General features: G+C 38.5%; 56 protein-coding genes (2 of these 56 only partly in view). 55 read left to right on the top strand and 1 reads right to left on the bottom strand.

Annotation, left to right across the window (positions count from 1 at the left end):
- The 9 genes from fmt to spoVM form a co-directional block, all read left to right on the top strand.
- Positions 1-607: the 3' portion of a methionyl-tRNA formyltransferase gene (gene fmt / locus M3189_RS01275; protein ID WP_251631062.1), read on the top strand. 350 nt of this gene lie to the left of the window's left edge; 607 of the gene's 957 nt are visible here — the last part of the coding sequence; its start codon lies off the left edge, out of view; it ends in the stop codon at positions 605-607.
- Complete coding sequence (gene rsmB, locus M3189_RS01270; RefSeq protein ID WP_251631060.1) at positions 597-1,946, top strand: 16S rRNA (cytosine(967)-C(5))-methyltransferase RsmB; 1,350 nt, start codon at positions 597-599, stop codon at positions 1,944-1,946. Before fmt ends, rsmB begins: the two co-directional genes overlap by 11 nt.
- 3 nt (positions 1,947-1,949) lie before the next feature.
- Entirely contained in the window at positions 1,950-3,041 is a 1,092-nt protein-coding gene (rlmN, locus tag M3189_RS01265) for a 23S rRNA (adenine(2503)-C(2))-methyltransferase RlmN (RefSeq protein WP_435368046.1), read from the top strand.
- Positions 3,042-3,046: 5 nt separating this feature from the next.
- The gene (locus M3189_RS01260) at positions 3,047-3,799 is read left to right on the top strand and encodes a Stp1/IreP family PP2C-type Ser/Thr phosphatase (RefSeq protein ID WP_285889335.1); all 753 of its coding nucleotides are present in this window, start codon (positions 3,047-3,049) and stop codon (positions 3,797-3,799) included.
- A complete protein-coding gene (pknB, locus tag M3189_RS01255) occupies positions 3,799-5,757 on the top strand; it encodes a Stk1 family PASTA domain-containing Ser/Thr kinase (RefSeq protein ID WP_251631058.1) in 1,959 nt (652 codons plus the stop codon). Before M3189_RS01260 ends, pknB begins: the two co-directional genes overlap by 1 nt.
- Positions 5,758-5,799: 42 nt before the next feature.
- Positions 5,800-6,681 carry a ribosome small subunit-dependent GTPase A gene (gene rsgA, locus M3189_RS01250; protein WP_251631055.1) on the top strand — a complete coding sequence of 294 codons (882 nt, stop codon included), beginning with the start codon at positions 5,800-5,802 and terminating at the stop codon, positions 6,679-6,681.
- Positions 6,682-6,683: 2 nt separating this feature from the next.
- A complete protein-coding gene (gene rpe, locus M3189_RS01245) occupies positions 6,684-7,328 on the top strand; it encodes a ribulose-phosphate 3-epimerase (RefSeq protein ID WP_251632046.1) in 645 nt (214 codons plus the stop codon).
- A 58-nt stretch (positions 7,329-7,386) separates the two neighbouring features.
- Positions 7,387-8,034: a thiamine diphosphokinase gene (locus M3189_RS01240; protein ID WP_251631053.1), complete on the top strand. Its 648-nt coding sequence runs from the start codon at positions 7,387-7,389 to the stop codon at positions 8,032-8,034.
- Between the two features lie 95 nt (positions 8,035-8,129).
- Positions 8,130-8,213, top strand: a complete 84-nt coding sequence (spoVM, locus tag M3189_RS01235) for a stage V sporulation protein SpoVM (protein WP_035445740.1) — start codon at positions 8,130-8,132, stop codon at positions 8,211-8,213.
- Between the two features lie 99 nt (positions 8,214-8,312).
- On the opposite strand, the gene rpmB is transcribed toward spoVM, so the two are convergent.
- Positions 8,313-8,501: a 50S ribosomal protein L28 gene (gene rpmB, locus M3189_RS01230; RefSeq protein WP_251631051.1), complete on the bottom strand. Its 189-nt coding sequence runs from the start codon at positions 8,499-8,501 to the stop codon at positions 8,313-8,315.
- A gap of 247 nt (positions 8,502-8,748) precedes the next feature.
- Here rpmB and M3189_RS01225 point away from each other — a divergent pair, with 247 nt between their 5' ends.
- From M3189_RS01225 to infB, 46 genes are all read left to right on the top strand, one after another.
- A complete protein-coding gene (locus M3189_RS01225; protein ID WP_063251637.1) occupies positions 8,749-9,111 on the top strand; it encodes an Asp23/Gls24 family envelope stress response protein in 363 nt (120 codons plus the stop codon).
- A gap of 36 nt (positions 9,112-9,147) precedes the next feature.
- On the top strand, positions 9,148-10,830 hold the full coding sequence (locus tag M3189_RS01220; RefSeq protein WP_251631049.1) for a DAK2 domain-containing protein: 1,683 nt from the start codon (positions 9,148-9,150) through the stop codon (positions 10,828-10,830).
- A 251-nt stretch (positions 10,831-11,081) separates the two neighbouring features.
- Positions 11,082-11,744 carry an L-serine ammonia-lyase, iron-sulfur-dependent subunit beta gene (sdaAB, locus tag M3189_RS01215; RefSeq protein WP_251631047.1) on the top strand — a complete coding sequence of 221 codons (663 nt, stop codon included), beginning with the start codon at positions 11,082-11,084 and terminating at the stop codon, positions 11,742-11,744.
- Positions 11,745-11,905: 161 nt separating this feature from the next.
- A complete protein-coding gene (sdaAA, locus tag M3189_RS01210; protein WP_251631045.1) occupies positions 11,906-12,784 on the top strand; it encodes an L-serine ammonia-lyase, iron-sulfur-dependent, subunit alpha in 879 nt (292 codons plus the stop codon).
- Position 12,785: 1 nt separating this feature from the next.
- Complete coding sequence (gene recG, locus M3189_RS01205; RefSeq protein ID WP_251632044.1) at positions 12,786-14,834, top strand: ATP-dependent DNA helicase RecG; 2,049 nt, start codon at positions 12,786-12,788, stop codon at positions 14,832-14,834.
- Between the two features lie 115 nt (positions 14,835-14,949).
- Positions 14,950-15,534: a transcription factor FapR gene (gene fapR / locus M3189_RS01200; RefSeq protein ID WP_251631043.1), complete on the top strand. Its 585-nt coding sequence runs from the start codon at positions 14,950-14,952 to the stop codon at positions 15,532-15,534.
- On the top strand, positions 15,531-16,535 hold the full coding sequence (gene plsX / locus M3189_RS01195) for a phosphate acyltransferase PlsX (protein WP_251631041.1): 1,005 nt from the start codon (positions 15,531-15,533) through the stop codon (positions 16,533-16,535). The genes fapR and plsX overlap by 4 nt, the downstream gene beginning before the upstream one ends.
- A gap of 14 nt (positions 16,536-16,549) precedes the next feature.
- A complete protein-coding gene (gene fabD, locus M3189_RS01190; protein ID WP_251631039.1) occupies positions 16,550-17,497 on the top strand; it encodes an ACP S-malonyltransferase in 948 nt (315 codons plus the stop codon).
- Positions 17,494-18,237, top strand: coding sequence for a 3-oxoacyl-[acyl-carrier-protein] reductase (fabG, locus tag M3189_RS01185; protein ID WP_251631037.1), 744 nt, complete (start codon positions 17,494-17,496; stop codon positions 18,235-18,237). The genes fabD and fabG overlap by 4 nt, the downstream gene beginning before the upstream one ends.
- A gap of 69 nt (positions 18,238-18,306) precedes the next feature.
- Positions 18,307-18,540 (top strand): acyl carrier protein, encoded by a 234-nt coding sequence (locus M3189_RS01180; protein WP_095247684.1) that lies wholly within the window; start codon positions 18,307-18,309, stop codon positions 18,538-18,540.
- A gap of 165 nt (positions 18,541-18,705) precedes the next feature.
- Positions 18,706-19,449 (top strand): ribonuclease III, encoded by a 744-nt coding sequence (gene rnc / locus M3189_RS01175; protein WP_251631035.1) that lies wholly within the window; start codon positions 18,706-18,708, stop codon positions 19,447-19,449.
- A gap of 55 nt (positions 19,450-19,504) precedes the next feature.
- Positions 19,505-23,071 carry a chromosome segregation protein SMC gene (smc, locus tag M3189_RS01170; RefSeq protein ID WP_251631033.1) on the top strand — a complete coding sequence of 1,189 codons (3,567 nt, stop codon included), beginning with the start codon at positions 19,505-19,507 and terminating at the stop codon, positions 23,069-23,071.
- 20 nt (positions 23,072-23,091) lie between these two features.
- A complete protein-coding gene (gene ftsY / locus M3189_RS01165) occupies positions 23,092-24,081 on the top strand; it encodes a signal recognition particle-docking protein FtsY (protein WP_251631031.1) in 990 nt (329 codons plus the stop codon).
- 85 nt (positions 24,082-24,166) lie between these two features.
- A complete protein-coding gene (locus M3189_RS01160) occupies positions 24,167-24,499 on the top strand; it encodes a putative DNA-binding protein (RefSeq protein ID WP_251631029.1) in 333 nt (110 codons plus the stop codon).
- Between the two features lie 12 nt (positions 24,500-24,511).
- Positions 24,512-25,864, top strand: coding sequence for a signal recognition particle protein (ffh, locus tag M3189_RS01155; RefSeq protein ID WP_251631027.1), 1,353 nt, complete (start codon positions 24,512-24,514; stop codon positions 25,862-25,864).
- 108 nt (positions 25,865-25,972) lie between these two features.
- On the top strand, positions 25,973-26,245 hold the full coding sequence (gene rpsP / locus M3189_RS01150; protein ID WP_251631025.1) for a 30S ribosomal protein S16: 273 nt from the start codon (positions 25,973-25,975) through the stop codon (positions 26,243-26,245).
- Positions 26,246-26,250: 5 nt separating this feature from the next.
- The gene (locus M3189_RS01145) at positions 26,251-26,481 is read left to right on the top strand and encodes a KH domain-containing protein (protein ID WP_133369424.1); all 231 of its coding nucleotides are present in this window, start codon (positions 26,251-26,253) and stop codon (positions 26,479-26,481) included.
- A 212-nt stretch (positions 26,482-26,693) separates the two neighbouring features.
- Positions 26,694-27,080 (top strand): YlqD family protein, encoded by a 387-nt coding sequence (locus M3189_RS01140; RefSeq protein WP_251631023.1) that lies wholly within the window; start codon positions 26,694-26,696, stop codon positions 27,078-27,080.
- 14 nt (positions 27,081-27,094) lie between these two features.
- Positions 27,095-27,613, top strand: coding sequence for a ribosome maturation factor RimM (gene rimM, locus M3189_RS01135; protein ID WP_251631021.1), 519 nt, complete (start codon positions 27,095-27,097; stop codon positions 27,611-27,613).
- Entirely contained in the window at positions 27,613-28,353 is a 741-nt protein-coding gene (gene trmD / locus M3189_RS01130) for a tRNA (guanosine(37)-N1)-methyltransferase TrmD (RefSeq protein WP_251632031.1), read from the top strand. The genes rimM and trmD overlap by 1 nt, the downstream gene beginning before the upstream one ends.
- Before the next feature lie 147 nt (positions 28,354-28,500).
- Positions 28,501-28,845, top strand: a complete 345-nt coding sequence (gene rplS / locus M3189_RS01125; RefSeq protein WP_034675704.1) for a 50S ribosomal protein L19 — start codon at positions 28,501-28,503, stop codon at positions 28,843-28,845.
- A gap of 82 nt (positions 28,846-28,927) precedes the next feature.
- Positions 28,928-29,479 (top strand): signal peptidase I, encoded by a 552-nt coding sequence (lepB, locus tag M3189_RS01120; RefSeq protein ID WP_251631019.1) that lies wholly within the window; start codon positions 28,928-28,930, stop codon positions 29,477-29,479.
- Positions 29,480-29,499: 20 nt separating this feature from the next.
- Positions 29,500-30,375, top strand: a complete 876-nt coding sequence (gene ylqF / locus M3189_RS01115; RefSeq protein ID WP_251631016.1) for a ribosome biogenesis GTPase YlqF — start codon at positions 29,500-29,502, stop codon at positions 30,373-30,375.
- A 91-nt stretch (positions 30,376-30,466) separates the two neighbouring features.
- Positions 30,467-31,243 (top strand): ribonuclease HII, encoded by a 777-nt coding sequence (locus M3189_RS01110; RefSeq protein WP_251631014.1) that lies wholly within the window; start codon positions 30,467-30,469, stop codon positions 31,241-31,243.
- Between the two features lie 223 nt (positions 31,244-31,466).
- Complete coding sequence (gene sucC / locus M3189_RS01105) at positions 31,467-32,627, top strand: ADP-forming succinate--CoA ligase subunit beta (protein ID WP_251631012.1); 1,161 nt, start codon at positions 31,467-31,469, stop codon at positions 32,625-32,627.
- 23 nt (positions 32,628-32,650) lie between these two features.
- Positions 32,651-33,553: a succinate--CoA ligase subunit alpha gene (gene sucD / locus M3189_RS01100; RefSeq protein ID WP_251631010.1), complete on the top strand. Its 903-nt coding sequence runs from the start codon at positions 32,651-32,653 to the stop codon at positions 33,551-33,553.
- A 71-nt stretch (positions 33,554-33,624) separates the two neighbouring features.
- Positions 33,625-34,491: a DNA-processing protein DprA gene (dprA, locus tag M3189_RS01095; protein WP_251631008.1), complete on the top strand. Its 867-nt coding sequence runs from the start codon at positions 33,625-33,627 to the stop codon at positions 34,489-34,491.
- Positions 34,492-34,928: 437 nt separating this feature from the next.
- Positions 34,929-37,007, top strand: a complete 2,079-nt coding sequence (gene topA, locus M3189_RS01090) for a type I DNA topoisomerase (RefSeq protein ID WP_251631006.1) — start codon at positions 34,929-34,931, stop codon at positions 37,005-37,007.
- A 198-nt stretch (positions 37,008-37,205) separates the two neighbouring features.
- Positions 37,206-38,513: an FADH(2)-oxidizing methylenetetrahydrofolate--tRNA-(uracil(54)-C(5))-methyltransferase TrmFO gene (gene trmFO / locus M3189_RS01085; RefSeq protein WP_251631004.1), complete on the top strand. Its 1,308-nt coding sequence runs from the start codon at positions 37,206-37,208 to the stop codon at positions 38,511-38,513.
- Positions 38,514-38,978: 465 nt separating this feature from the next.
- Entirely contained in the window at positions 38,979-39,521 is a 543-nt protein-coding gene (gene hslV / locus M3189_RS01080) for an ATP-dependent protease subunit HslV (protein ID WP_251631002.1), read from the top strand.
- A 16-nt stretch (positions 39,522-39,537) separates the two neighbouring features.
- A complete protein-coding gene (hslU, locus tag M3189_RS01075) occupies positions 39,538-40,941 on the top strand; it encodes an HslU--HslV peptidase ATPase subunit (protein WP_251631000.1) in 1,404 nt (467 codons plus the stop codon).
- 55 nt (positions 40,942-40,996) lie between these two features.
- Positions 40,997-41,776, top strand: a complete 780-nt coding sequence (gene codY, locus M3189_RS01070; RefSeq protein ID WP_095247662.1) for a GTP-sensing pleiotropic transcriptional regulator CodY — start codon at positions 40,997-40,999, stop codon at positions 41,774-41,776.
- A gap of 193 nt (positions 41,777-41,969) precedes the next feature.
- Positions 41,970-42,674: a 30S ribosomal protein S2 gene (gene rpsB, locus M3189_RS01065; protein ID WP_251630999.1), complete on the top strand. Its 705-nt coding sequence runs from the start codon at positions 41,970-41,972 to the stop codon at positions 42,672-42,674.
- Positions 42,675-42,802: 128 nt separating this feature from the next.
- Positions 42,803-43,684, top strand: coding sequence for a translation elongation factor Ts (gene tsf / locus M3189_RS01060; protein ID WP_251630997.1), 882 nt, complete (start codon positions 42,803-42,805; stop codon positions 43,682-43,684).
- A gap of 105 nt (positions 43,685-43,789) precedes the next feature.
- Entirely contained in the window at positions 43,790-44,515 is a 726-nt protein-coding gene (gene pyrH, locus M3189_RS01055) for a UMP kinase (RefSeq protein ID WP_251630995.1), read from the top strand.
- The gene (gene frr, locus M3189_RS01050; RefSeq protein ID WP_251630992.1) at positions 44,515-45,072 is read left to right on the top strand and encodes a ribosome recycling factor; all 558 of its coding nucleotides are present in this window, start codon (positions 44,515-44,517) and stop codon (positions 45,070-45,072) included. The genes pyrH and frr overlap by 1 nt, the downstream gene beginning before the upstream one ends.
- Positions 45,073-45,291: 219 nt before the next feature.
- Positions 45,292-46,071, top strand: a complete 780-nt coding sequence (locus tag M3189_RS01045) for an isoprenyl transferase (protein WP_251630990.1) — start codon at positions 45,292-45,294, stop codon at positions 46,069-46,071.
- A 42-nt stretch (positions 46,072-46,113) separates the two neighbouring features.
- The gene (locus tag M3189_RS01040; RefSeq protein ID WP_251630988.1) at positions 46,114-46,902 is read left to right on the top strand and encodes a phosphatidate cytidylyltransferase; all 789 of its coding nucleotides are present in this window, start codon (positions 46,114-46,116) and stop codon (positions 46,900-46,902) included.
- Positions 46,903-46,923: 21 nt separating this feature from the next.
- Positions 46,924-48,066: a 1-deoxy-D-xylulose-5-phosphate reductoisomerase gene (gene dxr, locus M3189_RS01035; RefSeq protein WP_251630987.1), complete on the top strand. Its 1,143-nt coding sequence runs from the start codon at positions 46,924-46,926 to the stop codon at positions 48,064-48,066.
- Positions 48,067-48,083: 17 nt separating this feature from the next.
- On the top strand, positions 48,084-49,343 hold the full coding sequence (gene rseP / locus M3189_RS01030) for an RIP metalloprotease RseP (RefSeq protein WP_251630985.1): 1,260 nt from the start codon (positions 48,084-48,086) through the stop codon (positions 49,341-49,343).
- Positions 49,344-49,511: 168 nt separating this feature from the next.
- The gene (locus M3189_RS01025) at positions 49,512-53,834 is read left to right on the top strand and encodes a PolC-type DNA polymerase III (protein ID WP_251630983.1); all 4,323 of its coding nucleotides are present in this window, start codon (positions 49,512-49,514) and stop codon (positions 53,832-53,834) included.
- Positions 53,835-54,038: 204 nt separating this feature from the next.
- Positions 54,039-54,509: a ribosome maturation factor RimP gene (gene rimP, locus M3189_RS01020; RefSeq protein ID WP_251630980.1), complete on the top strand. Its 471-nt coding sequence runs from the start codon at positions 54,039-54,041 to the stop codon at positions 54,507-54,509.
- A gap of 39 nt (positions 54,510-54,548) precedes the next feature.
- Positions 54,549-55,673: a transcription termination factor NusA gene (gene nusA / locus M3189_RS01015; RefSeq protein ID WP_251630978.1), complete on the top strand. Its 1,125-nt coding sequence runs from the start codon at positions 54,549-54,551 to the stop codon at positions 55,671-55,673.
- Positions 55,674-55,692: 19 nt separating this feature from the next.
- The gene (gene rnpM / locus M3189_RS01010) at positions 55,693-55,977 is read left to right on the top strand and encodes an RNase P modulator RnpM (protein WP_251630976.1); all 285 of its coding nucleotides are present in this window, start codon (positions 55,693-55,695) and stop codon (positions 55,975-55,977) included.
- A complete protein-coding gene (locus M3189_RS01005; RefSeq protein ID WP_095247649.1) occupies positions 55,974-56,276 on the top strand; it encodes a YlxQ family RNA-binding protein in 303 nt (100 codons plus the stop codon). The genes rnpM and M3189_RS01005 overlap by 4 nt, the downstream gene beginning before the upstream one ends.
- A gap of 19 nt (positions 56,277-56,295) precedes the next feature.
- Positions 56,296-57,671 carry the 5' portion of a translation initiation factor IF-2 gene (gene infB, locus M3189_RS01000; protein ID WP_251630974.1) on the top strand. It continues 898 nt past the right edge of the window, so 1,376 of the gene's 2,274 nt are visible here — the first part of the coding sequence; the start codon lies at positions 56,296-56,298; the stop codon falls past the right edge of the window.

Below are 57,671 nucleotides of genomic sequence, written 5' to 3'. Positions count from 1 at the left end.
CGGGGCGCCTATCCATTATGCCCTCATCCAAGGCAAGAAGAAAACGGGGATAACCATTATGTATATGGTAGAAAAACTGGATGCAGGTGATATATTAACGCAAGTTGAGGTGGAAATTACTGAGGAAGATAATGTTGGTTCACTTCATACAAAGCTTAGTGCTGCAGGGGCTGAATTACTGTCAGATACGCTTCCTAAGCTATTAGAAGGAAAATTAACACCTGTCCCTCAAAATAATGAAAAAGCCACATTCGCTTATAACATAAAAAGGGATCAAGAAAGAATCAATTGGTCCAAAACAGGTGAGGAAATCTATAATCATATTCGCGGATTAAATCCATGGCCGGTTGCTTTTACAACTCTAGATGGTCAAACATTGAAACTATGGCGCTCTGAAAAGGTTACAGGAGTGAAGAGTGAGGTGCCTGGGACTATCATTCAGAATAATCCTGAGGGTATGATTGTAGCAACCGGTAATGAAACAGCTATTAAGATTAAAGAGCTGCAGCCCGCTGGTAAAACAAAAATGACGAGTGAAGAATTTTACAGAGGTGCAGGATCGAAAATCATAGTTGGCAAGAGACTAGGAGAATCAAATGACGAATAAAAAGAAAAATGTGCGTGAAGCCGCAATGGATTTACTGGATACGATAGAAAAGAACCAATCATATAGTAACCTGCTGCTTAATACAACGATTGAGAAAAATAAAATTTCTTCTCTTGATATAGGGCTTCTGACTGAGTTAACATATGGAACCTTACAAAGAAGGATGGCACTAGACTTCTTTTTAAAGCCCTTTATTAAAAACAGCAAAAAGTTGGAAAAATGGGTCCTTCAGCTGTTAAGGATTACCCTTTATCAAATGGTATACCTTGATAAAATCCCAGATAGAGCAGCAATATTCGAAGCAGTGGAAATTGCCAAAAAGCGGGGCCACAAGGGTATTTCTGGTATGGTAAATGGTGTCCTACGCAGTATTCAGCGTGAAGGCATTCCATCTTTGGATGTGATTAGTGATCCCATTGAAAGATTATCAATCGAAACAAGCCACCCAGAATGGCTCGTTAAGAGATGGGTAAGTCAGTTTGGTATGGAAAGAACAAAAGAAATGTGTGAGGTCAACTTAACTGCACCGCTGCAAACAGCAAGAGTGAATCTAACGAAAACTACCATACGTGAATGTATTGAGGATCTTGATGAAGAAGGCTTTCAAATCGAAAAAAGCCCAATTATTCCTGAAGCAATTCGCTCGCTAAAAGGAAATTTAGCCTTTTCAAGGGCATTTAAAAAAGGCATGATTACCATTCAAGACGAAAGCTCAATGCTCGCAGCCTATGCACTAGCTCCCAATGAAAACGAACTAATCTTGGATGCTTGCGCAGCTCCTGGCGGAAAAAGTACTCATATTGCAGAAACCATGAAACTAACCGGGGGAGTAATCTCGCTCGATTTACATGAGCACAAAGTAAAATTAATTAATGAAAATGCTAAACGTTTAGGTTTGGGCAATATAAGGACAATCGCAATGGATTCACGAAATGCGGGAGAACATTTTGAAAAGGAATACTTTGACCGAATACTTCTCGATGCCCCATGTTCTGGATTAGGGGTTATGAGAAGGAAACCGGACATGAAATATACTAAAAAAGAACAAGATCTTAATCAATTAAGTATAATTCAACAAAATTTATTAAAATCTGTGTCGCCTTTAGTCAAAAAAGGTGGAATTCTTGTCTATAGTACGTGTACAGTAGATAAGGAAGAAAATGAAAATACTGTCTTTACATTTTTACAGGAGCATCCTGAATTTGAAATGGATGTTACCTTAAGAGATAGAATGCCGGAGGCCATCCAACCATTGGTAACAGAAGGTTTTTTACAAATTCTTCCTCAGGATTTTGGCTCTGATGGGTTCTTTATCGCAAGCTTAAGAAAGAAGGTGTAACAGTTGGAACAATTAAATACAACTGAGAACAATACAACATTGGAAATGAAAAAAACGTCGATTTATTCCCTGCAGCTTCATGAACTCAAGGAATGGCTGACAAATAATGGTGAAAAGCCTTTCCGGGCCGAACAAATCTATGACTGGCTGTACAAGAAAAGAATTTCTTCTTTTGAAGATATGAATAATTTATCGAAAAGTTTACGAGATAAGCTTTCGGATAATTTTCAAATCACAACTTTAAAAACAGTTATTAAGCAATCTTCTTCTGATGGGACCATTAAATTTCTATTTGAACTTCACGATGGATATTCAATTGAGACTGTTTTAATGCGCCATGATTATGGGAATTCAGTTTGTGTTACAACCCAGGTCGGCTGCAGAATTGGCTGTACCTTCTGTGCTTCAACACTTGGCGGGCTTAAGCGTCATTTAGAAGCAGGAGAAATTGTTGCTCAGGTTGTTACTGTTCAGCAAGCTCTAGACGAAACAGATGAGCGTGTCAGCTCGGTCGTGATTATGGGAATTGGAGAACCTTTTGACAATTACGATAATATGATGGCATTTCTAAAAATCATCAATCATGATAAAGCATTAATGATTGGTGCACGTCATATAACCGTATCAACTAGCGGTATTGTTCCGAAGATTTATCAATTTGCTGATGAAAATATGCAGATTAATTTTGCGATTTCTTTGCATGCGCCTAACACTGAATTAAGATCCCGATTAATGCCTATTAACAGGGCATATAAACTTGATGACTTAATGAAATCTGTAAGGTATTATATCGATAAGACAGGGCGGAGAATTAGCTTTGAGTATGGTCTTTTTGGCGGTGTAAATGATTCTGTGGAACATGCAGAAGAATTAGCTGACCTCCTGAAGGGGTTAAAATGCCATGTTAATTTAATTCCTGTTAATTATGTTCCCGAGCGGGACTATGTACGTACTCCAAAGGATAAAATTTTTGCATTTGAAAAAACACTCAAAAATCGTGGCATAAATGTAACGATTCGCAGGGAGCAAGGACACGACATTGACGCAGCATGTGGACAACTTCGTGCAAAGGAGCGAAAAGAGGAGACGAGGTGAACGGTTTGAAAGCAGTATTTATGACTGACCAAGGCAAGGTCAGGCAACATAATGAAGATGCTGGTGGAATATTTGTAAACAAGGACGGTAACCGCCTAGCCATTGTCGCAGATGGTATGGGGGGTCACCGTGCTGGTGACGTTGCCAGCCAGATGACGATTTCTCAGTTGAAGAACGAATGGGAAGATTCATCGGGTATAGCAACTGCGGGTGATGCAGAAAGTTGGTTAAATGACCAAATTACAAATGTAAATAGCTTGCTTTTTAATCATGCAATGACCAACTTAGAATGTGATGGTATGGGTACTACGGTTGTTGCTGCAATTAGTACCAACCGATTTGTGACCATTGCAAACATAGGTGACAGCAGATGTTATTTACTAAATGAAAGTGGTTTTAAACAGGTTACCGAAGATCATTCTTTAGTTAATGAGCTTGTTCGAACAGGGCAAATCTCGCGGGAAGACGCAGAGCATCATCCACGGAAAAATGTACTATTACGTGCTCTTGGTACTGAAAAGGCAGTAGAAATGGATATTAAAACGATCATTTTTGAAGAAGGGGATACCCTCTTATTATGTTCTGACGGGCTTTCCAATAAGGTTAATGAAAAAGAAATGAGTGTAATTCTGACGAATGAAGAAACATTGGAGCAGAAAGCTAGTACCCTTATTTCGATTGCAAATGAAAATGGCGGAGAGGATAACATTACACTTGCAATTGTTGAGTTTGCTGATTTCAGCGAGGGTGATGCATAATGTTGATTGGAAAACGATTAAGTGGCCGCTATAAAGTATTAGAAATGATTGGCGGAGGCGGGATGGCGAATGTGTATTTAGCCCACGACATGATCCTTGATCGTGATGTGGCTGTCAAAATGCTGCGCCTTGATTTTGCAAATGATGAAGAATTTATACGCCGGTTCCGTAGAGAAGCCCAATCTGCTACAAGTTTAGCCCATCCTAATATCGTAAGTATCTATGATGTAGGAGAAGAAAGTGATCTTTATTATATTGTCATGGAATATGTCGAAGGTCAAACATTAAAACAATACATACAACAGAGTTCACCCTTACAGGTTGAAGATACCCTTGAAATTATGAAACAGCTGACCTCTGCTATTTCCCATGCACACCAAAACCAGATTATCCACCGGGATATCAAGCCTCAAAATATTCTCGTTGACCGATTTGGAAATGTCAAAATAACTGACTTTGGCATTGCAATGGCCCTAAGTGCAACAAGTATTACCCAAACAAATTCAGTTCTGGGATCCGTTCACTATTTATCACCTGAACAAGCACGCGGTGGCATGGCAAATAAAAAATCAGATGTTTATTCACTTGGAATTGTCATGTTTGAATTATTAACAGGCAGACTTCCCTTTTCAGGCGAATCTGCTGTTTCCATTGCCTTAAAGCATTTGCAATCGGAAACACCATCCGTAAGAAGGTGGAATCCGAACATTCCTCAAAGTGTTGAAAATATTGTCCTGAAGGCAACGGCTAAGGATTCTTTTCATCGTTATAACAATGTAGATGAAATGGAAGAAGATTTAAGGACAGCACTCGATTCTGAGAGATTAAATGAACAGAAATTTGTCATTCCAGATGATGATGAAGCGACAAAAGCTATACCGGTGATTACCAATGATCGTCCACTGCAAAATCTTGGTGAAACAATGGTACATAGTCAGGATAAAAACAAAGGTAATGATGTTGTTTCAAAAGGCAAAGAACAGAAAAAACGTAAAAAGTGGCCAATTATTCTAATTTCAACTTTCTTAATCTTATCATTATTAGGGTTATTTACTTTTCTAGTATTACCAGGACTAATTTCTCCTAAAGATGTTACAATCCCTGACGTTAGTGGTTTGGAACGGGGGGAAGCAATTGCAAAGTTAGAAACTGCGGGTTTACAGGTGGATGAAGAAATAGACAGTACCCATCAAGAAATTGAAGAGGGAAAAGTAATAAAAACTAATCCCGAAGAAGGAAGTACCGTTAAGGAAGATACTGCAATTTCTATATACATTAGTATTGGTAAAGAAAAATTCGAATTACCGGATTATACTGGTCGGAAATATGAAGATGTGATGCGGATATTAGATAATCAAGACTTTAAGGATATCAAAATAAATGAGGTATACGACGATAGTGACAAGGGCACAATCCTAAGTCAAAAGCCTGAAAGCGGCGAAAAAATAGTCCCAGAAGATACAATACTTGAATTTGAAGTTAGCAAGGGACCGGAGAAAATAATCTTAAGAGATTTAACACAGTCTAATACAAAAGGTGCACAGGCTTATGTTGACTCTGTCGGTCTTACGCTTGATGCCTCAGTGGAAAAGTATGATGATACAATTCCAGCTGGCAATATAATATCACAGTCACCACCTTCGGGAACAGAGATGAAAAAGGGTGATACAGTTTCAGTGGTTATTTCAAAAGGAAAAGAAGAGAAACCACCTAAAACTGTACCTGTTGATATTCAGATTGAGTATACAGGAACAATACCAGGTCAAGAACAAAAGGTTATTATTTACATTGAAGATGTTAATCGAAGTATGATTACTCCAGCAGAGACCTTTCCAATTTTTGCAACAACCCATAAAACGATAGAACTATTAGTTCCATTTGATGGGAGTGCAGGATATAAAGTGTATAGAGATAATACGGTCATATACGATAAGACTGTAGATTACCCGGAAGATTAATCGTTAAAATCATTGCTATGATAAAAGGCAAGGAGTGTGGCTATGCCTGAAGGGAAAATTGTAAAAGCATTAAGTGGGTTTTATTATGTACTACATGACGGAGAAATGATTCAGTGCCGCGGAAGAGGTGTTTTTCGGAAGAATAAGATTACACCTCTTGTTGGCGATGAAGTTGTTTTTCAAGCCGAAAATGATCGTGAAGGTTATATTATGGAAGTGAAAGAAAGGAAGAATGAACTTGTACGTCCGCCTATCGCGAACGTGGACCAAGCCATTCTAGTTTTCTCCGCTGTTGAACCGGATTTTAGTACCACGCTTCTTGATCGATTTCTTGTACTGGTTGAATATAATCATATTCAACCACTTATATGTATTACAAAAATGGATTTAACCAATGAGAAGGAAAAGCAAGCGATTACCGAATATGCTGTGCAATACAGGAAGATGGGGTATGAAGTATTACTTACTTCATCTGAAACAGAAGCAGGGATTGAAGCGTTAAACCCGCATGTCGAAGAAAAGATATCAGTGTTTGCCGGCCAATCAGGAGTGGGAAAGTCATCTCTATTAAATGTGCTGCGACCAGACCTTGAACTGAAAACAAATGATATTTCCTCCCATTTAGGCAGAGGGAAGCATACTACACGACATGTCGAATTAATTAGTGTCGGTAATGGTCTAATTGCTGACACTCCGGGATTCAGTTCATTGGAATTCACTACGATTGAGGCAGAAGAGCTAGCTTATTGCTTTCCGGAAATAGCACGAGAAAGTGAGAATTGTAAATTTCGAGCCTGTTTACATATAAGTGAGCCAAAATGTGCAGTGAAGGCAGCGGTTGAAGACCAAACGATTACCCAATATCGTTATCAACATTATGTTGATTTCCTACAAGAAATAAAAGAAAGAAAGCCGAGGTATTAATGATGGTGAAAATAGCACCTTCCATCCTTTCTGCGGATTTCGCAAGATTAGGTGAGGAAATCGTCGCAGTTGAAAAGGCAGGAGCTGACTATATCCATATTGATGTTATGGATGGTCATTTTGTTCCAAATATTACAATTGGCCCATTAATCGTGGAGGCAATTCGTCCAGTAACAAAGCTTCCGCTAGATGTTCATCTTATGATTGAAAATCCTGACCAATATATTGAAAATTTTGCTAAGGCAGGAGCAGATTACATTACCGTCCATGTTGAGGCTTGCAGGCATCTTCATCGGACCATTCACCATATTAAATCTTTTGGTATTAAAGCTGGAGTAGTCTTAAATCCAGCTACTCCAGTTGAGTCTATTCAACATATAGTAGCAGATATTGATATGGTGTTATTAATGTCCGTAAACCCTGGTTTTGGCGGACAAAAGTTCATACCTGAAGTCCTTCCTAAAATTAGGAAAGTTAAGGAAATGGGCGACTCAATAGGGAAAGAACTTGAGATAGAAATAGATGGCGGGGTAAATCCTGAAACGGCAAAACTATGTATGGAGGCTGGAGCCAACGTTCTAGTTGCTGGATCAGCTATTTATAATCAAGAGGACTACGCAGCTGCCATTTCATTATTAAGAGGTTAAAAGTACAAAGCTGGCTATAATGCTGGCTTTTTTTTAGTAAAAAGGGGGATATTTTAGAGTGCATATAAATATCTTAGCTGGGGGACCTACTGAACTTCTACCTAATTTGAAGGAATATTTAGGTGAAGATGAGCTGTGGGTAGGTGTCGATCGGGGCGTTTACACCCTGATAAATATGAATATAACCCCGAAAATCGGCTTTGGAGACTTTGATTCTGTATCCAACGAAGAATATAGAGTTATTGAAAAACATGTAAAGGCTATGAGGAGGTATAAGCCTGAAAAAAATGAAACAGATATGGAGCTTGCATTGAATTGGGCCATTAAACAAAATCCTGATTTAATCCGGATTTTTGGTGCCAGCGGTGGGAGATTAGACCACTTCTTAGCGAATGTCCAATTATTGACCAAACCTTTATTGGAAAACAACCATGTGAAAATTTTTCTTATCGATAACCAAAATATCCTATCATTAAAAGGTCCCGGCAGTTATAAAATGAGAAAGAGGGCAGATAAAAAGTATGTATCTTTTGTTCCGCTAACCCTTAACGTGAAAGGGCTCACTCTTGAAGGATTTAAATATCCATTAAATGATTGTCATATCACCATCGGCTCAACATTATGTATTAGTAATGAACTTATTAGTGATAATGGTACTTTTTCATTTTCAGAAGGCATATTATTAGTGATAAGAAGTACTGATTAATAGCTATAAAGTGGTACTGATTTCGTCCGTATGAATAAAATAGTAAGGGCGTACGAGAGAAGTTTAGATGTGTGAGATGGTGAGGAGGGACATAAATGAAGTTTTATACAATTAAATTGCCAAAGTTTTTAGGTGGACTTGTCCGAGCGATGATTGGTGCATTTAAAAAGAATGAATAGAAGAATGTCTAAGCACCTATTATGGGTGCTTTTTTATTTTGAGGGAAAGATGGGTAAGATAGTAAGAAAGGGCACCCTGATTAAGGATGCCCTCACATATTATACGCGTTCTACTTTACCAGATCTTAACGCTCTTGTAGAAACCCAAACACGTTTAGGCTTTCCATCAACAAGAATACGTACTTTTTGTAGGTTAGCACCCCATGTACGCTTGTTAGCGTTCATAGCGTGTGAACGTGCATTACCAGACGTTGTTTTTCTTCCAGTTACAACACATTTACGTGGCATAATGATTCCCTCCTTATTACCAAAAGCTTTATACAGCATTTACGTTATTGTCTAAAGATACTTTAATAATTTATCATACAACCTGTTTGAATGCAATAGTGATTAATAAACCTTTCAAGAAAAATACCTTGACATGCATGATTATGGATTGTGTAGTCAATAAGAATAAAGTATCGCTTTCAAATTTTTCTTGACTATAGTAAAATGACTTTAGTCAAGGAGCAAATTCCAAAAGGGGGAACGATTCATGTCCATCGAATTAAAAACTAAGTTCGGACAAATTGATATTTCAAATGAAGTAATCGCCACCATCGCTGGAGGTGCCGCTATCGATTGTTATGGAATTGTCGGTATGGCATCAAAGAGTCAGATAAAAGACGGTCTTACAGAAATTTTAAGAAGAGAAAATTTTACTCGTGGAGTTATTGTTCGCCAAGAGAATGAGGAAGTACATATTGATATGTATATAATTGTCAGCTATGGAACAAAGATTTCCGAGGTTGCGCATAACGTGCAATCAAAGGTGAAATACACACTTGATAAGACCGTTGGACTTGCCGTTGACTCGGTAAATATTTACGTTCAGGGAGTTCGTGTTACGAACCCTTAAGTGGTGTAACGAACCGCATGTAGAGGAGGAAAGTTTGTGTCTATTACAGCTTTAGATGGGAAACGTTTTGCAGAAATGGTGATTCAAGGTGCGAATCATTTAGGTGCCAACGCAAAAATGGTTGATGCGTTAAACGTTTTTCCTGTGCCCGATGGTGATACTGGAACAAATATGAATTTATCAATGACCTCAGGGGCAAAGGAAGTAAAAAATAATGTACAAGAACATATTGGAAAAGTTGGAGTAGCTTTATCAAAGGGCTTACTTATGGGAGCTAGAGGTAACTCTGGGGTAATTCTTTCCCAATTATTCCGTGGATTCTCTAAAGCAATTGAAACAAAAGCCGCAATCACTGGAAAAGAATTCGCAGCGGCTTTAGACTCGGGCGTCGAAACTGCCTATAAAGCAGTAATGAAGCCGGTGGAAGGCACGATTTTAACGGTTGCAAAGGATTCAGCAAAAAGAGGTGTTCTTGCTTCCCAAAAATCTAACGATATTATCGAGATTATGGAAGAGGTATTAAAAGAGGCGAAAGCATCACTGAAACGCACACCAGATTTGCTTCCTGTTTTAAAGGAAGTTGGGGTAGTGGACAGCGGCGGCCAAGGGCTTGTCTTCGTTTATGAAGGATTTCTTGCTGAACTTAAAGGTGAACAGCTTCCAGATTCACCAGACAGCTACCCTTCAATGGATGAAATGGTCAATGCAGAACATCATAAAAGTGTCCAAAGTCATATGAATACAGAAGATATTGTTTTCGGCTATTGTACAGAATTCATGGTGAAGTTTGAAGAAGCGAAGCTGGCAAAACATCCATTCGATGAACAAGTTTACCGTAATGATCTTAGTAAGCTTGGTGATTCTTTACTAGTGATAGCGGACGAAGAGGTTGTAAAGGTACATATTCATTCTGAACAGCCCGGTGATTGTCTTAGCTACGGACAAAAGTACGGAAGTCTAATCAATATTAAAATTGAAAATATGAGGCAGCAGCACTCCAATATTGTAGGAGAAATGCACACGCCTTTAGTCTCTGATAAACCACAAGCACCAAAAGAACAGCAGGAGTATGGAATTGTTACGGTATCAATGGGTTCTGGGATTGCGGAATTATTTAAGAGTATCGGTGCACATGCAGTCATTGAGGGCGGTCAAACCATGAATCCGAGTACAGAGGATATTGTGAAGGCTGTTAAAGAAGTGAATGCGAAAAAGGTATTTATTCTTCCAAATAATAAAAATATCATCATGGCTGCTCAGCAAGCTGCTGAAGTATCGGATGAAGAAATCTATGTCATTCCGTCTAAAACCGTTCCTCAAGGTCTTTCTGCCCTTTTAGCATTCAATCCAGCGGGTGATGTTAAAGCAAATGAAGCATCGATGACGGAAGCAATGCAGCATGTTAAGACTGGTCAAATTACCTTTGCCGTTCGCGATACTCAAATCGATGGATTAGAAATTGAGAAAGATGATTTCATGGGAATTGCTGAAGGCAAAATAGTTGTAAAAAACAAAGACAAAGGAAAAGTTGCACAAGAGTTGCTTTCTAAGATGGTGGATGAGGATTCGGAAATATTAACCATTATCTATGGCGAAGACGTTTCTGAGGATGAGGTAAATGACCTTGTAACGTTTGCCAGCGAGCATTTCCCTGATGTTGAAGTTGAACTTCATAATGGAAAACAACCATTATATTCATTTATCTTTGCAATTGAATAAGTGATAAAATAGAAGGGGAAATAACCCTTCTATTTTTTTTTAAGGCTGTTTTCTTAACCCTTTTTGCTCTTTTGGAACAAAATTTAATAAGAAAAGAGCTTCAAACTAAATTCTAAAGCGCAAAATAAATGTTTCCACGTTAAAATCGGCTTTAAGATTTTAACAACAATCTTTTAAGAAATCAGCCTTTTTCTGTGTTATAAATATAGATGGATACCAAAGAGATTTATTTGTCCTAGGGGGAGTAACGAATGAAATATAGAAGTGTTTTTGACATAATCGGACCTGTAATGATTGGCCCATCTAGTTCGCATACTGCTGGAGCTGCGAGAATTGGCAGAGTCGCTAGAAGTTTATTTGGCAGGGAACCAAAATGGGCAAATATTTCTTTATATGGCTCATTTGCTAAAACGTATAAAGGACATGGAACAGATGTTGCGATTGTTGGCGGTTTATTAGATTTTGATACCGATGACGTAAGAATAATAAATGCAATAGATATAGCGAACGAACGGGGGATTAAACTCCGATTTATAGAAGAAGACGCTATCACTGACCATCCTAATACCGCCAGAGTGATTATTGGCGATGATAAAGGAGAATTAGAGCTAGTTGGAATTTCGATTGGCGGCGGAAAAATTGAAGTGACAGAATTAAATGGTTTTGAACTTAAATTGTCGGGAAACCATCCAGCCATTTTAGTGGTTCATAATGATCGTTTTGGAGCAATTGCTAATGTATCAAATGTACTGGCAAAATACGAAATCAATATTGGACATATGGAAGTTGCAAGAAAAGAAGCTGGAAAGCTTGCACTTATGACGATTGAGGTTGACCAAAACATCGAAGATAAAATCCTTCACGAACTAGAGCAACTGCCAAATATTTTGAAGGTGACAAAAATCGTAGATTAGCAAAAAAAGCGGAAGCGCCTTGCCAGCCCCGACAAGCACTGGAGGGCAAGTGGATAAAGTCACGTTTTTCGACTTTATCTGCTGGACCGAAGTGACCTCGAGGGGCTAGGCGCTGTAGCTGGACATTAAACAAAAAACAGAACTTCAAGGGGGAAGGGCATTTGTTTCGAAATGTTGCTGAGTTAGTAGAGCTTGCCATAAGTAAAAATAAAAAGATTTCAGAAATTATGATTGAGCAGGAAATGGATGTTACTGGACGCAGCCGGGAAGAAGTAATGGCCTTTATGGACAGAAATTTAAAGGTAATGGAGGAAGCGGTTGAACGGGGAATTAAAGGGGTTAAATCTCATTCTGGTCTAACCGGTGGGGATGCTGTTCTTCTGCAAAAGTATATTGAAAAAGGTAATTTCTTATCAGGGAAAACTGTCCTTGATGCTGTGAGTAAAGCAGTAGCGACGAACGAAGTCAATGCTGCAATGGGCACGATATGTGCCACACCGACTGCAGGTTCTGCAGGAGTTGTGCCTGGTACATTATTTGCAGTGAGAGAAAAACTAAATCCTACTAGAGAGGAAATGGTTGCTTTTCTTTTCACTGCGGGAGCTTTTGGTTTTGTTGTTGCTAATAATGCTTCGATTTCAGGTGCAGCCGGAGGCTGTCAGGCGGAAGTTGGTTCAGCTTCAGGAATGGCTGCTGCAGCGATTGTTGAAATGGCAGGCGGTTCACCAGAGCAATGCGCAGAAGCGATGGCAATTACACTAAAGAATATGCTTGGGCTGGTATGTGATCCTGTCGCAGGGTTGGTGGAAGTACCTTGTGTAAAAAGAAATGCAATGGGTGCAGCAAATGCGATGGTTGCGGCGGATATGGCATTAGCGGGTATAACTAGCAGAATACCATGTGATGAAGTCATTGATGCCATGTATAAAATAGGTCTAACGATGCCGACTGCTTTAAAAGAAACTGCACAGGGAGGGTTGGCGGCAACCCCGACAGGTCGTGAACTCGAAGCCAAGATCTTCGGTATTCCGCGAGTATAAAATGAATCATTATCTTAAACAATCAGTTACAGTTATAAAGGGTATCGGGGAAGAAACAGCTGAGAGTTTAGCAGAAATGAAAATATTTACTGTTCAGGATTTATTAGAGTATTTTCCTTACCGATACGAAGATTACCGACTTCGTGAACTCACTGAAGTTCAGCATGAAGAGAAAATTACAGTAGAAGGGAAGGTTCATAGTGAACCTTCTCTTACATATTTTGGCCGGAAGAAATCGAAATTGATGTTTAGAATGTTTGTAGGGCAATATCTTATTAAAGTTGTTTTCTTTAACCAGCCCTATTTAAAAAGTAAGCTAATCATGAATGAAAGTATTACCGTTACAGGTAAATGGGACGCTCATCGTCAAACGATAACCGCTAATGAAATGCAAGTTGGACAAAACGAAAAATCACAAGATTTTGAGCCTGTCTACTCACTTAAAGGAAAAATTACAACGAAAGGAATGCGAAAATTCATTTCAATTGCCTTTCAACAATTTGGCAAATATATTGAAGAAAGTCTGCCCTTCTCCCTAGTAAAAAAGTATCATTTGCCTAACCGGAGTGATGCAATGAAATCCATGCATTTTCCAGTTAACCAAGAGGACATAAAACAGGCACGCCGTCGTTTAGTCTATGAAGAATTTTTACTATTTCAGCTAAAAATGCAGGCATTACGTAAATTTGAACGTGAACATGCACCAGGAATCCAACAAAACTACGATGTCTCAAAGGTTGAGGAATTTATTCAATCTCTGCCTTTTCCGTTGACGAATGCCCAGAATCGTGTTGTAACCGAGATTTTAAACGACCAAAAATCACCTCTTAGAATGAATCGCCTCTTGCAAGGTGATGTGGGCTCAGGGAAAACGGTAGTGGCAGCTATTGGATTATATGCTAGTTTTACAGCAGGTTATCAAGGAGCATTAATGGTTCCAACCGAAATTTTAGCAGAACAGCACGCTGAATCTCTCAAGGGACTCTTAGAACCTTTTGGACTTAAATGTGAATTATTAACTAGTTCTGTTAAGGGAAAACGGAGAAGAGAGATTCTTCAAAACTTAGCTGAAGGGGCAGTAGATATTTTAATAGGGACACATGCTCTCATTCAGGATGAGGTAACTTTTAAGAAATTAGGGTTTGTGATTACCGATGAACAGCATCGCTTTGGTGTTGAACAACGAAGAGTGTTACGGGAAAAAGGAGAAAATCCGGATGTTCTGTTCATGACGGCAACTCCCATACCGAGAACACTTGCCATTACTGTATTTGGTGAGATGGATGTATCCATCATCGATGAAATGCCTGCAGGGCGTAAAGCAATCGAAACGTACTGGGCAAAACCAGATATGCTGGGAAGAGTCCTTTCTTTTGTAGAAAAGGAACTGGTCAAGGGGCATCAGGCTTACGTCATTTGCCCGTTAATTGAAGAATCAGACAAGCTGGATGTTCAAAATGCAATCGACGTCCATACCACTTTAACCCATCATTTTCAAAATCGATATAAGGTTGGGCTGATGCATGGACGGTTAAGCTCGGAAGAAAAAGATACAATTATGAAAGAATTTAGTAGCAATGAAGTACAAGTGCTGGTATCAACAACAGTAGTTGAAGTGGGCGTCAATGTTCCTAATGCAACCATGATGGTGATTTATGATGCAGAGAGATTTGGGTTATCACAGCTCCATCAACTAAGGGGAAGAGTAGGAAGAGGCAGTGACCAATCCTATTGTATCTTGTTAGCTGAACCAAAGTCAGAAGTAGGTCAGGAGAGAATGAGAATTATGACCGACACCAATGATGGATTCGTTTTAAGTGAAAAGGACCTTGAATTACGAGGACCAGGTGACTTCTTTGGAAAAAAACAGAGTGGTGTCCCTGAATTTAAGGTAGCAGACATGGTTCACGATTACCGTGCACTTGAAACAGCCAGAAATGACGCATCGCTAATGATACAGTCTAATGCATTCTGGAATGATAAAGAATATGAATATCTAAGAAATCAACTCGATGATACAGGTGTTTTCGAAGGTGAAAAATTAGATTAATTTAATAGTCAACTTATAGGCAGGTTGTAAGAATAAAAAACTTATTCTTGCAATCTGCTTTTTCTAATTTTATACTACTATTAGTACCTAGTCATAATAGCTCGGACGGTGTGAGATGAGAAGAACAAAAAAAGAACGTCAGCAGATGTTAAAAGAGACTATTAAAGAAAATCCATTTATAACGGACGAAGACCTTGCAGATAAGTTTCAAGTCAGTGTGCAAACCATTCGCCTTGATCGGTTAGAATTATCGATTCCCGAGCTGCGGGAAAGGATAAAATATGTGGCAGAGAAAAAATTTGAAGATGAGGTTCGATCTCTGCCGATAGAGGAAGTAATTGGAGAAATTATTGATATTGATTTAGATCAGAGTGCCATTTCGATTTTGGATGTGAAAGAGGAACATGTCTTTATCCGGAACAAGATTGCCAGAGGTCATCATGTCTTCGCACAAGCAAATTCTCTTGCGACAGCGGTCATTAATGATGAATTGGCGTTAACGGCAAAGGCAAACATACAATTTAAACGCTCAGTTAAACAAGGTGAACGAGTGATTGCCAAAGCGAAGGTTACTAAAATAGATGACGGCATCGGCAGGACAATTGTCGAGGTGACAAGCTTTGTCAATAACGAGCTTGTATTTAAAGGCGAATTCGAAATGTACCGTTCAGAAAAATCATTAAAGGATGAGAAAAAATGAAGTTAGCTATCGATGCAATGGGTGGCGACCATGCTCCTAAAGAAATCGTAATCGGTGCAATGAAAGCTGTAGAAGCATTTTCAGATATACATATAACCCTAGTTGGGGATGAAACCAAAATTAAAGAATACTTAACAAATTCGGAACGGATAAACATTTTACATACAACAGAGGTCATACTTGGAACAGACGAACCTGTGAGAGCAGTTCGCCGCAAGAAAACGGCCTCTATGGTACTAGCAGCACAACAAGTTACGGATGGAAATGCAGATGCTTGTATTTCAGCAGGAAATACAGGTGCATTAATGGCTGCAGGATTGTTTGTTGTAGGCAGGATTGAGGGAATAGAACGGCCGGCCCTAACACCTACTTTACCTACCATTGGCGGAGAAGGATTTCTATTATTAGATGTCGGGGCAAATGTAGACGCCAAGCCTGAGCATTTGCTTCAATATGCCATCATGGGTTCCATCTATTGGGAAAAGGTTAGAGGAACAACTAAACCTCGAGTGGGTCTTCTTAATATCGGGACAGAAGAAAAGAAAGGGAATGACCTAACAAAAGCGGCATTTGAATTATTGAAAAAGGCAAATATTAATTTTATTGGAAATGTAGAAGCCAGGGATTTGCTTGATGGCGCAGCGGATGTGGTTGTAACGGATGGTTTCACTGGAAATATGGTGTTGAAAACCGTTGAAGGTACAGCGCTATCTATGTTTAAAATGCTAAAGACTACGTTAATGAGCAGCATGAAAAGTAAACTTGCTGCTGCGGTATTAAAACCTGAATTTAAAGTCTTAAAAAACACATTAGACTATTCTGAGTATGGCGGTGCAGGTCTTTTTGGCTTAAAGGCACCTGTCATCAAAGCGCATGGGTCCTCAAACGGACAAGCAATCTTTAGTGCGATTCGTCAAACAAGAGAAATGGTTGAAAAGGATGTTGTCGGTCTCATTAAAAAGAGTATTGAAAATGAGAAGACAACTAATTTAGAAGTGTAGGAAGGGGTGCGCATATGGGAAAAATAGCGTTTGTATTTCCAGGGCAGGGCTCACAAGTAGTTGGTATGGGACAGCAGCTTGCTGAACAGTTTCCTGAGGTAATGCACTATTTTAAAAAAGCAGACGAAACACTTTCGGTTGAATTAACTAAACTTATATTTGAGGGTCCTCAAGAAGAATTGACCAAAACCGTAAATACACAGCCAGCACTATTAACAACTAGTATGGCCATTCTAGAAAGATTTCAAAAATCTGAAATTAAGCCTGATTACGTAGCAGGACATAGTCTTGGTGAATATACAGCCCTTGTAGCAGCTGGTGCACTTACCTTTCCTGATGGCGTCTTTGCAGTGAGAAAAAGAGGCGAATTTATGGAGGGTGCAGTTCCTAATGGTGAAGGTTCGATGGCGGCTATTTTAGGACTTGATCGTGAAGCACTTTCCCGAGTAACAGCTGAAGTAAGTGACTCTGGATTCCCAGTTTCGCTGGCGAACTTGAATTGTCCAGGCCAAATTGTTATCTCCGGATCTCGAAAAGGTGTTGAGCTTGCAGGGGGAAAAGCGAAAGAAGCAGGTGCAAAAAGAGCGATTCCTTTGGAAGTCAGCGGTCCATTTCATTCTTCATTAATGAAACCTGCTGCTGGGGAATTACGTGAGGTTTTAGATGGTCTTGATATGAAGGATGCGCATATACCTGTGATTGCGAATGTTTCAGCAAATCCAATGACTTCAGCATCAGAGATAAAAGAAAATTTAATTGAACAGCTTTACTCACCTGTATTATGGGAAGATTCTGTGGTCAAAATGATTGATTTAGGTGTTGATACATTTATTGAAATTGGTCCTGGGAAAGTACTTTCAGGGTTAATTAAAAAAATCAACCGTAGTGTTAAAACGTATTCGATATCTGATGAGGAAAGCTGTCAATCAGTAATCGAGGCATTGAAGGAGGAAAATCTATGACTTTAGAAGGCAAAGTAGCCTTAGTAACGGGTGCATCTAGAGGGATAGGAAGAGAAATTGCCCTCGAGCTTGCAAGACAGGGAGCAAATGTCGCAGTCAACTATGCTGGCAGTGAAGGTAAAGCGAATGAAGTGGTAGATGAAATAAAAGCCCTTGGGAAAGAAGCGTTTGCAATAAAATGTGATGTATCCAATAGTGATGAAGTGGCTGCTATGGTTAAAGATACGGTAGATAGATTCGGTAAATTGGATATACTTGTTAATAATGCAGGTATTACAAAAGACAATTTACTAATGAGAATGAAAGAAGACGAATGGGATGATGTGATTAACATTAATCTTAAGGGCGTTTTCCTTTGTACAAAAGGCGTTACCCGTCAAATGATGAAACAGCGTGTGGGCCGTATCATTAATATCACTTCAGTTGTTGGTGTTAGCGGCAATCCGGGACAAGCTAACTATGTCTCAGCAAAAGCAGGTGTTATTGGTTTAACGAAAACAACTGCGAAAGAACTTGCTTCCCGTAATATTACAGTTAATGCGATTGCACCAGGTTTTATCACGACTGATATGACCGATAAATTAGCGGATGAAGTCAAAGCAGAAATGTTAAAACAAATTCCATTAGCCCGCTTAGGAGAACCTAAGGACATTGCCAAAATGACAGCATTTCTAGCGTCAGATGATGCATCCTATATTACAGGTCAGACGATTCACATTAATGGCGGAATGGTAATGTAAAATTATTTTTTAATACGTTTATTATTTTATTGAAATACTCTATAATAGCTTGAGGGGAGGTGAACTACAATGGCAGAGGTATTAGAACGTGTTACAAAAATCATCGTTGACCGTTTAGGTGTAGATGAGTCACAAGTTAAACTTGAAGCTTCATTCAAAGATGATCTTGGTGCTGATTCCCTTGACGTAGTTGAACTAGTTATGGAATTAGAAGATGAGTTTGATATGGAAATTTCTGACGATGATGCTGAAAAAATCAGCACAGTTGGTGATGCTGTTACTTACATAAATAGCAAGAATTAATTCGTTGGATTTCTTTAAAAGCTCCGTTTTCAAACGGAGCTTCTTTCTGTATTATAGAACTTGGCAGTTTTAAAAATTACTGCCAAGTTTCTTTGCGTTTTGACTGGAGATTACTTAAACTAATGATAGGTATGTGTGTAAAAAATATGCAAGGTGGAGACTTTAATGCGCAGAAAAGGTAAGGAAAAAGAAATGAACAATCGCGCAAAAGAAAATCAATTTAAGGATTTTCAGGACAAGATCGGTATTCATTTTGAAAATGAAAAGCTTTTAAAACAAGCTTTTACTCATTCATCCTATGTGAATGAGCATCGCAGAAAGCCTTATGAAGATAATGAGAGGCTTGAATTTTTAGGAGATGCTGTACTAGAACTGACTGTGTCGAAATTCCTATTCCAGAAATATCCAATGATGAGTGAAGGGGAGCTAACAAAGCTCCGTGCTGCTATCGTATGTGAGCCTTCGCTAGTAATCTTGGCAAACGAACTTTGCTTTGGCAAATTAATTTTGCTCGGAAAAGGAGAAGAAATGACTGGGGGAAGGGAACGCCCAGCGCTCTTAGCTGATGTATTTGAAGCATTTATTGGTGCGTTGTACCTGGATAAGGGACTTGAGGTAGTAATTGGATTTCTAGACAAAGTAGTTTTCCCTAAAATTAATGAGGGTGCTTTTTCTCATGTGATGGATTTTAAGAGCCAGCTTCAGGAATTAATCCAGAGAGATGGGACAGGTTTGATTGAATATAAAGTTTTAATTGAAAAAGGTCCTGCCCACAGTAAAGAATTTGTTTCAAGAGTTTCGTTAAATGGTGAAGAATTAGGTATCGGTAATGGTAAATCAAAAAAAGAAGCAGAACAGCATGCCGCCCAAATGGCGTTGGAGGTTTTAAAGCAAAAACATCATAGCTAAACAACATAAGAATGCTAAGGAAAGGTTCCGGCCAAGCTTTAGGGAGGATAAGGATATGTTTTTAAAACGGTTGGACATCATTGGCTTTAAATCTTTTGCAGATCGTATTGGGGTGGATTTTGTTCAAGGAGTCACTGCTGTAGTTGGTCCAAACGGAAGTGGGAAAAGTAATATAACAGATGCAATTCGCTGGGTATTGGGTGAACAGTCTGCAAAATCACTTAGAGGCTCTAAAATGGAAGATATCATTTTTGCGGGAAGCGATACAAGGAAGCCGTTAAATTATGCGGAAGTGACCCTGACTCTTGATAATCAAGACGAAGGATTATCGATTGATTACAACGAAGTGAGTGTTACGAGAAGGGTCAGCCGCTCTGGGGATAGTGAATATTTAATTAATAAACAACCATGCAGATTAAAGGATATTATTGATTTATTTATGGACTCGGGTCTTGGCAGAGAAGCGTTTTCGATTATCAGCCAAGGAAAAGTAGAAGAAATTCTAAACAGTAAGGCTGAGGACAGAAGAACAATCTTTGAAGAAGCTGCAGGTGTATTAAAATATAAAAATCGCAAGAAAAAAGCTGAATCTAAACTAATAGAAACACAGGATAATTTAAATCGAGTGAATGATATCCTTCATGAACTGGAAGGACAAGTTGAGCCACTAAAGATACAGGCTTCAATAGCAAAGGATTACTTAGAGAAAAAAGAAGAGCTTGAAAAAATTGAAGTAGCTTTAACGGTACACGATATTGAAGATTTACATCAAAAGTGGACTGCGTTTTCAACACAACTCGAAGAACACCAGCAAGAAGAAATTAGGCTTTCGTCCAAATTACAGTTAAAGGAAGCAAAAATAGAGGAAACAAGGAATCAAATTGCTTCGCTTGATGAATCCATTACTGATTTGCAAAATGTCCTCCTCCATGCTAGTGAAGAATTAGAAAAGCTAGAAGGCAGGAAAGAAGTATTAAAGGAACGTAAGAAAAACGCCTCACAAAATAGAGCTCAGCTAGAAAAAAGTATTACTGAACTTAACGATAAAATCATTCAATTAAAAAGTAATAGAGATATACAGGATGGACTGGTAAATAAGCTTACGCAGCAAGTGAAGGTTCTTCAACATCAGTTAAAAGAAAAACAGGAAAAATTAAACTTATTCACGGAAAATATTGATGAAAAAATTGAAACCTTAAAAAGTGAATATATCGAGCTGTTAAATGACCAAGCTGGAGCAAAAAACGAACTGAAATATATTGACCAGCAGCTGGAGCAGCAGGGAATAAAGAGCACTCGCCTTGATTCAGAAAATGTAAAATTTATTGAGGAAAGACAACTTGCTCAAACGAAGATGCTGCAAATTCAATCTGCACTAGATGAAATCCAAAAAAAACTATCAAATCAAGTCACAGGTTTCAGAGAGAAGCAGCGGAAACTTGAAAATGCGCAAAACAATTATCAGAAGCAGGAAAAAACCTTATATCAAGCCTATCAAATTCTTCAACAGGCAAAATCACGGAAAGAAATGCTTGAGGAGATGGAAGAAGATTATTCAGGTTTCTTTCAAGGGGTAAAAGAAGTACTAAAAGCCCGCGGGAATAAGCTTCAAGGAATTGAAGGAGCTGTGGCTGAGCTAGTTAAAGTACCAAAAGAATACGAGACAGCACTTGAAACAGCTTTAGGCGGGGCCTTGCAGCATATCGTTGTTGATAATGAACAAAATGCCCGTATGGCTATCACATTTTTAAAACAAAATTCATTCGGACGGGCTACCTTTTTACCTTTAAGCGTTATAAAGGGCAGATTGTTGTCCTCCTCACAACAATACTCTATTCAAAACCATCCTTCATTGGTCGGTAGTGCGGTTGATTTAGTCAGCTTCGATCCAAAATATACAGACGTCATCAGCAGTCTATTAGGGAATGTTGTGATTACAAAGGATTTAAAGGGCGCAAATGAACTGGCCAAAATCCTCCAATATCGCTGTCGTCTAGTGACGTTGGATGGAGATATTGTCAATCCTGGCGGTTCGATGACGGGCGGGGCACAAAAGCAAAAGACTAGTTCGTTATTGACAAGAAAAGGCGAGCTTGAAGAGTTGAAAGAAAAGCTTGTTGTGATGACTGAAAAAACTTCTAATTTAGAAAATCTTGTTAAGTCATTAAAACTAGATATTAAAGCACAAGAACAAGAACTAGAGTCCATGCGAAAGTATGGAGAAGAATTAAGACAAGAGGAACAAACGTTAAAGGGAGATCAAAGGGAAGCTGAATTTGAGGCAAAGAATATTAATGATCGCTTGGCGATGTATGATCTTGAAAAAGGACAACTTACTGAGGAACAGAAATCCTTAAACAATCGTAAAAATGACCTCGATGCAGAAATGTTAAGCTTTAAAGGTAAAATAGAAACATTAGATAAACAAATTGCAAAACTAACAGAACAAAAAACAAATGATATCTCGTCAAAAGAAACACTAACAAAGGAAATAACAGATTTAAAGGTCGAGTATGCGGCTAAAAATGAGCAATTTGTAAATACAAAAGAACGATTAGCTTTGATAGTAGAAGAATTAAACGGAGCCCAAGAGAGGCTGGCTCTTTATACAGAGGATTTGATGCTGCTAACTTCAGAAATGGAAGGCAGTACTTCTGGAGAAGAACAGTTAGAGGCAGCTGCAAAACGGAAACAGCAGGATAAGGAACAAACAATTGCCCTTATTTCTTCCAGGAGACAGGAACGTATCCACATGCATACAACTCTAGAAGATGCTGAACTTGAAGCAAAGGAAATAAAAAGACTTCATAAGGGCATGGTTGAGGTTTTAAAAGATGAAGAAGTTAAGATTAATCGTTTAGACGTTGAACTTGAAAACAAACTCGCACATCTGAGAGAAGAATATCTACTTTCCTTTGAGGGTGCAAAGGAACAATTTCCATTATCAATACCAGTAGAAGAAGCTAGAAAAAAAGTAAAGCTGATAAAACTAGCCATTGACGAACTTGGTAGTGTGAATATTGGTGCCATTGAAGAATACGAGAGAGTTTCTGAACGTTATGAATTTTTAAATGAACAAAAAAACGATCTTCAAGAGGCGAAGGATACTCTTTACCAGGTTATAGACGAAATGGATATAGAAATGAAAAAGCGGTTTGAGCAGACCTTTACTGGAATTCGTCAGCACTTTGAACCTGTGTTCCGTGCATTATTTGGCGGCGGAAGAGCTGATTTAAAACTTACACAGCCGGGGGATTTATTAAATACCGGAGTAGAAATCGTTGCACAGCCGCCAGGGAAAAAACTACAAAACCTTGGGTTATTATCTGGAGGGGAGAGAGCATTAACAGCAATTGCTCTGCTATTCTCCATTTTAAAAGTCCGCCCAGTTCCATTTTGTATCCTAGACGAGGTTGAAGCAGCTCTTGATGAGGCAAACGTCTTTCGCTTTAGTCAATATTTAAAGACTTTTAGTGCAGAAACGCAGTTTATCGTCATCACTCACAGAAAAGGAACAATGGAAGAAGCAGATGTTCTATACGGTGTAACCATGCAAGAATCAGGGGTCTCAAAGCTTGTTTCTGTCCGACTAGAGGATACGAAGGAGCTTGTCGAAACTTAATGGATAGGAAGTGAAGAAAAGTGAGTTTTTTTAAAAAATTAAAAGAGAAAATCACGAAACAGACGGAGAGTGTTACAGAGAAATTTAAAGATGGTCTTTCGAAAACAAGAAATAACTTCTCTGGAAAAGTAAATGACCTAGTTGCAAGGTACCGAAAAGTGGATGAAGATTTCTTTGAGGAATTAGAAGAAATATTAATTCAAGCAGATGTAGGCTTTGATACGGTTATGAAACTAATTGATGAACTGAAGATGGAAGTCAAACGGAGAAATATCCAGGACCCACAGGAAGTCCAAAGTGTTATATCTGAGAAGTTAGTTGACATTTACAATGCAGGCGAGGAGCTCTCAACCAAATTGAACATTCAAGAGGATGGGCTTACTGTCATTTTATTTGTAGGTGTAAATGGTGTAGGAAAAACAACTACCATCGGAAAACTAGGCCATAAGTTCAAAAATGAAGGGAAATCCGTTCTTTTAGCTGCAGGAGATACCTTCCGTGCGGGAGCTATTGAGCAGTTAGAGGTATGGGGAGAAAGAGTAGGCGTCGATGTAATTAAGCAAGCGGAAGGTTCTGACCCTGCAGCCGTTATGTATGATGCGATAAAGGCGGCAAAATCAAGGAAAGTTGATATATTAATTTGTGATACTGCTGGGCGTTTACAGAATAAGGTTAACTTGATGAATGAGCTTGAAAAGGTGAAGCGGGTAATCGAACGAGAAGTTCCGGGTGCACCACATGAAGTCCTGCTTGTACTTGATGCTACAACGGGTCAAAATGCGCTTATTCAGGCAAAAACCTTTAAAGAGGTAACAAACGTAAGTGGGATTGTTCTTTCGAAATTGGACGGTACTGCCAAGGGCGGCATTGTTTTAGCTATTCGAAATGAATTGAAGATACCTGTAAAGTATGTGGGTCTTGGTGAAAAAATGGATGATCTCCAGGAATTTAATGCAGAGCAATATGTGTATGGATTATTCGCTGATCAAGTGGATAATGCTGTAAATTGATGTAAAGATATTTTCTTGACAGACTTGGAATGACTGTGTAAACTACATTTGTAAAGGCTTTTCACTTAACAAGGGAGGTATAGGCATGCTTGAAAAAACAACGCGAATAAATTATCTCTATGATTTCTATTATTCGTTGTTAACACCAAAGCAGCAAAGCTATATGTCTCTCTATTATTTAGATGATTACTCACTTGGAGAAATCGCTGAAGAGTACGATGTAAGCCGTCAGGCCGTCTATGATAACATCAAACGTACGGAAGCTATGCTTGAGGAGTATGAAGAAAAGCTATTACTATTTCAAAAATTTCAAGAGCGCAGCATGTTATTAAGGCATGTAAAAGAATTGCTTAATGAAGAAAACCCTTCAAAGCAGGTAATGATGGAAATGGTTGCCGAGCTTGAGAAATTGGATTAGGAGGCGGCATGAATGGCATTTGAAGGATTAGCCGACCGACTGCAGAATACGATTCAAAAAATCCGTGGAAAAGGTAAGGTTACGGAAGCGGATGTAAAAGAAATGATGCGTGAAGTCCGTCTTGCATTACTCGAGGCTGACGTTAATTTTAAAGTCGTGAAGGATTTTGTTAAAAAAGTCAGCGAACGTGCAGTAGGACAAGAAGTATTAAAAAGCTTAACACCAGGCCAGCAAATCATTAAAATTGTTAATGAGGAATTAACGATTTTGATGGGCGGGGAACAAAGCAAAATTGCAGCCTCTAATCGTCCGCCGACAGTCATAATGATGGTAGGACTTCAGGGTGCGGGTAAGACGACGACAACAGGAAAGCTTGCAAACCTGCTTCGTAAAAAGTACAATCGTAAGCCTCTCCTAGCAGCCGCTGATATTTACCGTCCTGCGGCCATTAAACAGCTTCAAACACTGGGGAAACAATTGGATATGCCTGTCTTCTCTCTTGGTGATCAAGTTAGCCCGGTCGAAATTGCAAAGCAAGCCATTGCGAAAGCAAAAGAAGATCATAATGACTATGTCCTTATTGATACTGCTGGGCGTTTGCATGTTGATGAAGCATTAATGGGTGAACTGAAGGATATTAAAGAACTTACGAAACCAGACGAAATTTTTCTTGTTGTTGATGCAATGACTGGTCAAGATGCTGTTAATGTAGCCCAAAGCTTTAATGAACAGCTTGGTTTGACGGGAGTAGTCTTAACTAAACTAGACGGTGACACGCGTGGAGGAGCTGCACTTTCTATTCGTGCTGTTACTCAAACACCGATTAAGTTTGTCGGTTTAGGCGAGAAAATGGATGCAATTGAACCCTTTCATCCCGAACGTATGGCTTCAAGGATCCTCGGAATGGGTGACGTCTTAACGCTTATTGAAAAGGCACAGGCGAATGTTGATGAGGAAAAGGCAAAAGAGCTAGAACAAAAGATGCGGACGGCGACTTTTACGCTTGATGACTTTTTGGAACAGCTCGGACAAGTCCGTAATTTAGGACCGCTTGATGAACTATTAAAAATGATGCCTGGTGCAAATAAAATTAAAGGTTTGAACAATGTTCAAATCGAAGAAAAACAAATTGCACATGTGGAAGCAATCATTCGGTCCATGACAAAAGCAGAAAAAGATCATCCTGAGATATTGAATTCAAACCGTAAAAAAAGGATTGCTAAAGGGAGCGGAAGAACTGTTCCTGAAGTAAATCGGTTATTAAAACAGTTTGAGGACATGAAGAAGATGATGAAGCAAATGACAGGAATGCAGCAAAAAGGCAAGAAAAAGGGCGGATTTAAATTTCCGTTCAAGCCGTTTTAAAGCTGAAAAAATTGGCAATACTACTGTAAAGAAAAAACACTTTACAAATGAATTAATAATTGATAATATACTATCTTGTGTGAAACTATTCGGAGGTGCTTATTTAAAATGGCAGTAAAAATTCGTTTAAAGCGTATGGGAGCTAAAAAGACTCCTTTCTATCGTATCGTAGCAGCAGATTCTCGTTCTCCTCGTGACGGACGTTACATTGAAGTTATTGGAACTTACAATCCAGTTGTTCAACCAGCTGCAGTCCAAATCAACGAAGATTTGGCTCTTAAATGGTTACAAGACGGTGCAAAACCATCTGATACAGTTCGTAACCTTTTCTCAAACCAAGGCATCATGGAAAAATTCCATAATGCTAAGCACAGCAAGTAATTGCTATGAAGCAATTAATTGAAAGTATTGTTAAGCCCCTTGTTGATTTTCCAGAGGATGTTCAAGTTAATGTCAACGAAGAAGATCAACGAATTACTTTTCATCTTACTGTTAATAAGACAGATATGGGAAAAGTGATTGGTAAGCAAGGGCGTGTTGCAAAGGCCATAAGGACTGTTGTATATGCAGCAGGATCATCACAACAAAAGAAAATTTTTCTAGAAATTGGTGAATAGCTTTTTGCATCTAGATGAAAGGGAGGAATAAAATTCCTCCCTTTTTTGCTATCATGAAAAGCGGAAGCGACTTGCACAGGGGCGACAGGCATAAGACGAGCCGGCGAGAAGGTTGCTCTTTTACCTTCTTGATGGATTGGCTTAGACCTGAGAGCCCCTAGGCGCTGAAGCTAGACAATGAAAAACAGGAAATTGAAGGAGGAGGCAATTCTATGCAACTTATTCAAACTGTTATTGTAAAGCAAATCTTAACGGAACAAAGTAAACAAAAGCTACTTGATAAATATTTTGCTGGCAAGCTGCAGATGCAAAAAGAATATGAGCAGCTACAGTTTGAGTTAAAAAAGTTAGAAAAAGCCAAAAAGTATCAATCAAGCGCACTTAAAAGTCATTTTGAAAAAGAACTGCAAAAACGACATGACAAAGAAAAGCTTTATGAGTTTCAAATTGAACAACTACATATGCTACCATTAGGCAGTGAACTAAAGCAAAAGGAAGTACAAGCCCTTGTTGAAGTGAAGGTTGGCGACAATTGGGATGAAGTAATGGAGCAAACAACCATTATCATAAAAGATGGCATAATTGAGGAAATAAGATAGAGGTGACGAACAAAATGGAAAAATGGTTTAATGTAGGTAAAATCGTCAATACACACGGAATCAGAGGTGAAGTAAGGGTGATTTCTAAAACTGACTTCCCAGAAGAGCGTTACAAAGTGGGGAATACATTGTATTTGTTTATGCCTGGATCTAATAAGCCCATTCAATTAAAGGTAAAAACCCACCGAACTCACAAAAATTTTAATTTACTTACCTTTGAGGGGTATGAAAATATCAACGAGGTTGAAAAGTTTAGGGACGGTATCCTAAAGGTGCCAGAATCTCAACTTGGAAATCTTGAAGAAGATGAATACTATTACCATGAAATTATCGGATGCTTAGTGGCGACAACTAGAGGTGAGGAAATTGGTAAGGTTACAGAAATCCTATCCCCAGGCGCTAACGATGTATGGGTAATAAAATCGGCATCAGGCAAGGAAATATTGATTCCTTATATTGAAGATGTTGTGAAAAAAGTCGATGTGAAGGAAAAGGTAATCTTAATTGAACCGATGGAAGGTCTACTTTCATGATGAAAATAGATGTACTGACGTTATTTCCAGAGATGTTTTCAGGGGTGCTTGGGCATTCCATTTTACATAAAGCTGCCCAAAAATCTGCTGTTCACTATAATGTTGTTAATTTCCGTGACTATGCTGATAATAAACATCAAACCGTCGACGACTATCCCTATGGCGGCGGGGCAGGTATGGTCTTAAAGCCGCAGCCACTATTTGATGCAGTTGCAGCATTAAAGGAAAAAGCAAACAGTAACACAACAAGAGTGATATTACTTTGTCCTCAAGGAAAACGGTATGACCAAAAACTGGCAGAAGAATTGGCGAAAGAGGAACATCTTCTGTTCATCTGCGGGCATTATGAGGGTTACGATGAAAGAATTCGTGAACATGTGGTAAGTGATGAGATTTCAATTGGTGATTATGTGTTAACTGGCGGAGAGCTTGGAGCAATGGTTGTGATTGATAGTGTTGTTCGTCTCCTGCCAGAGGTCTTAGGGAATGAAGAGTCACATATGAAAGATTCTTTCAGCACAGGCCTTTTGGAGCATCCTCACTATACAAGACCCTCTGACTTTCGCGGAATGAAGGTTCCAGAGGTCCTTCTGCAAGGAAATCATCGATTAATCGAAGAATGGCGTAACAAGGAAGCTTTACGACGAACACTCCTTAGGAGGCCAGACTTATTAGAAAAAATAGAATTGAGTAAGGATCAGGAGAAATGGCTGAATGAAATAAAAAAAGAATATGAGTAGATATTGCATGAAGTTGTCTTTTATGTTAAGATACTTCTTGTGACTTGAGCTGATTAATGTATTCAGTATGGTCTTATAACGATGTTCCGCTGCAATGGAAAAGGATAGTAGATGTGCATGAGCGTCTGTTGGAAGGAGTTGAAAACGATGCAAAAATTAATTGAAGAAATCACAAAAGAACAACTTCGTTCTGATTTACCTGCGTTCCGTCCTGGTGATACTGTACGTGTACACGTTAAAGTTGTCGAGGGTACTCGTGAGCGTATTCAGTTATTCGAAGGTGTAGTGATTAAGCGTCGTGGTGGTGGCATTAGCGAAACTTTCACAGTTCGTAAGGTATCTTACGGAGTAGGCGTTGAGCGTACTTTCCCTGTACACACACCTAAAATTGCGAAGCTTGAAGTATTGCGCCGCGGTAAAGTTCGCCGTGCTAAGCTATACTACTTACGTAAGCTACGTGGTAAAAAAGCTCGTATTAAAGAAATTCGATAATAAAAGAAAGAGCTTGCTTTGCAAGCTCTTTTTTCGTACTTATCTTATCAAACATTTTTTTGTGATTGGTGGGGAACAAAAGATGATTAAAAAGAAAAATGAACTTTGGGAATGGACGAAGGCACTTTTAATTGCGGTTGTATTGGCAGCTGTCATTCGTTACTTTCTTTTTGCACCAATTGTAGTAGACGGGCTATCGATGATGCCTACACTGCAGCACCAAGACCGTATGATAGTGAACAAGCTAAGCTATAATATAGGTGAGCCTAAACGGTTTGATATTATCGTCTTTCATGCGCCTGAACAGAAGGATTACATAAAAAGAGTCATTGGACTTCCGGGTGACCGTATCGAATATAAAAATGATACTTTATATGTAAATGGAAAAGCGTACGAAGAACCATATTTGGATGAGTATAAGAAAAAAGTCGAAGGACCTTTAACTGATCCGTTTACACTTGAAGAAACTCCTGCTGGTGTTGAAACAGTACCAGAAGGTGAATTGTTCGTCATGGGTGATAATCGCCGTTTCAGTAAGGACAGCAGGCATATTGGAACCATCTCCATGGAAAAAATAATCGGTAAAACAAGTATTGTTTACTGGCCATTAAAAGATGCGCATATCTTGAAATAGTTTAGGAGGTGACGACTGCTTTGACAATCCAATGGTTTCCGGGTCATATGGCAAAAGCACGAAGAGAAGTCACAGAGAAATTAAAACTTGTAGATATTATCTATGAATTAGTGGATGCACGAATTCCTTACTCGTCCCGCAATCCAATGATAGATGTAATTATTCAACATAAACCAAGACTGGTCCTCTTAAATAAAGCCGATTTGGCAGATAAAGCAATTACAAAAGAATGGATTGCCTATTTTGCTGAAAGAGGAATAAAAGCAATTGCTATTAACTCTCAGGCCGGAGAGGGTATGAAGGATATTGTAAAGGCATCCCATGAAATCTTAAAGGAAAAGTTTGATCGTTTAAGAGCAAAAGGTGTTGTTAACCCAAGAGCCATTCGTGCCATGATTGTTGGAATCCCGAATGCAGGCAAATCAACATTAATTAATCGACTTGCAAAGAAAAACATTGCAAAGACAGGAAATATGCCAGGAGTAACAAAAGCCCAACAATGGATTAAAGTTGGAAAAGAGCTAGAGTTATTGGATACACCGGGTATTCTATGGCCTAAGTTTGAAGACCAAGAGGTTGGAAAGAAGTTAGCTGTAACTGGAGCAATCAAAGATACTCTTCTGAATTTGCAGGACCTCGTTGTTTTTTCAATTAAGTTTTTAGAAGAACGATATCCAGATAGACTTAAGGAACGCTATAAGCTTGAATCAGTCCCTGATAATGTGGTAGAGATGTTTGACCAAATTGGGGAGCTCAGAGGCTGTCTCGGGGCTGGTGGAGTCGTTGATTATGATAAAGTTTCAGATTTAGTCATTCGAGAAATTAGATCTGAGAAATTTGGACCGCTTACTTTCGAAAGGCCAAGCGATATAGCGGATAAAATTGAAAATAAATAAACAAATGAACTCTCCATGTGGTGAGTTTTTTGTTTATTTTTGTCATTGAAATTAAATGCAGGAGAAGGTATCATTACAACGGGTGAAGAAAATGAAAGTACAAACAATAGCAGAAATAGAACAACAGCTTAAATACATAAAGTCTGATAATGACCCTATCTTACAAAAACTCCAGCAGGATGAGCGTAAAGGTGTTCAACACCTTATACATAAATGGCATAGGAAAATGGAACAGGAAAGACAACTTCAGGAAAAGTTTAATGAGATGAATGTCTATGAAAATAAATGGCGTGAACAAGGATATAAGTATATTGCCGGTGTTGACGAAGTTGGCCGCGGACCGCTTGCAGGCCCAGTGGCAGCTGCAGCGGTTATTTTACCAAAGGATTTTTATTTGCCAGGTATTGATGATTCCAAGAAGCTTACAGAGAAAAAGCGGACTGAATATGATGAAATCATTAGAAGAGATGCAATAGCTGTTAGTGTTGCGATGATTGATGCAGCAGAAGTTGATTCTATTAATATCTACGAGGCTACTAAAAAAGCGATGAAAGCTGCAATTGCTTCACTTCCGTCCAATCCAGAAGTTTTACTGGTTGACGCTATGAAGCTCGAAACACCTTATATCGTGGAGTCTATTATAAAAGGGGATGCAAAAAGCGTATCCATAGCGGCAGCTTCCATCGTTGCAAAAGTGGCAAGAGATTCGCTAATGAAAAAAATATCGGCTGAGTTTCCGGAATACGGCCTTGAGAACAACATGGGCTATGGAACAAAAGAACATATCTTGGCGATTCAAAAGCATGGTATTACACCTTATCATCGAAAAAGCTTTGCTCCAGTAAAGGAAATGATTCTAGGCAAATAACAAAACAAGCATCTTATTGCTTGTTTTGTTATTGTTAAAAAGTAATTAGTTGTTAAAATTTGGCTTCTTCTTATATGAAAGCGCTTTAATTGATGAGACGTGAGAATTCATAATATTATGAGGATAATAATTTTTTTTGCGCATAATGGTGGACAAGGTATCTGTCATTCTATAAAATGAAAACGGAGTCAATTTTTTGAAGAGTTTGATAGGAGGATGGGAAATGAATATCCATGAGTATCAGGGGAAAGAAATCCTCAGAAAATATGGGGTAAGTGTTCCTAATGGCAAAGTGGCATTCAGTGTTGAAGAAGCAGTGGAAGCCGCAAAGGAATTAGGTACACAAGTATGTGTAGTAAAAGCGCAAATTCATGCAGGCGGCAGGGGTAAAGCCGGCGGAGTAAAGGTTGCTAAAAACCTTGAAGAAGTGCGTACATATGCAAGCGAAATCCTCGGAAAAACGTTGGTTACACACCAAACAGGTCCTGAAGGTAAAGAAGTAAAGCGACTATTAATTGAAGAAGGCTGTGATATTAAAAAAGAATATTACGTGGGCCTTGTCTTAGACCGCGCTACTTCAAGAGTTGTGCTTATGGCTTCTGAAGAAGGCGGAACAGAAATTGAAGAAGTAGCAGAAAAAACTCCGGAGAAAATCTTCAAGGAAGAAATTGATCCGGTTGTGGGCTTAATGCCATATCAAGCTCGTCGAATTGCATTCAATATTAACATTCCAAAAGAGCTAGTAAATCAAGCTGTTAAATTCATGATGGGCTTATACAATGCGTATATTGAAAAGGATTGTTCAATTGCCGAAATCAACCCATTGGTTGTAACTGGAGATGGAAAAGTAATGGCATTAGATGCAAAGTTAAACTTTGACTCAAATGCATTATATCGTCAAAAAGATATACTTGAGTACCGTGATCTTGAAGAAGAAGATCCAAAGGAAATCGAAGCATCTAAATATGATTTAAGCTATATTTCATTAGATGGAAATATCGGCTGTATGGTAAATGGCGCCGGCCTTGCTATGGCAACAATGGATATTGTTAAGCACTATGGCGGCGACCCGGCGAACTTCCTCGATGTTGGGGGCGGTGCAACAGCTGAGAAAGTTACAGAAGCATTCAAAATTATCCTTTCTGATCCAAACGTAAAAGGTATTTTTGTAAATATTTTTGGCGGTATCATGAAATGTGATGTCATTGCTGAGGGTGTTGTAGAAGCTGCTAAGCAGGTTCAACTAAGTGTACCTCTTGTTGTGCGTTTAGAGGGAACAAACGTTGACTTAGGTAAGAAGATTCTTGCTGAGTCTGGTTTAGCTATCACTCCTGCAGAATCAATGGCTGACGGTGCACAAAAAATCGTTTCACTTGTGAAATAGGATCGAAAGAAAGGGGAATTAACGTGAGCGTTTTTATTAATAAAGATACGAAAGTATTAGTTCAAGGGATTACAGGTTCAACTGCCCTTTTTCATACAAAACAAATGCTTGAATATGGTACACAAATTGTTGCTGGTACTACTCCAGGAAAAGGCGGCATGGAGGTTGAAGGAGTACCTGTTTTTAATACAGTGAGTGAAGCTGTTGCTGCTACAGGCGCTACTGCTTCTGTTATCTATGTTCCAGCACCATTTGCTGCTGATGCTATTATCGAAGCCGTAGATGCTGAATTAGATCTTGCTATTTGTATTACTGAACATATTCCAGTTTTGGATATGGTGAAAGTAAAACGTTATATGGAAGGCAAAAAGACTCGCTTAGTAGGTCCTAACTGCCCTGGTGTTATCACTGCAGATGAATGTAAAATTGGTATCATGCCTGGTTACATCCATACAAAAGGACATGTTGGTGTTGTTTCCCGCTCTGGAACATTAACATATGAAGCAGTTCATCAATTAACACAAGCAGGAATTGGTCAAACTACTGCTGTGGGAATCGGCGGCGACCCAGTGAACGGAACAAACTTCATTGATGTATTAAAAGCGTTTAATGAAGACCCAGAAACATATGCTGTTATTATGATTGGTGAAATCGGCGGTACAGCAGAGGAAGAAGCGGCTGAGTGGGTAAAAGCAAATATGACTAAACCTGTAGTCGGCTTCATCGGCGGTCGTACAGCTCCTCCTGGAAAGCGTATGGGCCATGCTGGTGCAATCATTTCAGGCGGTAAAGGTACAGCAGATGAAAAAATCCGTGTTATGAATGAATGCGGAATTAAAGTTGCTGACACTCCATCTGTTATGGGTGAAACGTTAATTGAAGTTCTAAAAGAACAAGGTATATACGATAAGTGTGTAACACACTAAAAAATAGAAGAAATAGTCCCTTTAAACTAGGGACTATTTCTTCTTTTTATCATTAATAATGGAGGTCAAGAATGGATGATTTTAGAGAAAAACTCATTGCTCTAATGCACTACCCAAGTATTTCATGGACTGCAGTTTTACAATATATAATGAAAGACACAACTCTTCAAAGGAAATCACAGTACATCCAACAAAACCTATTCTCTTCCACAGCACACACAAACCTTCCTTCGACCACTTCTTTACAATCAGAAATCATTAAAGAACAAATCCAAAAATATGAAAAAAATGGGATTAAGGTAATCACAATACTAGATGAAAATTACCCCAGTTTATTAAAAGAAATTTACCAGCCGCCCTGGGTTTTATTTGCAAAGGGAAATCTTTCTCTGCTCGAAAAACAACCAAAGCTTGCAGTAGTGGGTTCACGCCAAGCGACACAGTATGGTAAGAGTGCCATTCGGTTACTATTTCCGCCACTAGTGGAAAAAGGAGTGGTTATTGTCAGCGGATTAGCTAATGGTATAGATACTCTCGCACATGAAAATGCAATGAAGAATGGCGGAGATACCATTGCGGTTATTGCTGGAGGATTGAATCATATTTATCCAAAGGAAAATAGTGAATTAGCAACAGAAATGATGAAAACGCAATTGGTTGTTTCAGAATATCCGCCAGATACAAAGCCAGAACGGTGGCATTTTCCAGCACGTAACCGAATCATCAGCGGAATGTCAAATGGTACATTTATAATAGAAGCAAAACGAAAAAGTGGTTCTCTCATCACTGCTAACTATGCAGTCAATGAGGGACGTGAGGTTTTTTCCCTTCCTGGAAGTATCTTTAATCCGTATTCATTGGGTACAAATGACCTAATTCAGCAGGGGGCTAAGCCTGTAATGAGTAGTGAGGATATATTAGATGAACTTCCGATATAAACTTTAGTGATTTTACTTTATATTAAATAAAATTGCAGTTTTTTAAAGGTTTTTTTCGAATTTTTGGAGATTTATGCTAAAAAGGCTTGAAATTATTTCTAATATGTTATACATTTTCCAACAGATATTTGAAAAAAAGAATGTCTAAATAGGAATAATTTGGCGCATTATTATCATTAACTAGTTGTAAACGGTTTCGTCATTGTTGACATCAAAAGTTATTTGTTTAAGAATAAGAAGTATTAATAATGAATACTTTTTCCAATTTTAAAAAAATGGTTATATAAATGGAGTAAATCAGGGATAAGGTTTTTGTAAAGTATTTTCACAGGTCCGAGTTGAGAAATTTGGAATTTAGGAAAACTTCTCAAATTGTAAGCACAGTTTAATCTGAGTGCTTTCACATTTCTTATATCCCCTTGAGGAGGATTAGTTGCATGTCAGAGTTTCTGGTAATCGTAGAATCACCGGCAAAAGCGAAAACAATTGAGCGTTACTTAGGAAAAAAATATAAAGTTAAAGCATCCATGGGACATGTGCGTGATTTGCCTCGAAGCCAAATGGGAGTCTCTAAAGAAAATAATTTTGAACCCAAATACATTACAATTCGTGGAAAAGGTCCAGTTTTAAAGGAATTAAAAACTGCTGCAAAAAAAGCAAAAAAAGTTTTTCTCGCGGCTGACCCTGATCGCGAAGGGGAGGCAATTGCTTGGCATTTGGCCCATAGTTTAAATGTTGATATTACTTCTGATTGCCGCGTGGTTTTTAATGAGATAACGAAGGATGCGATAAAAGAATCTTTTAAACATCCACGTCCCATAAACATGGATTTGGTTGATGCACAGCAGGCAAGAAGGGTTTTAGATCGTCTTGTTGGATATAACATTAGCCCGCTCCTTTGGAAAAAGGTGAAAAAGGGATTAAGCGCTGGACGAGTTCAATCGATCACTGTCAGATTAATTATTGATCGAGAAAAGGAAATTAAAGCATTTGTACCTGAAGAGTATTGGACAATTGAAGGGGATTTTGTTAAGGGAAAAGATCATTTTAGTGCTCTTTATTTCTCTCTTGCAGATAAGAAAAAAACAGAGTTGAAATCAAAAGAGGATGTTGAGGAAATCCTTAATCAAATGGATGGCGATAAGTTTAATGTGGTCTCAGTAACCAAAAAAGAACGCAAACGAAATCCTTCACCGCCTTTTATCACCTCTTCCCTCCAGCAGGAAGCGGCTAGGAAGCTTAACTTCCGAGCTAAGAAAACGATGATGCTGGCGCAACAGTTATACGAGGGAATTGAGCTTGGCTCAGATGGAACGGTCGGTCTTATCACATATATGAGAACAGACTCAACCCGTATATCCGAAACAGCCCAAAAAGAGGCAGCGGATTATATTGGTGACGTATACGGTGCGGATTATTTAAAGGAAGAACAAAGAAAAGAGAAAAAACAAACAAATGCACAGGATGCTCACGAGGCGATTCGTCCCTCTAGTACTTTCAGAGATCCAAATAGTATAAAGCAATTTTTATCAAGGGATCAATTTCGGTTATATAAACTAATTTGGGAGCGATTCTTAGCAAGTCAAATGGCACAGGCGGTAATGGATACAATGAGCGTTGATTTGCAGAATGGAAATGTTCTTTTCCGTGCGACCGGTTCGAAGATAAAATTCCCCGGGTTTATGAAGGTGTATGTCGAAAGTACGGATGACCAAGTTGAAGAACGAGACAAAATGCTGCCTAACTTACAAGAGGGCGATGTTGTTTTTAAGAAGGACATTGAACCAAAACAACATTTTACCCAGCCGCCTCCAAGGTATACGGAAGCACGTTTAGTTAAAACGCTTGAAGAACAAGGAATTGGCCGTCCTTCTACCTATGCACCAACATTGGATACTATCCAAAAGCGCGGATATGTAGCATTAGATAATAAACGTTTTATTCCGACGGAGTTAGGGGAAATTTGTAACGAATTAATGTCTGAATTCTTCCCAGATATTTTAGATGTTGATTTTACCGCCAAAATGGAACAAGATTTAGATAATATTGAAGATGGTAAAGTCCGCTGGGTTGAAATCATTGATGGTTTTTATCAGGAATTTGAGAAGCATCTAGAGATTGCCGAAAAAGAGATGCAGTCGGTTGAAATTAAAGATGAGCCAGCAGGCGAAGATTGTGAATTATGCTCAAGCCCAATGGTATTTAAAATGGGCAGATACGGTAAATTTATGGCATGCAGCAACTTCCCAGATTGCCGTAATACTAAAGCCATTGTAAAAGAAATTGGCGTTACCTGTCCGAAATGTAAAGAGGGAAATATCATTGAGCGTAAAAGTAAGAAGAAAAGAATCTTTTATGGCTGTGATAAGTTTCCGGGATGCGAATTTATTTCATGGGATAAGCCTTTACCAAGAGCATGTCCTAAATGTGAAGGAACGCTCGTTGAAAAGAAATTAAAAAAAGGCGTCCAAGTACAATGCACAGAATGTGACTACAAAGAAGAACCACAAAGTTAAAGGGTGAGCACAGCTCACTCTTTTATATTTCTTTCCGTACAGCTCCAATGCTGCCGCTTTTTTTTATAATCATAAAACTTTTTTGTTTTTGATTCGTATAGTACAATGCAAGATGGGCTAAAAAGAGGGAAAAGTAAACATAGTAAATAGTAAAGCTGACTTATGGTCATTAGCTTTGTAAGAATCAGGAGGTTAATCATGAACGATGTAACAATAAATGTAATTGGAGCTGGACTGGCAGGGAGTGAAGCTGCTTGGCAAATCGCTAAACGGGGTGTAAAAGTCAGGCTTTATGAGATGAGACCAGTTAAACAAACTCCCGCTCATCATACTGATAAATTCGCTGAATTAGTATGCAGTAATTCCTTACGAGCAAATACCTTAACAAATGCGGTTGGAGTATTAAAGGAAGAAATGAGATTGCTCGATTCTGTTATTATCGCTGCTGCAGATGCATGCGCAGTCCCAGCTGGGGGAGCTTTGGCGGTTGACCGACATGAGTTTGCGGCTAAAGTGACAGAAATGGTAAGAAATCATGAAAATGTAACGGTCATTAATGAGGAAGTGACGGAAATTCCTGAGGGAATTACGGTAATCGCAACGGGTCCATTAACAAGTCCTGAATTATCCGCCCAATTAAAAACTTTAACGGGTGAGGATTACCTTTATTTTTACGATGCTGCAGCACCTATTTTAGAAAAAGACAGCATCAATATGGATAAGGTTTACTTGAAATCACGATATGATAAAGGTGAAGCTGCATATTTAAATTGTCCAATGACCGAGGAAGAATTTAACACCTTTTATGAAGCGCTAATTACAGCAGAAACAGTTCCTTTAAAGGAATTTGAAAAGGAAATCTTTTTTGAAGGCTGTATGCCAATCGAAGTGATGGCACAAAGAGGAAAGAAAACAATGTTATTTGGTCCATTAAAGCCAGTTGGTTTAGAGGATCCCAAAACAGGAAAAAGACCCTATGCTGTTGTGCAATTGCGCCAAGACGATGCAGCAGGAACCCTTTATAATATAGTTGGTTTCCAGACACATTTAAAATGGGGTCCACAAAAAGAAGTGCTGCAGTTAATACCAGGACTTGAGAATGCTGAGATTGTGCGTTATGGGGTTATGCATCGAAATACGTTTATCAATTCACCCAAGGTTCTAAAAGCTTCTTACCAATTTAGGGAACGTGAAAATCTGTTTTTTGCTGGACAGATGACAGGGGTGGAAGGATATGTAGAATCTGCTGCAAGTGGCCTAGCTGCCGGAATAAATGCTGCAAGATTGGCACAGGGGAATAGCCCAGTAGAGTTTCCTGTTGAAACTGCTATTGGTAGTATGGCACGTTATATCACCACAGCGAACGCAAAGAACTTCCAGCCTATGAATGCTAATTTTGGACTGTTTCCGGAATTGCCAGAAAAAATCAAGGGAAAACAGGAACGAAATATGCAGCATGCAAACAGGGCCTTAGAAACAATTCAGAACTTTGTGAAAGTTTTGTAAAATTTATTGCAAGGGGAATAGAAGTGTGTTACGCTTTAGTAGCCTTTGTGAGGTGGACATATTAATAAATGTGACTGATTTAGTAACGTTCGTTCACAACTATTTACAAACGGTGAGAACTTTATCACAATATACAATTGGACAATCCCATATGCTTAGTGTAAATTCATCTTGTTCATGGATGAACAAGTGCGGATTTAGTGGAATCAATTGAAACGTATATGCCCATACATAGACGGGAATAAATGAATAAAGTTTTCATACTATTCTAGTGTAATTCACTTGTCTACTTATGACAATCTCTTGTTACATAGGTTTACTAGTCAGGCTGTTTTCGTAAAGAGTGTTGTTAAAATCCTAAAGCCGATTTTAACGAGGAACAAACTATTTTGTGCTCGAAATTAAGTTTGCAGGCTCTTTTCTTAGAAAAGAGCCATTAGTAAAAATGCAAGAGGAGGAAGAATGATGAACCAATTTCATGCCACGACGATATTTGCAATCCATCATAATGGTCAATGTTCAATGTCAGGTGATGGTCAAGTCACATTTGGTAATGCTGTAGTGATGAAGCACACAGCAAAAAAGGTTAGAAAGATATTTAATGGAAGAGTATTAGCTGGTTTTGCCGGATCTGTTGCCGATGCTTTTACCCTTTTTGAAATGTTTGAAGGGAAATTAGAAGAATATAACGGAAACCTCCAACGAGCTGCTGTTGAGCTTGCTAAACAGTGGAGAAGTGATAAGGTGCTAAGAAAGCTAGAAGCCATGTTAATTGTTATGAATCAGGAAGATATACTCCTAGTATCAGGAACAGGAGAAGTAATTGAGCCTGATGATGGAATTCTAGCAATTGGATCAGGTGGAAATTATGCGCTGGCAGCTGGACGTTCTCTAAAGAAATATGCAGGTGACCATCTTACAGCAAAAGAAATTGCAAAGGCTTCTTTAGAAATAGCTGCTGAAATATGTGTATACACAAACCACAACATTATCGTTGAAGAGCTCTAACGGGAGGGAACTTACAATGGCTAAAACAGATAACCTAACACCGCGTCAAATTGTTGAGAGACTTGATCAATATATTATTGGTCAGAAGGACGCAAAAAAGGCAGTTGCGGTTGCACTTAGAAATCGATATAGACGAGGCTTGTTAAACGAAAAACTCCGCGAAGAAATTATTCCTAAAAATATTTTAATGATTGGTCCAACGGGTGTTGGTAAAACGGAAATTGCCAGAAGAATTGCGAAACTTGTTGGAGCCCCATTCGTTAAAGTGGAGGCTACGAAATTTACGGAAGTCGGATATGTTGGCCGTGATGTGGAATCTATGGTTCGTGACCTCGTTGAAACATCTGTTAGATTGGTAAAAGAGGATAGAATGCTGTCTGTTAAGGAACGTGCAGAGGAAAATGCAAATGCAAGGCTAGTTGATTTACTCGTTCCATCAGCGAAGAAAGCACAAAATTATAAAAATCCACTTGAAATGTTATTTGGCGGCGGAAATGCAACTCCGGATCAGGACACACATCAAGAGGATTACTCTATTACTGAAAAACGTAAGATTGTAAGGGAAAAGCTTGCTCTTGGCCAATTAGAAGAAGAGATGGTTACGGTTGAAGTGGAAGAGCAATCACCATCCATGTTTGATATGCTGCAAGGTTCAGGGATGGAACAAATGGGTATGAACATGCAAGATGCGCTCAGCAGCTTTATGCCGAAGAAACGGAAGAAAAGAAAATTAACTGTGCACGAAGCAAGAAAAGTATTAACAAATGAAGAAGCCGCTAGATTGATTGATATGGATGAGGTTACGACTGAAGCTGTTTACCGTGCTGAACAGACAGGTATCATCTTTATTGATGAAATTGATAAAATTGCCAGCAAAAACGCTGGAGGTTCCTCTGCGGACGTGTCTCGTGAGGGTGTACAACGAGATATATTACCGATTGTTGAAGGTTCAACAGTTGTTACAAAATATGGTTCAATAAAAACAGATTATATTTTATTTATTGCTGCTGGTGCATTTCATATGTCAAAACCATCAGATTTAATACCAGAATTACAAGGGCGGTTACCGATTCGTGTTGAATTAACAAAATTAACCGTTGAGGATTTCTTCAGGATTTTGATTGAACCTGATAATGCATTGATTAAACAATATCAAGCGTTATTAGAAACAGAAGGTATACAAATTGAATTTTCTGACGATGCTATTCGTAGAATAGCTGAAGTTGCTTTTGAAGTGAATCAAAATACAGATAATATCGGGGCGAGAAGACTTCACACAATATTGGAGAAGTTATTAGAAGATTTATCGTTTGAAGCACCTGATATTTTAATGGAGAAGGTTACCATTACTCCACAATATGTAGATGATAAGCTTGGAGCAATAGCGAAAAATAAAGATTTAAGCCAATTTATCTTGTAATGATAGAACAATAAAACTTAATAATGGTTCTGAGTTAATTAGGAGGAAGAAACAGATGGATTTACTTACAAAAACTAGAAAAATTAATGTGTTATTACAAAAGGCAGCAGGGAAGCCGGTAAACTTTAAAGAAATGTCAGAGACATTAAGTGAAGTAATTGAAGCAAACATTTTTGTTGTCAGTCGCCGTGGTAAGCTTTTAGGCTTTGCTATTAATCAGCAAATCGAAAATGACCGTATGAAAAAAATGCTAGAGGATCGCCAATTTCCTGAAGAATATATAAATGGTCTATTTAATATTCAAGAGACATCTTCAAATCTTGATGTAGAAAGTCAATACACAGCATTTCCAGTAGAAAATAGAGATTTATTCCGTGAGGGGTTAACTACAATCGTTCCTATTATTGGCGGAGGTGAACGCCTTGGAACATTAATTCTTGCAAGATTGCAAGAGAAGTTCCATGATGATGACCTTATACTTGCTGAATATGGTGCTACTGTTGTTGGTATGGAAATCCTGCGTGAAAAGTCTGAGGAAATTGAAGAGGAAGCACGAAGCAAGGCTGTTGTTCAAATGGCAATCAGTTCATTATCGTACAGTGAACTTGAAGCGATTGAACATATTTTTGAAGAGTTAAATGGACACGAAGGCTTGTTAGTTGCTTCGAAAATTGCAGACCGTGTTGGTATTACTCGTTCTGTAATTGTTAATGCTTTGAGAAAGCTTGAAAGTGCTGGAGTCATTGAGTCTCGTTCTCTTGGTATGAAAGGAACGTATATCAAAGTTTTAAATGATAAATTCTTAGTTGAGTTAGATAAATTACGTTCTAACTAATGAATGAAAACATCCCTGGTTTTACCGGGGATTTTTTTCTGAAGTAAAACTTGATTGTTATCTTCACATATGCTATATTATTTTACGGTGTTATTACACACGCTTGTTGATTTAAGCAGCCGGTGCTGTTAATACAGTTGCTGTTTAAAAATGAGACTTGCGGAGGAAAACGAAACCATAGGAGGAAAAAAACATGTCAGTAATTTCAATGAAACAATTGCTTGAAGCTGGTGTACACTTTGGACACCAAACTCGCCGTTGGAACCCAAAAATGAAGAAATATATCTTCACAGAGCGTAACGGTATCTACATCATCGACCTACAAAAAACAGTTAAAAAAGTTGAAGAAGCTTATAACTGGGTGAAAGATCTAGCTGCTAACGGCGGAACTATCCTTTTTGTTGGTACAAAGAAACAAGCTCAAGATTCTGTTAAAGAAGAAGCAGCTCGTTCAGGTATGTACTTTGTTAACCAACGTTGGTTGGGTGGTACTTTAACAAACTTTGAAACAATCCAAAAGCGTATTGGTCGCTTAAAAGATATTGAAAGAATGTCAGAAGACGGTACTTTCGAAGTATTACCTAAAAAAGAAGTAGTTCAATTAAAGAAAGAACAAGAACGCCTTGAAAAGTTCTTAGGCGGAATCAAAGATATGAAGAAGCTTCCAGATGCACTTTTCATTATCGACCCTCGTAAAGAGCGTATCGCTGTTGCTGAAGCTAAAAAATTGAACATTCCTATCGTTGGAATTGTTGATACTAACTGTGATCCAGACGAAATCGATGTAGTTATTCCTGCGAATGATGATGCGATTCGTGCGGTTAAGCTTTTAACAGGTAAAATGGCAGACGCTATCCTTGAAGCAAAACAAGGTGAAGAAGTAGCGGTAGAAGCGTAAGTCAAATAGTTTGAACTAAAAAAAGGTGATAAGAGGGAGACCCTTTATCACCTTTTTTTAAAGGTTTATCTTAGCGAACAATGGCTAAGATATAAGTATGTACATAGGAATTGAAGGAGGAAAAAATCATGGCAGTTACTGCTCAAATGGTAAAAGAACTACGCGAAAAAACTGGCGCAGGAATGATGGATTGTAAAAAGGCTTTAACAGAAACAAATGGTGATATGGAAAAGGCAATCGACTTCTTACGTGAAAAAGGGATTGCTTCAGCTGCGAAAAAAGGTGACCGTATTGCTGCAGAAGGTTTAACATATGTTGTTGCAGAAGGAAACGATGCAGTGATTTTAGAAGTAAACTCTGAAACTGATTTCGTTGCAAAGAACGAAGCTTTCCAAAGCCTAGTAAAAGAATTAGCTGCACACTTGCTTGCTAACAAACCAGCAACAGTTGAGGAAGCTACTGCACAAACAATCAATGGAGTGACTGTTGCAGACTATATCAATGCTGCTATTGCTAAAATTGGTGAAAAGTTATCACTTCGTCGTTTTACTGTTGTTTCTAAAACTGATAATGATGCATTTGGCGCATACCTTCACATGGGCGGACGTATTAGTGTATTAACTGTTCTTGAAGGTACTACTGACGCAGATGCTGCTAAAGATGTTTCCATGCACATTGCTGCTCTACGACCTTTATATGTTTCTCGTGATCAAGTTTCTCAAGAAGAAGTTGAGCGTGAGCGTCAAGTGTTAACTACACAAGCACTTAACGAAGGAAAACCAGAAAATATCGTAGCAAAAATGGTTGAAGGCCGTCTTGGTAAATACTTTGAAGATGTATGTCTACTAGACCAAACTTTTGTTAAGAACCCAGATCAAAAGGTTCGTCAATTCGTTGAATCAAAAGGTGCTTCTGTACGTGAATTCATACGCTACGAAGTGGGCGAGGGTATTGAAAAACGTGAAGACAACTTCGCTGAAGAAGTTATGAACCAAATTAATAAAAAGTAATTGGTTTTAAGTACGATACGAAAAAATATGTTTTGAATAGGGAACACGTTGTGTTCCCTATTTTTAAAGGTTTTTTATCATCATATACATAATAAGGAGGTTTATATGAGCGGTCCTAAGTACAAACGCGTCGTTCTAAAATTAAGCGGGGAAGCACTTGCAGGAGAATCAAGCTTCGGTATTAAACCATCCGTAATTAAATCAATCGCAGGACAAGTAAAGGAAATTGCCGAACTTGGTGTTGAAGTGGCAGTTGTTGTTGGCGGAGGTAATATTTGGCGTGGTAAAATAGGCAGTGAGATGGGAATGGACAGAGCAACTGCTGATTATATGGGGATGCTAGCCACTGTAATGAATTCTTTAGCACTGCAAGATAGTTTAGAACATCTGGGAATTGAATCAAGAGTACAAACCTCAATTGAAATGCGTCAAGTTGCAGAACCATACATTAGACGTCGGGCAATGAGACATTTAGAAAAAAAGAGAGTGGTTATTTTTGCAGCTGGGACAGGAAATCCATATTTCTCAACTGATACGACTGCTGCTTTACGTGCAGCTGAAATTGACGCTGAAGTTATCTTAATGGCAAAAAACAATGTGGATGGTGTGTATTCTGCTGATCCGCGTCTTGATCCTAATGCAACGAAGTATGAAGACCTCTCTTTCCTAGATGTCCTCAAAGAAGGGTTAGCTGTCATGGATTCAACTGCATCTTCATTATGCATGGATAATGATATTCCACTTATTGTTTTCTCGATTATGGAACAAGGAAATATTAAACGTGCAGTAATGGGTGAGAAAATTGGAACGATTGTTAGGGGGAAAAATTAATGCCAAAACAAGTGGTTTCAGCAACGAAGGATAGAATGCTTAAAGCAATTCAAGCGTATTCTCGTGAGCTTGCTAGTATTCGTGCAGGGAGAGCAAGTGCTTCTTTACTAGATAGAATTACAATTGATTATTATGGAGCACCAACACCAGTGAATCAAATGGCTGGAATTTCAACTCCAGAAGCAAGACTCCTTGTCATCCAGCCTTATGATAAATCGATACTTGGTGATATTGAAAAGGCGATTCTCAAATCAGATTTAGGATTAAATCCATCAAATGATGGTACGGTTATTAGACTTGCCATTCCTCAATTGACGGAAGAACGTCGAAAAGAGCTAGTGAAATTAGTAAAGAAGGAATCTGAAGAGGCGAAAGTTGCGATTCGTAATATTCGACGTGACGGTAATGATGATTTGAAAAAGCTGGAGAAAAGCGGAGAAATTACAGAGGATGCTCTTCGAGGTTATTCAGATGATATTCAAAAACTAACAGATGAACACATAAGTAAGATTGACCAAATAACAAAAGACAAAGAAAAAGAAATCTTGGAAGTTTAATTATTGTGAGAACCCTCTTTTTTAGGGGGTTTTTTTCACTATTAGTCATTCTTATTTCTTGTACAAGTACATAACTTATTTAGTAGAAGATATATTTTTACTTTTTTGGTATGATAAAAGCATGCAAAAATCAGCATTCTTCATATATATCAACACAGGCTCTGTGGGCATGATCTATTATCGGAGGAAATGATTATCTTAATTTGGAGGAGCAATGTTATGTTTAATAAAATAAGGCTTTGGAAGAATCAAAACAATAACTCTTCCACACTCCGAGAAAATATAGAAAAGGTTAAACAATTGCCAGTACCGGAACATGTTGCGATTATTATGGACGGCAATGGTCGTTGGGCTAAGAAGAGAGCCTTGCCTCGAATTGCCGGACATCATGAAGGTATGAAGGTCGTGCGTAAAATAACGAAGTTAGCCAACAAACTTGGAATTAAAACACTTACGTTATATGCTTTTTCAACTGAAAATTGGAAGCGGCCGAAGAATGAAGTGGACTATTTAATGAAGCTTCCAGAGGAATTTCTAGGAACCTTCTTACCTGAATTAATTGAAGAAAATGTTCAAGTAACGATGATGGGATATAAAGATCAACTTCCGGTACATACATTAAATGCAATTGAAAGAGCTATCCAGGATACAAAGAATAATGATGGACTTGTATTAAACTTTGCACTTAACTACGGCAGCCGAGCCGAAATTATTGATGCAGCCCAAAAAGTCTTAAATGATTATAAAAGTGGAATACTAAAAGAGGGAGAGTTAAATGAAGAGATTTTCTCCTCGTATCTGATGACTTCTAACCTCAATGACCCTGATTTATTAATCCGTACGAGTGGCGAAATCAGGCTAAGTAATTTCATGTTGTGGCAATTAGCATATACGGAGTTTTGGTTTACGGATGTATTATGGCCAGATTTCAGAGAAAAGCATCTAATTGAAGCAATAGAAGTATATCAAAACCGTCAACGTCGTTTTGGTGGTATCTAATAAATCTCTCACTCAAGTACTATAAAGGTGTTGAAATCGTAGATGAAGCAAAGAATCATTACAGGAGTTGTAGCAGCTGCTTTATTTTTACCAATTGTTTTTTATGGAGGACTGCCTTTTGTCCTTTTAACATATTTCCTCGCAACTGTGGGATTGTATGAGTTATTAAAAATGAAAAAACTTAGTATCTTTTCTGTTCATGGACTGCTAACTGTTTTATTTCTCTGGGTTATTCTTTTTCCGGTGCAGTATAGTGATATAGTAGATACTTTTAATTATACAAAAACTGAACTTGGTATTGCTTTTATCCTTTTATTATTGGCATATACCGTGATTACAAAGAATCGATATACATTTGAAGATGCTGGTTTTTCGATTTTGTCAGCCATTTATGTGGGAATAGGATTTTATTTCTTTATTGAGACTCGTGATGCGGGTATCGTCTATATTTTCTATTCATTATTCATGATTTGGGCGACGGATTCAGGTGCTTACTTTATCGGTAAAGCTACAGGAAAAACCAAGCTATGGCCGGAAATTAGTCCGAATAAAACGGTTGAGGGCTCCATAGGTGGAGTGGTTTCAGCCTTAATTGTTGCTGTATTGTTTGCTATATTTTCTGAAATCAATGCTACAATCCTAACATTAATGGGAATTACCGTTGTCCTTTCTGTCTTTGGACAAATAGGGGATCTTGTCCAATCAGCATTTAAACGCCATTTTAATGTAAAGGATTCAGGAAATATCCTGCCAGGTCATGGTGGAATCCTTGACCGTTTCGATAGTCTATTATTCGTTTTGCCATTATTACACTTTTTTCACTTGTGGTAAATTTTAGGAGTTGAACATCTGTTGAAAAAGATTAGCATTTTGGGGGCTACAGGTTCGATAGGCACCCAAACTTTAGATATTCTTCGTGAACATCCGTCTGAATTTAAATTAGTCTCTATATCAATTGGGAAAAATCTAGATTTAGCACGAAAAATGATTCTTGAATTTCAGCCAGAGCTAGTTTCTGTACAAGAGTATCAAGACTGTATTACATTAAAAGCAGAATTTCCTAGTATCAAATTCACATATGGAGTTGAGGGTCTTGTAGAAGTAGCTGTATTTCCTTCAGCTGATATCCTAGTAAATGCTGTGATTGGAAGTGTTGGTTTAAACCCGACCTTACAAGCAATTGAAGCGGGGAAAACCATTGCGATTGCCAATAAAGAGACACTTGTTACGGCTGGTCATCTAGTTATGGAAGCTGCGGAAAAAAATGGAGTGGCATTACTTCCCGTGGATAGTGAACATTCTGCGATTTATCAGTGCTTACAGGGTGAAAAGGAAAAGAATATAGAAAGATTGATTTTGACGGCTTCTGGTGGCAGCTTCCGTGATAGAACACGTAAAGAGCTAGAAGGAGTTACGGTTAGAGAAGCCTTAAATCATCCCAACTGGTCAATGGGGGCAAAAATAACAATAGATTCTGCAACGATGATGAATAAAGGTCTTGAGGTAATTGAGGCTCATTGGCTGTACAACATGCCTTATGAAAAAATCGATGTGCTGCTTCATAAAGAAAGTATTATTCATTCAATGGTTGAATTCCATGACAGCAGCATAATAGCACAGCTTGGAACACCAGATATGAGAGTACCGATTCAATATGCACTCACCTATCCTGACCGCTTACCCTTAACTTCCTCTCAAAGGTTAGATTTAGCTAAAATTGCTCAGTTGCATTTCCAGGAAATGGACGTAAATCGTTTTCGCTGCATGCAATTTGCTTACGAGGCCGGCAAACTAGGGGGAACAATGCCTACCGTTTTAAATGCTGCAAATGAAGTGGCTGTAGCTGCTTTTCTAAATGAAAAAATTAATTTCTTACAAATTGAGGATATGATTGAGAAGGCATTAAACAAGCACGAATTAATAAAAAATCCTGACTTATCCATTATTCAAGAGGTGGACAAAGAAACAAGACAATATGTAAATTCACTTCTATAAAAAAGGTGGTTTTTAGTTTGACTACAGTTATTGCCTTTATCGTTATCTTTGGTGCTTTAGTATTTTTCCATGAATTAGGCCATTTGGTCTTTGCGAAACGTGCAGGAATTTTGTGCCGCGAATTTGCAATCGGGTTTGGTCCAAAGGTTTTCACTCATAAAAAAGGGGAAACTACGTATACAATTAGGTTACTGCCAATTGGTGGATTTGTTCGGATGGCTGGTGAAGATCCAGAGGGAGTTGAACTAAAACCTGGTTACAGAATCGGGCTATTGTTTGACAAAGATAATAACGTAAATAAAATTATTATGAACAATAAAGAAAAGTATCCTAATTGTCGGATTGTGGAAGTAGAGTATGCAGATATTGAACATAAGTTGATTATTAAGGGATATCCAGAGGACGAAGAAGAAAGCTTACAAACCTTTGCTATAAGTCCAACAGCTGTTACAGTTGAAAATGGGATAGAAACACAATTGGCCCCTTATGATCGTCAATTTGCTTCAAAAACGCTGCCTCAGAGAACGATGGCCATTTTTGCAGGCCCGATGATGAATTTCGTCTTGGCATTCTTTTTGTTCATTATTATCGCCTTTTTACAAGGTGTTCCTACTAACGAGCCTAAATTGGGGGTCATTACACCTGATGGTGCTGCAAATGCAGCTGGATTATTAGAAGGTGATATTGTCCAAAGTATTAATGGTGCTGAAATCTCCACCTGGTCTGATGTCGTAGAAATTATCAGGGAAAATCCTAATGAAACACTAGATTTCTCAATAAGCCGTGATGGCAGCGAACAGGAAATTACCGTTACTCCGAAAGAACAAACAGTTGAAGGAGAAAAGATAGGTCTAATTGGAGTATACAGCCCAATAGAAAAATCACCATTAAAAGCCATTACTGCAGGTTTTACGGAAACATATTTTTGGACAAAGCAAATTTTTGTCATGCTTGGACAGTTAGTTACGGGTCAGTTCTCGATCGATATGCTCTCTGGGCCTGTTGGTATATATGCTTCCACGGATACAGTAGTTCAATCAGGAATTTACTATGTGATGAAGTGGGCAGCTATTTTAAGTATTAACCTAGGAATCATGAATCTCTTGCCAATCCCAGCACTAGATGGCGGAAGACTAATGTTCTTTGCAGTCGAAGCTGTCAGAGGAAAGCCAATAGATCGTCATAAAGAAGGAATGGTCCACTTTATTGGATTTGCGCTTCTTATGCTCCTCATGCTGGTGGTTACTTGGAATGATATTCAAAGATTTTTCTTGTAAGTTCATTAATAAAATTGAGAAAAAGGTTCCCTGGTGAACCTTTTTTTATTTACTTTTTTGGTTTTATTTTTCTGTCGAAATAAGCCGATTGATTATGTATCATATGATATAATTATTTCTTGATTAAAGAAAAATGAGAGAGACTTTATATAGATGGGAGAGGGAATGATGAGCGAACATGCCTCTGGCAAAAAAGAGCGATTCTTACTCTTGCTCCAGCAACTAGAATTACAAGAGGACGCTGTAGTAGCACAATTTCAAAATGCACAAATTGAAAGATTTATTGTAGAAAAGAAATCTCGTAAATGGCATTTTCAATTTTTACTAGAAAAAATTCTTCCTTTTAGTTTATATCTTCGTTTTACTACGCAGCTTGAAAGAAAGTTTTCTAGTATCGCCAAGATTTCTTATGACTTAAAAGTAGAAAATCCAACCTTTCACCCCGAATTGCTCCTGGAATATTGGAATTATAGTATTCAGCAAATCGATGGCATCTCACCGCCAATGTTAAAATTACTCAATGAACAGGTACCGGTACTTAGCGGTAATAAGTTAACGGTATCAGTGAATAATGAGACGGAAGGAATGGCCATAAAAAGGAAATATGGAGGGCTGATTACCAGTCTTTATCAGTCATATGGATTTCCAAGCTTATCGTTTGAAACGGATATTCAAAGCGGAGAAAAGAATGACGAATATCAACAATTCTTATTAGCGAAACAAAAAGAAGATCAGGAACGCGGTCTAATGGCCTTAGCTGATTTACAAAAGAAAGAAGCTGAGAAAGATGCTGGTGGAGGGGTTCCGGAAGGGCCTCTCTCCATCGGGCTGACTATCAAGGATGATCAAGACTTAAGAAGTATGATTGATATTGTCGATGAAGAACGCAGAGTCACCGTAGAAGGGTACATTTTTGATGCGGAGACAAGGGAACTAAGAAGTGGACGTACGCTATTAACATTTAAGATTACCGATTACACCAGTTCGCTTATGGTTAAAATGTTCTCTCGCGACAAAGAAGATGCAGCCCTTTACCAGCTCGTTAAAAAAGGAATGTGGGTACGAGTTAGAGGAAGCATCCAAAATGATACATTCGTCCGCGATTTAGTCATGATTGGAAATGATATAAATGAAATTAAACCTGCAGGCCGTAAGGATACGGCGCCTGATAATCAAAAACGAGTAGAACTGCATCTTCACACCCCAATGAGTTCAATGGATGCTGTAACTCCTGTAGGTGCCCTCATTGCTCAAGCAAAGAATTGGGGGCATAAGGCGATTGCGGTTACAGACCATGCTGTTGCTCAATCCTTTCCTGAGGCGTATAGCGCTGGGAAGAAAAATGATATTAAAATCCTATATGGTGTTGAAGTAAATCTTGTGGATGATGGTGTTCCAATAACCTATAATGACGCCCATCGTTTACTGGCAGAAGATACATTTGTTGTATTTGACGTTGAAACGACAGGTCTTTCAGCCGTATATGACACGATAATTGAACTAGCGGCTGTAAAAATACGAGATGGGGAAATTATTGACCGATTTGAATCCTTCGCCAATCCACATCATCGACTATCAGCAACAACGATCAATTTAACAGGAATCACCGATGATATGGTTCAAAATGCTCCAGAAGTCGGAGAGGTAATCCAAAGGTTTCATGATTGGGTAGAAGACGGAGTCCTGGTTGCACACAATGCATCCTTTGATATGGGATTTCTTAATGTAGGATATAAAAAAATCGCCCTTGAAAAGGCAAAAAATCCAGTAATTGATACCCTTGAACTTGGTAGATTCCTTTACCCAGAAATGAAAAATCACCGGTTAAACACATTAACGAAGAAGTTTGATATTGAATTAACCCAGCACCATAGAGCCATTTTTGACGCAGAAGCAACAGGATATCTGCTATTGAAAATGCTCAAGGATGCTTCTGAAAAAGGAATAGAGTACCATGATCAATTTAACGACAACATGGGTAAGGGAAATTCTTATCAGCGAGCACGTCCTTATCATTGTACTTTATTAGCACAAACCGAAGTCGGTTTGAAGAATTTATTTAAACTCGTATCGATTGCTCATATTGAATACTTTTATCGCGTACCAAGGCTGCCAAGGTCCGTTCTTCAAAAATACAGAGAAGGAATTCTTGTTGGTTCCGGCTGTAATAAAGGAGAGGTATTCGAGGGGATGATGCAAAAATCTCCTGATGAAGTGGAAGCTTATGCTCAATTCTATGATTACTTTGAGGTCATGCCAAAGGAAGTTAATGCTCCATTGATTGAGATGGAACTCGTTCGTGATGAAAAGGCATTAGAAGATATTATTGGTAATATTGTAAAGCTTGGCGATAAATTAGGAATTCCTGTTGTGGCAACTGGTAATGTCCATTATCTAAATGAAAATGATAAGATTTATCGGAAAATTTTAGTTAACTCGCAAGGTGGAGCCAACCCGCTAAATCGTCACAAACTCCCAGATGTCCATTTCAGGACAACAAATGAAATGCTTGCTGCGTTTTCGTTCCTTGGAGGAGAAAAGGCGAAGGAAATTGTAATAACGAATACAAACAAAATAGCTGATATGATTGACGTCATTAAACCGATTAAAGACGACTTATACACTCCGAAAATTGAAGGCGCCGATGAAGAAATGCGGGAAATGAGTTATTCAATGGCAAGGAATATTTACGGAGAACAACTTCCGGAAATTGTTGAGGCGCGTCTTGAAAAAGAATTGAAGAGTATCATTGGCCATGGGTTCGCTGTTATCTACTTAATTTCACATAAGCTTGTAAAAAAATCATTGGATGATGGGTATCTTGTTGGTTCACGTGGATCAGTTGGGTCATCACTTGTAGCAACGATGACAGAGATTACCGAGGTAAATCCTTTACCACCTCATTATGTCTGTCCAACCTGTAAGCATTCGGAATTCTTCAATGATGGTTCGGTTGGATCAGGATTTGATTTGCCAGATAAAGACTGTCCGCAATGTGGAAGTAAATATCGAAAAGACGGACATGACATTCCCTTTGAAACATTCCTTGGTTTCAAAGGGGACAAAGTGCCCGACATCGATCTCAATTTCTCCGGAGAGTATCAACCGCGTGCGCATAACTACACAAAGGTTCTTTTTGGAGAAGATAATGTTTTTCGGGCAGGTACGATTGGTACTGTTGCAGATAAAACGGCTTTTGGATATGTTAAAGCATATCAACAGGACAATAATTTACAATTACGTCAAGCAGAAATTGAAAGACTTGCCTCGGGCTGTACGGGCGTTAAGAGAACGACAGGTCAGCATCCTGGCGGAATCATTGTTATCCCTGATTACATGGATGTTTATGACTTTTCACCAATTCAGTTTCCAGCAGATGATAGAAATTCAGAATGGAAGACAACTCATTTTGATTTCCATTCTATTCATGATAATGTTTTAAAACTAGATATACTAGGTCACGACGATCCAACAGTTATTAGAATGCTTCAAGACCTAAGTGGAATGGATCCTAAAACCATTCCAACAGATGATCCAGAAGTAATGAAAATTTTTAGCGGCACAGAATCATTAGGTGTTACCGAACAACAAATTATGTGTAAAACCGGGACCCTTGGGATACCAGAATTCGGTACACGCTTTGTTCGTCAAATGCTTGAAGATACAAAACCTACGACTTTTTCCGAATTAGTTCAAATTTCAGGTTTATCACATGGAACAGATGTATGGCTGGGAAATGCACAAGAGTTAATTCATAATCGCACCTGTAACTTAAGTGAAGTTATTGGATGTCGGGATGATATTATGGTCTATCTAATTTACCAAGGACTAGAGCCATCTTTTGCGTTTAAAATAATGGAATCGGTCCGAAAAGGGAAAGGCCTCACAGAAGAAATGGAAGCAGAAATGCGCAAAAATGAGGTTCCTGAATGGTATATTGATTCTTGTAAAAAGATTAAATATATGTTTCCAAAGGCCCACGCAGCTGCGTACGTGTTAATGGCAGTTAGAATAGCATATTTCAAGGTTCATCTTCCGTTGTTATACTATGCAGCCTATTTTACCGTTCGTGCCGAGGACTTTGATATTGAAGCAATGTCCCGTGGTTCTGAATCTATTCGGGCAATAATTGAAGACATTAATGCAAAGGGACTTGAGGCATCAAACAAGGAAAAGAACTTGCTAACGGTCCTTGAGCTATCACTTGAAATGACGGAAAGAGGATTTACTTTCCAAAATTATGATTTATATAAATCAGACGCATCGGAGTTCATCATTGAAGGAAATTCATTAATCCCTCCATTTAACTCTATACCGGGGCTTGGAACAAATGCCGCTTATAATATTGTAAAGGCAAGACAGGATGGAGAGTTTCTTTCTAAAGAAGATTTGCAGCAACGTGGAAAAGTGTCAAAAACTATACTAGAATATTTAGATAAACTTGGTTGTCTAGGTTCATTACCAGAACAAAACCAGTTATCTCTATTCTAAACAAGGCGATCACCGCTATTGTTGTTTGCATATAAAATTTGGTTATGGTATAGTTTTATTGGAAATACTAAGAAATACTCTCGTTCAAGAGTGGGGAAACCCGCTCTTTCATTTTTGTATAAAGCTTTTTTTGTAGAGTAACTAATAAAACTTTCCGTGTAATTCGTAATAATATGGGTGGAATGTCGGTAAAGGAGGTTAAACATGAGCAAAGTAACAGAAGTAGTAGAAGAGCTAGCGCAGCCAATTATCCAGGAGCTTGAATTAGAATTGGTGGAAATCGAGTTTGTAAAAGAAGGGAAAAACTGGTTTCTGCGCATATATATTGATAAAGAAAACGGTGTTGATATAGAGGACTGTGGCATTGTCAGTGAACGGCTTAGTGAAAAACTCGATGAGCTTGACCCGATAACCCAAAATTATTTTCTTGAGGTATCTTCTCCAGGTGCAGAACGACCGCTTAAAAAAGCAAAAGATTTTGAAAAGGCAATTGGTAAAAATGTGTTTATTAAAACGTATGAGCCGATTAACGGTGAAAAAGGTTTTGAAGGGGTATTGCTAGATTACGACGGGAAAACAGTAAAAGTAGAGATGAAAATCAAAACCCGAAAAAAAGTAATTGAAATACCTTTTGAAAAAGTGGCTAGTGCAAGACTAGCAGTTATTTTTTCATAATGAAAGATAAATATATAGTAGATAGGGGGATATAATCAGATGAGCAGCGAATTATTAGATGCTCTTACAATACTAGAAAGAGAAAAGGGCATTTCTAGAGATGTTTTAATTGACGCGATTGAAGCTGCACTTGTATCGGCATATCGACGTAATTTCAACCAAGCCCAAAATGTTCGGATTGATTTAAATCTGCAATCTGGCTCAATGAGAGTATTTGCAAGGAAAGAAGTAGTGGATGAGGTTTTTGACCCTCGCCTTGAAATATCCATAGCAGATGCAAGAAACATAAATCCAAACTATTCTGTTGAAGATGTAGTTGAAATGGAAGTAACACCAAAGGACTTCGGCAGAATTGCTGCCCAAACAGCAAAGCAAGTCGTTACCCAAAGGGTTAGGGAAGCTGAAAGAGGAATTATTTATTCCGAGTTCATCGATCGTGAAGAAGATATCATGACTGGAATTGTTCAAAGACTTGATTCAAAATTTATTTATGTCAGCCTTGGGAAAATTGAAGCGCTGCTGCCTGTAAATGAACAAATGCCAAATGAGCGCTATAAGCCTCATGACCGTATAAAGGTTTTTATTACGAAAGTAGAAAAAACAACAAAGGGTCCTCAGATTTTCGTTTCACGAACACATCCTGGTTTGCTCAAGCGATTATTCGAAATTGAAGTTCCGGAAATATATGATGGGACAGTTGAAATTAAATCTGTTGCTCGTGAAGCAGGAGACCGTTCGAAAATTTCTGTTCATTCGGATAACAATGAGGTTGACCCGGTTGGATCATGTGTAGGTCCTAAAGGTACAAGGGTTCAAGCAGTTGTGAATGAATTAAAAGGTGAAAAAATTGATATTGTTAAATGGTCAGATAATCCAGTCATCTTTGTTGCGAATTCATTAAGCCCATCTAAAGTTTTAGATGTAATGGTAAATGAAGGTGAAAAAGCGACGACTGTTGTTGTACCAGACTATCAGCTTTCACTAGCAATTGGAAAGCGTGGACAAAATGCCCGCCTTGCAGCAAAGTTAACTGGTTGGAAAATTGATATCAAGTCCGAAACAGAAGCACGTGAACTGGGAATCTATCCACGTGAAGAAATGATTCGACTTTTTGATGATGAAGTAGACGTTGACTTTAACGAAGAAGAAGAAGAAAAGGAATAATAAATGAGGTGAATAGATTGTGAACAATCGTAAAAAAGTTCCTATGCGTAAATGTGTCGCAACCGGTGAAATGAAGCCGAAAAAAGAACTCGTTCGCATCGTTCGCTCAAAAGAAGGGGAAGTTTCTATCGACTTAACTGGAAAAAAGTCGGGTAGAGGTGCTTACCTTTCTAAGGACAAAGAAGCAGTCCTACTAGCCAAGAAGAAAAACACCTTATCTAATCATTTACAGGTTACTATAGATGAATCATTATATGAAGAACTATTGGAATTGATAGAAAAGGAAAACAGGCAGTCTATATGAATACAAATCAATGGATGTCGTTACTTGGCTTAGCCAATCGAGCACGGAAAATCATTTCGGGTGAGGAGCTTTCTGTTAAGGAAATTCGAAGCGGAAAAGCAAAGCTCGTTTTATTATCGGCAGATGCATCTGCAAATACGACAAAAAAAATTACAGATAAATGTAAGTCATACGAAGTTCCCTATAAACTAGTGGAAGATCGCCACCTTCTAGGCCAAGCGATTGGCAAAGAAGCCCGCGTAGTTGTAGCTGTGCTGGATAATGGATTTGCGAAAAAACTGATGACGTTGCTCGATTAATTCTAGCGGGGGTGAAAATATGAGTAAAATACGTGTTTATGAGTACGCAAAGAAACACAATATTTCAAGTAAAGATGTAATCACGAAATTGAAAGAAATGAACATTGAAGTTTCAAATCATATGGCAACAATTGAGGATGCTGCAGTTGTAAAGCTAGACGCAACTTATAATAAAAACCAAAGCAATCCTGGGCAAAAGCAAGCAAGACCACAACAACCAAATCGCCAGAATCAGAATCCACAGCAGCAGGGAGTTAAACCACAAGTGCAAAGTAAAACAAGTCCAAAAGCTTTTGAGGATGATGACGCAAAAACTACTACACCTAGCAAGGTGAAAGTGGCCTCTCCACCAAAAACGGCTGACACTAAAAAGCAAAATCAACAATTCCAATCCAAGGAAAATAAGGTTTTCAGCGCTGGAAAAGGGAATAAAAAACCTTTTAATAATAATAATCAAAATCGCAATAATAATAACAACCGGAAAAAGAATCATACACCGGTTCAACAAGCACAGCCACAAGTAAGGAAAGTGAAAGAGCTTCCGGCTAAAATAACTTTTAGCGATTCATTGACTGTTGGAGAACTGGCTAAGAAAATCTACCGTGAACCTTCTGAAATCATCAAGAAGCTGTTTTTATTGGGAGTTATGGCGACCATTAATCAGGTATTAGATAAAGATGCGATTGAATTAATTGCGAGCGAATACGGGGTTGAGGTTGAAGAGGAAATTAAAATCGATGCAACTGACCTTGAAGTTTATTTTACTGAGGATGAATCTGAAGACCTCGTTGAAAGACCATCCGTTGTTACGATTATGGGTCACGTTGACCATGGTAAAACCACTTTGCTTGATTCCATTCGTCATACAAAGGTAACAGAAGGTGAAGCGGGGGGAATTACTCAGCATATCGGTGCTTACCAAGTTGTTGAAAATGGTAAAAAGATAACATTCCTTGATACACCGGGACATGCTGCCTTTACAACGATGCGTGCACGTGGTGCGAAAATCACGGATATAACCATTCTTGTTGTAGCTGCTGATGATGGTGTAATGCCTCAAACAGTTGAAGCCATTAACCATGCAAAGGCTGCTGAGGTTCCAATTATCGTCGCAGTTAATAAAATGGATAAAGAAGCTGCCAACGCCGATCGTGTTATGCAGGAGCTTACCGAGCATGGATTAGTTTCTGAAGCTTGGGGTGGAGATACAATCTTTGTTCCACTATCCGCAAAAACAGGAGAAGGAATCGATAATCTTTTAGAAATGATTCTACTTGTTAGTGAAGTAGAAGAATGGAAAGCAAACCCTAACCGTAAAGCAGTTGGAACAGTAATTGAAGCACAATTAGATAAAGGCCGTGGATCAGTGGCTACCTTACTTGTTCAGAATGGTAC

Origin of the sequence: Neobacillus niacini (genome assembly GCF_023715415.1) — a bacterium.
GTDB classification, from domain to species: domain Bacteria; phylum Bacillota; class Bacilli; order Bacillales; family Cytobacillaceae; genus Neobacillus; species Neobacillus niacini_C.
Note: the sequence above shows the minus strand (reverse complement) of the source record. Positions and strands in the feature narration are given on the sequence as shown.

Excerpts from the sequence above, each read along its gene's own strand:
- frr (WP_251630992.1), top strand. The coding sequence starts at position 44,515 with ATGCCAAAACAAGTGGTTTCAGCAACGAAGGATAGAATGCTTAAAGCA.
- trmD (WP_251632031.1), top strand. The coding sequence starts at position 27,613 with ATGAAAATAGATGTACTGACGTTATTTCCAGAGATGTTTTCAGGGGTG.
- fabG (WP_251631037.1), top strand. The coding sequence starts at position 17,494 with ATGACTTTAGAAGGCAAAGTAGCCTTAGTAACGGGTGCATCTAGAGGG.
- M3189_RS01025 (WP_251630983.1), top strand. The coding sequence starts at position 49,512 with ATGAGCGAACATGCCTCTGGCAAAAAAGAGCGATTCTTACTCTTGCTC.
- hslV (WP_251631002.1), top strand. The coding sequence starts at position 38,979 with ATGAACCAATTTCATGCCACGACGATATTTGCAATCCATCATAATGGT.
- spoVM (WP_035445740.1), top strand. The coding sequence starts at position 8,130 with ATGAAGTTTTATACAATTAAATTGCCAAAGTTTTTAGGTGGACTTGTC.
- sdaAB (WP_251631047.1), top strand. The coding sequence starts at position 11,082 with ATGAAATATAGAAGTGTTTTTGACATAATCGGACCTGTAATGATTGGC.
- lepB (WP_251631019.1), top strand. The coding sequence starts at position 28,928 with ATGATTAAAAAGAAAAATGAACTTTGGGAATGGACGAAGGCACTTTTA.
- rsmB (WP_251631060.1), top strand. The coding sequence starts at position 597 with ATGACGAATAAAAAGAAAAATGTGCGTGAAGCCGCAATGGATTTACTG.
- ffh (WP_251631027.1), top strand. The coding sequence starts at position 24,512 with ATGGCATTTGAAGGATTAGCCGACCGACTGCAGAATACGATTCAAAAA.
- M3189_RS01140 (WP_251631023.1), top strand. The coding sequence starts at position 26,694 with ATGCAACTTATTCAAACTGTTATTGTAAAGCAAATCTTAACGGAACAA.
- plsX (WP_251631041.1), top strand. The coding sequence starts at position 15,531 with ATGAAGTTAGCTATCGATGCAATGGGTGGCGACCATGCTCCTAAAGAA.
- rnc (WP_251631035.1), top strand. The coding sequence starts at position 18,706 with ATGCGCAGAAAAGGTAAGGAAAAAGAAATGAACAATCGCGCAAAAGAA.
- recG (WP_251632044.1), top strand. The coding sequence starts at position 12,786 with ATGAATCATTATCTTAAACAATCAGTTACAGTTATAAAGGGTATCGGG.
- tsf (WP_251630997.1), top strand. The coding sequence starts at position 42,803 with ATGGCAGTTACTGCTCAAATGGTAAAAGAACTACGCGAAAAAACTGGC.
- rpsP (WP_251631025.1), top strand. The coding sequence starts at position 25,973 with ATGGCAGTAAAAATTCGTTTAAAGCGTATGGGAGCTAAAAAGACTCCT.
- pyrH (WP_251630995.1), top strand. The coding sequence starts at position 43,790 with ATGAGCGGTCCTAAGTACAAACGCGTCGTTCTAAAATTAAGCGGGGAA.
- M3189_RS01110 (WP_251631014.1), top strand. The coding sequence starts at position 30,467 with ATGAAAGTACAAACAATAGCAGAAATAGAACAACAGCTTAAATACATA.
- M3189_RS01160 (WP_251631029.1), top strand. The coding sequence starts at position 24,167 with ATGCTTGAAAAAACAACGCGAATAAATTATCTCTATGATTTCTATTAT.
- rplS (WP_034675704.1), top strand. The coding sequence starts at position 28,501 with ATGCAAAAATTAATTGAAGAAATCACAAAAGAACAACTTCGTTCTGAT.
- M3189_RS01225 (WP_063251637.1), top strand. The coding sequence starts at position 8,749 with ATGTCCATCGAATTAAAAACTAAGTTCGGACAAATTGATATTTCAAAT.
- rsgA (WP_251631055.1), top strand. The coding sequence starts at position 5,800 with ATGCCTGAAGGGAAAATTGTAAAAGCATTAAGTGGGTTTTATTATGTA.
- codY (WP_095247662.1), top strand. The coding sequence starts at position 40,997 with ATGGATTTACTTACAAAAACTAGAAAAATTAATGTGTTATTACAAAAG.
- rimM (WP_251631021.1), top strand. The coding sequence starts at position 27,095 with ATGGAAAAATGGTTTAATGTAGGTAAAATCGTCAATACACACGGAATC.
- trmFO (WP_251631004.1), top strand. The coding sequence starts at position 37,206 with ATGAACGATGTAACAATAAATGTAATTGGAGCTGGACTGGCAGGGAGT.
- dprA (WP_251631008.1), top strand. The coding sequence starts at position 33,625 with ATGGATGATTTTAGAGAAAAACTCATTGCTCTAATGCACTACCCAAGT.
- fapR (WP_251631043.1), top strand. The coding sequence starts at position 14,950 with ATGAGAAGAACAAAAAAAGAACGTCAGCAGATGTTAAAAGAGACTATT.
- sucC (WP_251631012.1), top strand. The coding sequence starts at position 31,467 with ATGAATATCCATGAGTATCAGGGGAAAGAAATCCTCAGAAAATATGGG.
- nusA (WP_251630978.1), top strand. The coding sequence starts at position 54,549 with ATGAGCAGCGAATTATTAGATGCTCTTACAATACTAGAAAGAGAAAAG.
- fabD (WP_251631039.1), top strand. The coding sequence starts at position 16,550 with ATGGGAAAAATAGCGTTTGTATTTCCAGGGCAGGGCTCACAAGTAGTT.
- rpmB (WP_251631051.1), bottom strand. The coding sequence starts at position 8,501 with ATGCCACGTAAATGTGTTGTAACTGGAAGAAAAACAACGTCTGGTAAT.
- rpsB (WP_251630999.1), top strand. The coding sequence starts at position 41,970 with ATGTCAGTAATTTCAATGAAACAATTGCTTGAAGCTGGTGTACACTTT.
- M3189_RS01180 (WP_095247684.1), top strand. The coding sequence starts at position 18,307 with ATGGCAGAGGTATTAGAACGTGTTACAAAAATCATCGTTGACCGTTTA.
- M3189_RS01145 (WP_133369424.1), top strand. The coding sequence starts at position 26,251 with ATGAAGCAATTAATTGAAAGTATTGTTAAGCCCCTTGTTGATTTTCCA.
- topA (WP_251631006.1), top strand. The coding sequence starts at position 34,929 with ATGTCAGAGTTTCTGGTAATCGTAGAATCACCGGCAAAAGCGAAAACA.
- pknB (WP_251631058.1), top strand. The coding sequence starts at position 3,799 with ATGTTGATTGGAAAACGATTAAGTGGCCGCTATAAAGTATTAGAAATG.
- hslU (WP_251631000.1), top strand. The coding sequence starts at position 39,538 with ATGGCTAAAACAGATAACCTAACACCGCGTCAAATTGTTGAGAGACTT.
- M3189_RS01005 (WP_095247649.1), top strand. The coding sequence starts at position 55,974 with ATGAATACAAATCAATGGATGTCGTTACTTGGCTTAGCCAATCGAGCA.
- rpe (WP_251632046.1), top strand. The coding sequence starts at position 6,684 with ATGGTGAAAATAGCACCTTCCATCCTTTCTGCGGATTTCGCAAGATTA.
- rimP (WP_251630980.1), top strand. The coding sequence starts at position 54,039 with ATGAGCAAAGTAACAGAAGTAGTAGAAGAGCTAGCGCAGCCAATTATC.
- M3189_RS01045 (WP_251630990.1), top strand. The coding sequence starts at position 45,292 with ATGTTTAATAAAATAAGGCTTTGGAAGAATCAAAACAATAACTCTTCC.
- smc (WP_251631033.1), top strand. The coding sequence starts at position 19,505 with ATGTTTTTAAAACGGTTGGACATCATTGGCTTTAAATCTTTTGCAGAT.
- M3189_RS01040 (WP_251630988.1), top strand. The coding sequence starts at position 46,114 with ATGAAGCAAAGAATCATTACAGGAGTTGTAGCAGCTGCTTTATTTTTA.